The 56,277-nt window shown below is 69.4% G+C and carries 56 protein-coding genes (2 of these 56 cut by a window edge); 29 read left to right on the top strand and 27 right to left on the bottom strand.

What is annotated here, in order from left to right; translation table 11 throughout:
- Window positions 1-711, bottom strand: the 5' portion of a protein-coding gene (locus HQ306_RS02630) for an SGNH/GDSL hydrolase family protein (protein ID WP_051613045.1). It extends 264 nt beyond the left edge of the window; the window shows 711 of its 975 coding nt (coding positions 1-711); the start codon lies at window positions 709-711; the stop codon falls past the left edge of the window.
- A 118-nt stretch (window positions 712-829) separates the two neighbouring features.
- Between HQ306_RS02630 and HQ306_RS02625 the strand changes: the two genes are divergently transcribed.
- The 3 genes from HQ306_RS02625 (at window position 830) to ilvA (ending at window position 4,695) form a co-directional block, all read left to right on the top strand.
- Window positions 830-2,215 carry a cystathionine beta-synthase gene (locus tag HQ306_RS02625; protein ID WP_027503945.1) on the top strand — a complete coding sequence of 462 codons (1,386 nt, stop codon included), beginning with the start codon at window positions 830-832 and terminating at the stop codon, window positions 2,213-2,215.
- A 63-nt stretch (window positions 2,216-2,278) separates the two neighbouring features.
- Window positions 2,279-3,451: a cystathionine gamma-synthase gene (locus HQ306_RS02620; RefSeq protein ID WP_056447615.1), complete on the top strand. Its 1,173-nt coding sequence runs from the start codon at window positions 2,279-2,281 to the stop codon at window positions 3,449-3,451.
- A gap of 26 nt (window positions 3,452-3,477) precedes the next feature.
- Complete coding sequence (gene ilvA, locus HQ306_RS02615; RefSeq protein WP_222627463.1) at window positions 3,478-4,695, top strand: threonine ammonia-lyase; 1,218 nt, start codon at window positions 3,478-3,480, stop codon at window positions 4,693-4,695.
- Here the strand turns inward: ilvA and HQ306_RS02610 are convergent, their stop codons facing one another.
- The 3 genes from HQ306_RS02610 to HQ306_RS02600 all read right to left on the bottom strand — a co-directional run bounded on the left by HQ306_RS02610 (window position 4,696) and on the right by HQ306_RS02600 (window position 6,777).
- The gene (locus HQ306_RS02610; protein ID WP_222627461.1) at window positions 4,696-5,418 is read right to left on the bottom strand and encodes an FAD:protein FMN transferase; all 723 of its coding nucleotides are present in this window, start codon (window positions 5,416-5,418) and stop codon (window positions 4,696-4,698) included.
- Between the two features lie 144 nt (window positions 5,419-5,562).
- A complete protein-coding gene (gene greA, locus HQ306_RS02605) occupies window positions 5,563-6,057 on the bottom strand; it encodes a transcription elongation factor GreA (RefSeq protein WP_027503942.1) in 495 nt (164 codons plus the stop codon).
- A 288-nt stretch (window positions 6,058-6,345) separates the two neighbouring features.
- Complete coding sequence (locus HQ306_RS02600) at window positions 6,346-6,777, bottom strand: DUF4307 domain-containing protein (RefSeq protein WP_222627459.1); 432 nt, start codon at window positions 6,775-6,777, stop codon at window positions 6,346-6,348.
- Between the two features lie 136 nt (window positions 6,778-6,913).
- Here HQ306_RS02600 and mca point away from each other — a divergent pair, with 136 nt between their 5' ends.
- Genes mca through HQ306_RS02585 form a run of 3 tightly spaced genes read left to right on the top strand, consistent with a single transcriptional unit; the run spans window position 6,914 to window position 10,067 of the window.
- Entirely contained in the window at window positions 6,914-7,762 is an 849-nt protein-coding gene (gene mca / locus HQ306_RS02595; RefSeq protein ID WP_222628811.1) for a mycothiol conjugate amidase Mca, read from the top strand.
- Window positions 7,763-8,002: a hypothetical protein gene (locus tag HQ306_RS02590; RefSeq protein WP_204866685.1), complete on the top strand. Its 240-nt coding sequence runs from the start codon at window positions 7,763-7,765 to the stop codon at window positions 8,000-8,002.
- A gap of 55 nt (window positions 8,003-8,057) precedes the next feature.
- Window positions 8,058-10,067, top strand: a complete 2,010-nt coding sequence (locus HQ306_RS02585) for a thioredoxin domain-containing protein (protein WP_222627457.1) — start codon at window positions 8,058-8,060, stop codon at window positions 10,065-10,067.
- Window positions 10,068-10,074: 7 nt separating this feature from the next.
- On the opposite strand, the gene HQ306_RS02580 is transcribed toward HQ306_RS02585, so the two are convergent.
- From HQ306_RS02580 to HQ306_RS02570, 3 genes are read right to left on the bottom strand one after another with little or no spacing between them, the layout of a single operon-like run.
- Window positions 10,075-10,743 carry a hemolysin III family protein gene (locus tag HQ306_RS02580; RefSeq protein WP_222627455.1) on the bottom strand — a complete coding sequence of 223 codons (669 nt, stop codon included), beginning with the start codon at window positions 10,741-10,743 and terminating at the stop codon, window positions 10,075-10,077.
- A gap of 42 nt (window positions 10,744-10,785) precedes the next feature.
- On the bottom strand, window positions 10,786-12,387 hold the full coding sequence (locus HQ306_RS02575; RefSeq protein WP_222627452.1) for an NAD(P)/FAD-dependent oxidoreductase: 1,602 nt from the start codon (window positions 12,385-12,387) through the stop codon (window positions 10,786-10,788).
- Window positions 12,384-12,824, bottom strand: coding sequence for an SRPBCC family protein (locus tag HQ306_RS02570; protein WP_222627450.1), 441 nt, complete (start codon window positions 12,822-12,824; stop codon window positions 12,384-12,386). Before HQ306_RS02570 ends, HQ306_RS02575 begins: the two co-directional genes overlap by 4 nt.
- A gap of 156 nt (window positions 12,825-12,980) precedes the next feature.
- Here HQ306_RS02570 and HQ306_RS02565 point away from each other — a divergent pair, with 156 nt between their 5' ends.
- Window positions 12,981-13,748: an isoprenyl transferase gene (locus HQ306_RS02565; RefSeq protein ID WP_027503934.1), complete on the top strand. Its 768-nt coding sequence runs from the start codon at window positions 12,981-12,983 to the stop codon at window positions 13,746-13,748.
- Between the two features lie 30 nt (window positions 13,749-13,778).
- On the opposite strand, the gene coaA is transcribed toward HQ306_RS02565, so the two are convergent.
- A complete protein-coding gene (gene coaA / locus HQ306_RS02560; RefSeq protein WP_027503933.1) occupies window positions 13,779-14,711 on the bottom strand; it encodes a type I pantothenate kinase in 933 nt (310 codons plus the stop codon).
- Between the two features lie 78 nt (window positions 14,712-14,789).
- On the opposite strand from coaA, the gene HQ306_RS02555 reads away from it, so the two are divergent.
- The 3 genes from HQ306_RS02555 to HQ306_RS02545 are packed head-to-tail and all read left to right on the top strand — an operon-like array spanning window position 14,790 to window position 18,121.
- On the top strand, window positions 14,790-15,983 hold the full coding sequence (locus HQ306_RS02555; RefSeq protein ID WP_222627448.1) for a DUF885 domain-containing protein: 1,194 nt from the start codon (window positions 14,790-14,792) through the stop codon (window positions 15,981-15,983).
- Between the two features lie 23 nt (window positions 15,984-16,006).
- The gene (gene glyA / locus HQ306_RS02550) at window positions 16,007-17,311 is read left to right on the top strand and encodes a serine hydroxymethyltransferase (RefSeq protein ID WP_222627446.1); all 1,305 of its coding nucleotides are present in this window, start codon (window positions 16,007-16,009) and stop codon (window positions 17,309-17,311) included.
- Between the two features lie 6 nt (window positions 17,312-17,317).
- Complete coding sequence (locus HQ306_RS02545) at window positions 17,318-18,121, top strand: carbon-nitrogen hydrolase family protein (RefSeq protein WP_222627444.1); 804 nt, start codon at window positions 17,318-17,320, stop codon at window positions 18,119-18,121.
- Here HQ306_RS02545 and HQ306_RS02540 read toward each other — a convergent pair.
- A complete protein-coding gene (locus HQ306_RS02540; protein WP_261769679.1) occupies window positions 18,108-18,932 on the bottom strand; it encodes an alpha/beta hydrolase in 825 nt (274 codons plus the stop codon). The two genes, HQ306_RS02545 and HQ306_RS02540, sit on opposite strands and share 14 nt — an antisense overlap.
- Before the next feature lie 304 nt (window positions 18,933-19,236).
- Between HQ306_RS02540 and HQ306_RS02535 the strand changes: the two genes are divergently transcribed.
- Both HQ306_RS02535 and HQ306_RS02530 read left to right on the top strand, forming a co-directional pair.
- Complete coding sequence (locus HQ306_RS02535) at window positions 19,237-20,553, top strand: PhoH family protein (protein ID WP_027503928.1); 1,317 nt, start codon at window positions 19,237-19,239, stop codon at window positions 20,551-20,553.
- Between the two features lie 146 nt (window positions 20,554-20,699).
- The gene (locus tag HQ306_RS02530) at window positions 20,700-21,566 is read left to right on the top strand and encodes an acyl-ACP desaturase (protein ID WP_027503927.1); all 867 of its coding nucleotides are present in this window, start codon (window positions 20,700-20,702) and stop codon (window positions 21,564-21,566) included.
- Here HQ306_RS02530 and HQ306_RS02525 read toward each other — a convergent pair whose 3' ends face one another.
- The 3 genes from HQ306_RS02525 to glpX form a co-directional block, all read right to left on the bottom strand.
- A complete protein-coding gene (locus HQ306_RS02525; protein WP_222627442.1) occupies window positions 21,567-21,977 on the bottom strand; it encodes a hypothetical protein in 411 nt (136 codons plus the stop codon). It lies immediately after the preceding gene.
- Between the two features lie 71 nt (window positions 21,978-22,048).
- Window positions 22,049-23,449, bottom strand: coding sequence for a class II fumarate hydratase (locus HQ306_RS02520; RefSeq protein WP_027503925.1), 1,401 nt, complete (start codon window positions 23,447-23,449; stop codon window positions 22,049-22,051).
- A 44-nt stretch (window positions 23,450-23,493) separates the two neighbouring features.
- Complete coding sequence (glpX, locus tag HQ306_RS02515) at window positions 23,494-24,534, bottom strand: class II fructose-bisphosphatase (RefSeq protein WP_027503924.1); 1,041 nt, start codon at window positions 24,532-24,534, stop codon at window positions 23,494-23,496.
- A gap of 193 nt (window positions 24,535-24,727) precedes the next feature.
- On the opposite strand from glpX, the gene HQ306_RS02510 reads away from it, so the two are divergent.
- Window positions 24,728-25,300 (top strand): DUF4245 domain-containing protein, encoded by a 573-nt coding sequence (locus HQ306_RS02510; RefSeq protein WP_027503923.1) that lies wholly within the window; start codon window positions 24,728-24,730, stop codon window positions 25,298-25,300.
- 9 nt (window positions 25,301-25,309) lie between these two features.
- Here HQ306_RS02510 and HQ306_RS02505 read toward each other — a convergent pair whose 3' ends face one another.
- Genes HQ306_RS02505 through HQ306_RS02495 form a run of 3 tightly spaced genes read right to left on the bottom strand, consistent with a single transcriptional unit; the run spans window position 25,310 to window position 27,437 of the window.
- The gene (locus HQ306_RS02505; protein WP_027503922.1) at window positions 25,310-25,519 is read right to left on the bottom strand and encodes an exodeoxyribonuclease VII small subunit; all 210 of its coding nucleotides are present in this window, start codon (window positions 25,517-25,519) and stop codon (window positions 25,310-25,312) included.
- A gap of 39 nt (window positions 25,520-25,558) precedes the next feature.
- On the bottom strand, window positions 25,559-26,800 hold the full coding sequence (gene xseA, locus HQ306_RS02500; RefSeq protein ID WP_056447374.1) for an exodeoxyribonuclease VII large subunit: 1,242 nt from the start codon (window positions 26,798-26,800) through the stop codon (window positions 25,559-25,561).
- Window positions 26,801-26,813: 13 nt separating this feature from the next.
- Window positions 26,814-27,437, bottom strand: a complete 624-nt coding sequence (locus HQ306_RS02495) for a lipid droplet-associated protein (RefSeq protein ID WP_027503920.1) — start codon at window positions 27,435-27,437, stop codon at window positions 26,814-26,816.
- An 87-nt stretch (window positions 27,438-27,524) separates the two neighbouring features.
- On the opposite strand from HQ306_RS02495, the gene HQ306_RS02490 reads away from it, so the two are divergent.
- Window positions 27,525-28,571 (top strand): 4-hydroxy-3-methylbut-2-enyl diphosphate reductase, encoded by a 1,047-nt coding sequence (locus HQ306_RS02490; protein ID WP_051612934.1) that lies wholly within the window; start codon window positions 27,525-27,527, stop codon window positions 28,569-28,571.
- 19 nt (window positions 28,572-28,590) lie between these two features.
- Here the strand turns inward: HQ306_RS02490 and HQ306_RS02485 are convergent, their stop codons facing one another.
- Complete coding sequence (locus HQ306_RS02485; protein ID WP_261769676.1) at window positions 28,591-29,424, bottom strand: DUF6542 domain-containing protein; 834 nt, start codon at window positions 29,422-29,424, stop codon at window positions 28,591-28,593.
- Window positions 29,425-29,444: 20 nt separating this feature from the next.
- Window positions 29,445-30,623 (bottom strand): DNA recombination protein RmuC, encoded by a 1,179-nt coding sequence (locus HQ306_RS02480; protein WP_222627440.1) that lies wholly within the window; start codon window positions 30,621-30,623, stop codon window positions 29,445-29,447.
- Window positions 30,624-30,702: 79 nt separating this feature from the next.
- Between HQ306_RS02480 and HQ306_RS02475 the strand changes: the two genes are divergently transcribed.
- On the top strand, window positions 30,703-31,887 hold the full coding sequence (locus HQ306_RS02475; protein ID WP_051612932.1) for an exonuclease SbcCD subunit D: 1,185 nt from the start codon (window positions 30,703-30,705) through the stop codon (window positions 31,885-31,887).
- The gene (locus tag HQ306_RS02470; protein WP_222627438.1) at window positions 31,884-34,865 is read left to right on the top strand and encodes an AAA family ATPase; all 2,982 of its coding nucleotides are present in this window, start codon (window positions 31,884-31,886) and stop codon (window positions 34,863-34,865) included. Before HQ306_RS02475 ends, HQ306_RS02470 begins: the two co-directional genes overlap by 4 nt.
- Window positions 34,866-34,869: 4 nt before the next feature.
- Here the strand turns inward: HQ306_RS02470 and HQ306_RS02465 are convergent, their stop codons facing one another.
- From HQ306_RS02465 to HQ306_RS02450, 4 genes are all read right to left on the bottom strand, one after another.
- Entirely contained in the window at window positions 34,870-36,165 is a 1,296-nt protein-coding gene (locus tag HQ306_RS02465; protein ID WP_082544615.1) for an AI-2E family transporter, read from the bottom strand.
- A 98-nt stretch (window positions 36,166-36,263) separates the two neighbouring features.
- Complete coding sequence (locus tag HQ306_RS02460) at window positions 36,264-37,175, bottom strand: DNA-3-methyladenine glycosylase (RefSeq protein WP_056447382.1); 912 nt, start codon at window positions 37,173-37,175, stop codon at window positions 36,264-36,266.
- A gap of 12 nt (window positions 37,176-37,187) precedes the next feature.
- On the bottom strand, window positions 37,188-37,379 hold the full coding sequence (locus HQ306_RS02455) for a YbdD/YjiX family protein (protein ID WP_051612930.1): 192 nt from the start codon (window positions 37,377-37,379) through the stop codon (window positions 37,188-37,190).
- 1 nt (window position 37,380) lies between these two features.
- The gene (locus tag HQ306_RS02450; RefSeq protein ID WP_056447384.1) at window positions 37,381-39,654 is read right to left on the bottom strand and encodes a carbon starvation CstA family protein; all 2,274 of its coding nucleotides are present in this window, start codon (window positions 39,652-39,654) and stop codon (window positions 37,381-37,383) included.
- Between the two features lie 199 nt (window positions 39,655-39,853).
- Between HQ306_RS02450 and HQ306_RS02445 the strand changes: the two genes are divergently transcribed.
- Window positions 39,854-40,285 carry a CD225/dispanin family protein gene (locus tag HQ306_RS02445; protein WP_285188397.1) on the top strand — a complete coding sequence of 144 codons (432 nt, stop codon included), beginning with the start codon at window positions 39,854-39,856 and terminating at the stop codon, window positions 40,283-40,285.
- A gap of 37 nt (window positions 40,286-40,322) precedes the next feature.
- Entirely contained in the window at window positions 40,323-41,402 is a 1,080-nt protein-coding gene (gene ychF, locus HQ306_RS02440) for a redox-regulated ATPase YchF (protein ID WP_222627434.1), read from the top strand.
- Between the two features lie 9 nt (window positions 41,403-41,411).
- Here ychF and HQ306_RS02435 read toward each other — a convergent pair whose 3' ends face one another.
- Window positions 41,412-42,431: an LLM class flavin-dependent oxidoreductase gene (locus tag HQ306_RS02435; protein ID WP_222627432.1), complete on the bottom strand. Its 1,020-nt coding sequence runs from the start codon at window positions 42,429-42,431 to the stop codon at window positions 41,412-41,414.
- A gap of 71 nt (window positions 42,432-42,502) precedes the next feature.
- Here HQ306_RS02435 and HQ306_RS02430 point away from each other — a divergent pair, with 71 nt between their 5' ends.
- Entirely contained in the window at window positions 42,503-42,937 is a 435-nt protein-coding gene (locus HQ306_RS02430) for a VOC family protein (RefSeq protein ID WP_056447390.1), read from the top strand.
- A 7-nt stretch (window positions 42,938-42,944) separates the two neighbouring features.
- On the opposite strand, the gene HQ306_RS02425 is transcribed toward HQ306_RS02430, so the two are convergent.
- Complete coding sequence (locus HQ306_RS02425) at window positions 42,945-44,447, bottom strand: DUF222 domain-containing protein (protein ID WP_056447393.1); 1,503 nt, start codon at window positions 44,445-44,447, stop codon at window positions 42,945-42,947.
- 60 nt (window positions 44,448-44,507) lie between these two features.
- Between HQ306_RS02425 and HQ306_RS02420 the strand changes: the two genes are divergently transcribed.
- Complete coding sequence (locus HQ306_RS02420) at window positions 44,508-44,861, top strand: VOC family protein (protein WP_056447622.1); 354 nt, start codon at window positions 44,508-44,510, stop codon at window positions 44,859-44,861.
- Between the two features lie 182 nt (window positions 44,862-45,043).
- Here the strand turns inward: HQ306_RS02420 and HQ306_RS02415 are convergent, their stop codons facing one another.
- Both HQ306_RS02415 and HQ306_RS02410 read right to left on the bottom strand, forming a co-directional pair.
- Window positions 45,044-46,009 (bottom strand): SDR family NAD(P)-dependent oxidoreductase, encoded by a 966-nt coding sequence (locus HQ306_RS02415; RefSeq protein WP_308115381.1) that lies wholly within the window; start codon window positions 46,007-46,009, stop codon window positions 45,044-45,046.
- Between the two features lie 8 nt (window positions 46,010-46,017).
- Entirely contained in the window at window positions 46,018-46,212 is a 195-nt protein-coding gene (locus HQ306_RS02410) for an antitoxin (RefSeq protein WP_037183861.1), read from the bottom strand.
- 73 nt (window positions 46,213-46,285) lie between these two features.
- On the opposite strand from HQ306_RS02410, the gene HQ306_RS02405 reads away from it, so the two are divergent.
- Complete coding sequence (locus HQ306_RS02405) at window positions 46,286-48,196, top strand: alpha-amylase family protein (protein WP_222627429.1); 1,911 nt, start codon at window positions 46,286-46,288, stop codon at window positions 48,194-48,196.
- On the opposite strand, the gene HQ306_RS02400 is transcribed toward HQ306_RS02405, so the two are convergent.
- Window positions 48,193-49,359, bottom strand: coding sequence for a lipase family protein (locus HQ306_RS02400; RefSeq protein ID WP_222628767.1), 1,167 nt, complete (start codon window positions 49,357-49,359; stop codon window positions 48,193-48,195). The genes HQ306_RS02405 and HQ306_RS02400 overlap by 4 nt on opposite strands.
- 108 nt (window positions 49,360-49,467) lie before the next feature.
- On the opposite strand from HQ306_RS02400, the gene HQ306_RS02395 reads away from it, so the two are divergent.
- From HQ306_RS02395 to HQ306_RS02360, 8 genes are all read left to right on the top strand, one after another.
- Window positions 49,468-50,706, top strand: a complete 1,239-nt coding sequence (locus HQ306_RS02395) for an acyl-CoA dehydrogenase family protein (RefSeq protein ID WP_308115383.1) — start codon at window positions 49,468-49,470, stop codon at window positions 50,704-50,706.
- Between the two features lie 10 nt (window positions 50,707-50,716).
- Complete coding sequence (locus tag HQ306_RS02390) at window positions 50,717-51,007, top strand: hypothetical protein (RefSeq protein WP_027503896.1); 291 nt, start codon at window positions 50,717-50,719, stop codon at window positions 51,005-51,007.
- Complete coding sequence (locus tag HQ306_RS02385; protein ID WP_285188406.1) at window positions 51,004-51,618, top strand: bifunctional 2-polyprenyl-6-hydroxyphenol methylase/3-demethylubiquinol 3-O-methyltransferase UbiG; 615 nt, start codon at window positions 51,004-51,006, stop codon at window positions 51,616-51,618. Before HQ306_RS02390 ends, HQ306_RS02385 begins: the two co-directional genes overlap by 4 nt.
- Before the next feature lie 9 nt (window positions 51,619-51,627).
- Complete coding sequence (locus tag HQ306_RS02380; RefSeq protein ID WP_027503894.1) at window positions 51,628-51,993, top strand: VOC family protein; 366 nt, start codon at window positions 51,628-51,630, stop codon at window positions 51,991-51,993.
- Between the two features lie 23 nt (window positions 51,994-52,016).
- On the top strand, window positions 52,017-52,496 hold the full coding sequence (locus HQ306_RS02375) for an SRPBCC family protein (RefSeq protein WP_222627427.1): 480 nt from the start codon (window positions 52,017-52,019) through the stop codon (window positions 52,494-52,496).
- A 1-nt stretch (window position 52,497) separates the two neighbouring features.
- Window positions 52,498-53,832: a wax ester/triacylglycerol synthase domain-containing protein gene (locus HQ306_RS02370; RefSeq protein ID WP_222627425.1), complete on the top strand. Its 1,335-nt coding sequence runs from the start codon at window positions 52,498-52,500 to the stop codon at window positions 53,830-53,832.
- 18 nt (window positions 53,833-53,850) lie between these two features.
- Window positions 53,851-54,624 (top strand): site-2 protease family protein, encoded by a 774-nt coding sequence (locus HQ306_RS02365; RefSeq protein ID WP_222627423.1) that lies wholly within the window; start codon window positions 53,851-53,853, stop codon window positions 54,622-54,624.
- 140 nt (window positions 54,625-54,764) lie between these two features.
- Window positions 54,765-55,502 (top strand): DUF1906 domain-containing protein, encoded by a 738-nt coding sequence (locus HQ306_RS02360; RefSeq protein WP_222627421.1) that lies wholly within the window; start codon window positions 54,765-54,767, stop codon window positions 55,500-55,502.
- A 158-nt stretch (window positions 55,503-55,660) separates the two neighbouring features.
- On the opposite strand, the gene HQ306_RS02355 is transcribed toward HQ306_RS02360, so the two are convergent.
- Window positions 55,661-56,277, bottom strand: the 3' portion of a protein-coding gene (locus HQ306_RS02355; protein ID WP_222627419.1) for a hypothetical protein. 151 nt of this gene lie beyond the right edge of the window; 617 of the gene's 768 nt are visible here — the last part of the coding sequence; its start codon lies off the right edge, out of view; the stop codon is at window positions 55,661-55,663.

Below are 56,277 nucleotides of genomic sequence, written 5' to 3'. Positions count from 1 at the left end.
CGCCAGCGCGACGGGGTGGCCGCCGGCGGCGAGCGTCGCCGACGTCTGAGCCCGCGCGAGTCGGTGGCCCCACGTCCGCACGACAGCGCGGAGCGGCTGCGGGATGGCGGTGACGACACCGAGATCCGGGCACGTTCCGACGACCACGACGGTGCCCTCCGCCCGCAGGCGACGCACCGCGGTACGCAGACGCTCGGCCGAGGCCGCCACCGCATGCTTCTTGGTGACGTCGTTGGCGCCGATGAAGACGACGGCAGCGTCGGGCCGGTCGTGGTGGGCGACCAGCATCGCATCGACCTGACCCTCGAGTCCCTTGGATGTCGCGCCGGGAATGGCCTTGGTGCTCAACCGGATCCGCTTCCCGCTCTCGTCGGCGAGACCCCGCGCGATCAGCACGCCCGGCACCTCGTCCGCGACGACGCAGCCCATGCCGGCCGCCGTCGAGTCGCCGAAGATCATCAGGTGCAGGTCGGACTGCACGCCGGGGCGCCACCGCTGCGGGACGCGCGCACCCGGGGCGTACACACCGTCGGCCTCGGGCGGCCGGTCCGTGCTGCGGCCGATCACGGTCCGGGCAGCGGCCGCCTGCGCCAGCAGGTGCCGGTACGCGGCCCAGGACAGCGTTCCCGCGCCGGATCCCGCGACGACGGTGGCGGCTCCCGCCACCGCTGCCTGTCGCCACCCACCGCGACCCGAGCCGCCCTGCTGCATCGCACCTCCGTTCACCTGTCCGATTCTAGGTGCGCCGACGGTGGTGCCGTGCAGTGCGATCGCCGCAGCGCGACCAGGCTCGGTGGGTGTCCGGCCGGACATCTGGGAGGATGGACGCATGCGCATTGCAAACAGCGTCGTCGACCTCATCGGCAACACCCCGCTGGTGAAGCTGAACACCGTCGTCGCCCCCGGGTCCGCACTCCTCGCCGCCAAGGTGGAGTACCTCAATCCCGGTGGCAGTTCGAAGGACCGCATCGCCGTCAAGATGATCGAGGCGGCCGAGGCGTCCGGTGAACTGAAGCCCGGCGGCACCATCGTCGAGCCCACCTCCGGCAACACCGGAGTCGGCCTGGCCCTCGTCGCACAGCAGCGCGGCTACAAGTGCGTCTTCGTGTGCCCCGACAAGGTCGGCGAGGACAAGCGCAACGTCCTACGTGCCTACGGCGCGCAGGTCGTCGTGTGCCCCACCGCGGTCGCCCCCGAGGATCCGGACAGCTACTACAGCGTCTCGGACCGCCTCGTGCGCGAGATCGACGGTGCCTGGAAGCCCAACCAGTACGCCAATCCGGGTGGTCCGCAGAGCCACTACGAGACCACCGGACCCGAGATCTGGAACGACACGGACGGCAAGATCACGCACTTCGTCGCCGGCGTCGGTACCGGCGGCACCATCACCGGAACCGGTCGCTACCTCAAGGAGATGTCGGGCGGTGCGGTGAAGATCATCGGTGCCGATCCCGAGGGTTCCGTCTACTCGGGCGGGACCGGCCGTCCGTACCTCGTCGAGGGCGTGGGCGAGGACTTCTGGCCCAGCGCGTACGACCCGTCGATCCCGGACGAGATCATCGCCGTGTCCGACGCCGACTCGTTCGAGATGACGCGTCGCCTGGCCCGCGAGGAGGGCCTGCTGGTCGGCGGATCCTGCGGTATGGCCATGGTCGCCGCGCTGCAGGTGGCCGAGCGCGAGGGCCCGGACGCCCTCGTCGTCGTCCTGCTGCCCGACGGTGGTCGCGGCTACCTCGGCAAGATCTTCAACGACAAGTGGATGAGCTCCTACGGCTTCCTGCGCACCCGGCTCGACGGTGGCACCGCCGAGCCCACCGTCGGTGACGTGCTGCGCGGCAAGTCCGGCGCACTGCCCGACCTCGTGCACACGCACCCGTCCGAGACGCTGCGCGACGCCATCGAGATCCTGCGCGAGTACGGCGTCTCCCAGATGCCGGTCGTCGGCGCCGAGCCGCCGGTCATGGCGGGCGAGGTCGCGGGCAGTGTCAGCGAGCGCGATCTGCTGAGTGCTGTGTTCGAGGGCCGGGCGAACCTGTCCGACGCCGTGAAGACGCACATGAGTGCGCCGTTCCCGCTCATCGGCGCCGGTGAGCCGGTCTCGGCCGCGACGAAGACGCTCGGCGACACCGACGCCGTCATGGTCGTCGACGACGGCAAGCCGGTCGGCGTCATCACCCGCCACGATCTCCTCGGATTCGTCACCACCGCGTCCTGACACACGGAACTACTGACCCATCCCGACCGGCCTCCGGCCTGCCCGCTCGTTAGGCTGGTGCGCATGAGTGAGCAGCGCAGCAAGTCCGACACGACGTCCTGGCAGGGGTTCTCCACTCGCGCGGTGCACGCCGGGTACGAGCCCGACCCGCTGACCGGTGCGGTCAACGTCCCGATCTACGCGAGCTCCACCTTCGCCCAGGACGGCGTGGGTGGTATGCGCAGCGGGTTCGAGTACGCCCGCACCGGCAACCCGACCCGGCGTCCGCTCGAGGCCAACCTGGCAGCCCTCGAGAACGGCCACTACGGTCGCGCGTTCTCCTCGGGCATGGCCGCGACGGACGCCCTCCTGCGGGCGTCGCTGCGCCCGGGCGACCACCTCGTGATCCCGAACGACGCGTACGGCGGCACCTTCCGGCTCATCGACAAGGTGTTCACCCAGTGGGGCATCGAGTACTCGGTGGCCGCGGTGTCGGACGTCGACGCCGTGCGCGAGGCCATTCGCCCCAACACGAAGCTGGTCTGGGTCGAGACGCCCACCAATCCGCTGCTCAACGTCGGCGACATCGAGGCTCTGTCGGGCGTCGCACACGAGGCGGGCGCGAAGATCGTCGTCGACAACACGTTCGCGTCGCCGTACCTGCAACAGCCCCTCACGCTCGGCGCCGACGTGGTGCTGCACTCGACGACCAAGTACATCGGTGGACACTCCGACGTCGTCGGCGGCGCCCTCGTGTGCAACGACGAGGAACTGGACGCGTCGTTCGCCTTCTTGCAGAACGGCGCCGGCGGTGTTCCCGGACCGTTCGACGCGTTCCTGACACTGCGCGGCATCAAGACGCTCGCCCTGCGCATGGAGCGGCACAGCGACAACGCCGAGAAGATCGTCGAGCTGCTGACGGGTCACCCCGCCGTCTCCTCGGTCATCTACCCGGGATCCGAGAGCCACCCGTCCCACGCCGTCGCCGCCAAGCAGATGCGTCGGTTCGGCGGCATGGTGTCGGTCCGTCTGAAGGGTGGCCGCCAGGCGGCGCTCGACCTCTGCGCGCGCACCGAGATCTTCACTCTCGCCGAGTCGTTGGGCGGCGTCGAGTCGTTGATCGAGCATCCCGGCGCCATGACCCACGCCTCCACCGCCGGCTCGCTGCTCGAGGTGCCGGACGACCTGGTGCGCCTGTCCGTCGGCATCGAGGACGCCGCCGACCTGGTGGGCGACATCGAACAGGCGCTCGCCTAGGGGCATTCGGGTTTAGGGTTCCAGCCATGGATCTCCTCACCGCCGACCGGCTGGACCGCGCCACCGCGCTGCTCGCCCCGGTCATGCGCCGCACACCCCTCGTGGCGTCCCGTGTCCTGTCCGATCGCACCGACCGCCAGGTGTGGCTCAAGTGCGAGAACCTGCAGCGCACCGGATCGTTCAAGCCGCGGGGTGCGTACAACCGGATCGCGGGTCTGACTGACGAGGAGCGCGCTCGTGGGGTGGTCGCGGCCAGTGCCGGCAATCACGCGCAGGGCGTCGCGTGGGCGGCGTCGGAACTCGGGGCCGCGTCGACGGTGTTCATGCCGAACGGTGCGCCGCTGCCGAAGTTGGTGGCCACCAAGGCGTACGGGGCCACCATTCACCAGGTGGGCACCACCATCGACGAGGCTCTCCTGGCGGCCATGGCCTTCGCCGACGAGACCGGCGCCGTGCTGATCCACCCGTTCGATCACATCGACGTGGTCGCTGGCCAGGCCACGGTCGGCGTCGAGATTCTCGACCAGATGCCCGATGTGGGCACCATCGTGGTGCCGACCGGCGGCGGCGGTCTCGTCGCCGGCATCGCCGCTGCCGTCGCGTTGAGCGGCAAGGACATTCGCATCGTCGGGGTGCAGGCGGAACAGGCAGCCGCGTGGCCCGGATCGCTCGAGGCCGGTATGCCGATCTCTGCCGAACGGATGTCGACGATGGCCGACGGTATCGCCGTGGGGCGTCCCGGGGCGGTCCCCTTCGCGCACGTCACCGAAATGGTGGACCGCGTGATCACCGTCAGCGAGGACGCGCTGTCGCGGGCACTGCTGCTGTGTATGGAGCGCGCCAAACTCATCGTCGAAGCCGCCGGAGCGGCAGCCGTTGCTGCGCTCATGGACCATCCCGAACAGTTCCACGGTGACGGGCCGATCGTCGCCGTCCTGTCCGGCGGCAACATCGATCCGCTCCTGCTGACACACGTCGTCGCGCACGGGTTGCGAGCGGCGGGTCGCTATCTGACGGTGCGCATCGTCATCCCCGACCGCCCGGGTGGCCTGGTGGGGGTGCTCGGCGTGGCACGCGACACGGCCGCGAGTGTGGTCGACGTGGTGCACGCGCGCACGGCAGGGCGGCTGGCGATGGACGAGGTCGAGATCATGATGACCCTGGAGACCCGGGGCCCGGACCACCGCGCCGCCGTGCTGTCTGGTCTCGCGGCCGCCGGATACGTGGCCGAAGTTCAGGAGTGATCAGGCGGCGATGAAGACCGCGGCGGAGGCGTGGTCGGCGGCGCGATCGACCAGCGCGTCGGCGCCCGCTGCCGCGGCGCGCGACAGCGCGGCTGCCACCACGGGGGAGGACGCGGCCACCGTGGCCGTGGTGGTGCCCGTGGTGGTCACCATCGTGGTTCCCGAGGCGATCGGAACGAGGCGTTCCGCCGAGCCGTCGATCACCGAGATCTGCCATCCACGAACGGGTTCCGGCCCGGCGACGGCAATGTCGGTGTCGGTCGAGTTCGCACCCGACACCGACACCAGTGCCCCGCAGGCGAAGCGGCGTGCGATCGTCGCGGCGATGCGCTCCACGACAACGGCGAACGCTGTCGCGTCCAGATCGACTGTGGCCCAGCCGGGAAGGCGCACGCCGAGACCGTCGACCTCGATGGCCTCGTGAGTGTCCGTGCCCGAGCTGCGGAGCGGATCGACGGCGCCGGCCGTCAGGTCCGCGGCGGCGAGGGCGTGTCGCACCTGGTCCGCCAGAGCAGGGGAGACGCGCACGGTCCGGCCGAAGGAGCGGTTCAGTCGCTGCAGTTCGGAGTCCGCACGGGTGAGCGAGACGATGTCGAGCCACGTGTCCAGGGCGGTGCGCGCCGCGGCTGCCGCATCGGTGATCACGGCCGCGTCGGTGACGACCACCCGCACGTGGCGGTCGTCGATGTCGAACCCTGCGAATGCCTTCGTGGCGAGACTCATCTGGTGGCACCTCCATGGCGTTCATCGCTCGGCGAGCGCGTGCCTGTTACACCAGGGCTTCGAGCCCGGCGGCCACACGGATGGGAAACGCAGTTCGGCCCCGTACGCGAACGTGCGGGGCCGAACGACATGCGTCGTGCGAGATCAGTTGTGGTACGGCTCCGCGCTCGCGAGCGTGACCTTCATGGTCTTGCCGTTGGGCAGCGAGTACTCGCGCGTGTCGCCGACCTTGGCGTCGATCAATGCGCCGCCGAGGGGCGAGTTGGGGGAGTAGACCTCGAGCTTGCCGTCCCGTGCGCCCTCCTCACGCGTGGCGATGAGGAACGTCTCGGAATCGGACTCGTCACCGTCGTAGTAGACCTTGACGACCGACCCGGGGAGCGCGACGCCCGACTGGGTGGGAGCCTCGCCGACCTTGGCGTTGTTCAGCAGCTCCTGCAGCTGGCGGATACGCGCCTCCTGCTGGCCCTGCTCCTCGCGGGCGGCGTGGTATCCACCGTTCTCCTTGAGGTCGCCCTCTTCCCGTCGCTCGTTGATCTCCGCGGCGATGACGGGTCGGTTGGCGATGAGCTGGTCGAGTTCGCCCTTGAGCCTGTCGTGCGACTCCTGGGTCAGCCAGGTCACCTGGGTCTCGCTCATCTCGATCACTCCCTCGTGTTCTTCAGAGCCGTTCGGCTCCGGTATTCGTAGGCGGCGTGCGGTGGTGTCACCGAGCCCACACGTGAAAGAGAGCCCGCGCTGGTGCGCGAGCTCCGTCACGAGCAGGGCGTTCCGCCGGGGCGGAACGCGGTCGATGCGAACGGCCCTTGGCTCGAGTGCTCGCGGTACGCCCGTCAATGCAGCAATACACGGCCCCACTGGGTGAGCCGTGTACGAAGCGATTTTACCACGAAAGAACTTCGTAGTTTCTTGGTCGGCACCCGACGGTCACCGAGGTGTGAGATGTTCCGGCACGTCGAGGCTGCATCCGTAGAGGTCGGCGAGGCCCGGCGCGGCCGAGGTGATCACGAAGCTGCGGACGTCCTCGGTGCCGTTATCGGACGCCGGGATCAGTACTTCGCGTCGCCCGGTCTCGGTTCCGTCGCGCGATCGCGATCGGATGATGCAGACCGCGGGCTGGGACGGGTCGTCCCTGGTCACGTTCAGGCGTACGTCGACGCGGTCCTCGCCGACGATGTCGAACGACACCATGGTCCCGTCGACGTCGGGGGTGGTGAACTTGGTGTATCCGAGGTAGGCGACGGCCACGCCCAGCGCGATGACCAGCAGCGTCAGAGCCACGGCGAGGACACGGGACGGGGCGATTCCCCGACTGGTGGGGTAGCGACCCTCGGGGAGACTCTGCGGCGTGGTGGACATCGCCGTCGAACTTACCCGCGGACCCGGTACCGCCTCGGCGGGGTACCGGACGAAGTGGAACTATTGGAGGTGCCCGGACCGGAACCGGAGCACCACCGATAGTTGAAGTGAGGCACACGTGAGCGGACTGCGACTGATGGCAGTGCACGCCCATCCCGACGACGAGTCCTCCAAGGGCGCTGCCACCATGGCGCGTTACGCGGCCGAGGGCAACGAGGTGCTGGTGGTCACGCTCACCGGCGGTGAGCGCGGCGACATCCTCAACCCGGCCATGGACATCCCCGGTGTGCGCGAGCGCATGTCCGAGGTGCGCAAGGAGGAGATGGCCGCTGCCGCAGCCATTCTCGGGGTGCAGCAGACGTGGCTGGGGTTCGTGGACTCCGGTCTGCCGGAAGGCGATCCGCTGCCGCCGCTTCCCGAGGGATGCTTCGCGCTGGTGCCGCTCGAGGAGTCGACCGAGGCTCTTGTGCGCGTGGTGCGCGACTTCAAGCCGCACGTCATGACGACCTACGACGAGAAGGGTGGCTACCCCCACCCCGACCACATCCGCTGCCACGAGGTGTCGGTCGCCGCGTACGAGGCGGCCGGCGATCCCGAGCAGTTCCCCGGAACGGGCGAGGCGTGGGAGGTCTCGAAGCTCTACTACTCCCACGGCTTCATCCGCAAGCGCATGCAGTTGTTCGACGACGAGATGATCGCCTCCGGTCAGGAAGGGCCGTTCACGGAATGGCTCGCGCAGTGGCCGAAGGATCGCGGCGAGATCATGGAGCGCGTCACCACCCAGGTGGAGTGCGCGGACTACTTCCAGCAGCGCGACGACGCTCTGCGTGCGCACCGCACCCAGATCGATCCGAACGGCCGCTTCTTCGCGGTCCCGGTCGACGTGCAGAAGAAGCTGTGGCCGACCGAGGAGTACGAGCTGGCGCGGACCCGCGTGCGCACGTCGCTGCCCGAGACCGACCTGTTCGCCGGGATCGAGTCCTAGATGACCGTGCTCAGCGCGTCGATCATGCTGGCGCAGAACAACACCGGGCCCGAGTTCGGTAAGGCGTCACCCGTCGGTCTCGTCATCATCGTGCTGTTGCTCATCGGTACCGCCCTGTTGGTGCGGTCGATGAACGCGCACTTCAAGAAGCTCCCGGCGTCCTTCGAGCCGGAGGATCCGACGCCGGACCAGGCGGCGGACGAGGGCACGGACCGCGGAGGCTTCCGACCCGAGCGGTGAGGGGTTTGCGACCCGAGCGGTGATTGCGCCGGGTGTCACGGGGGACACTGCAGGGGTGGCCACCCGTGAGCGCAACACCCTGTCCGACTCGACGAGCCCCTACCTGCGTCAGCACGCCGACAATCCCGTGCACTGGCAGCAGTGGGGTGACGACGCCCTGGCGTGGGCTCGCGAACGAGACGTCCCGGTCCTGCTGTCGGTGGGCTACTCGGCGTGTCACTGGTGTCACGTGATGGCACACGAGTCGTTCGAGAACGACGCCATCGCGGAGATCATGAACGCGAACTTCGTGTGCATCAAGGTCGATCGCGAGGAACGTCCCGACATCGACGCCGTCTACATGAACGCGACGGTCGCGATGACGGGTCAGGGCGGTTGGCCGATGACGGCGTTCCTCACCCCCGACGCGGAACCGTTCTACTGCGGCACCTACTTCCCGCCCACACCTCGGCGGGGGATGCCGTCGTTCACGCAGCTGCTCGAGGCCATCTCCGAGACGTGGCGCACCCGTCGTGACGAGGTGCAGCAGGCGTCGGCCTCGGTGGTCGCGGAACTGCGCAGGACCGCCGCGGGCATCCCGGAGGGCGACCGAGTCGTCGACGCCGCCCTGCTCGACGAGGCGGTGGCGCGCGTTCTGGCGGACGAGGACGTGCCGCGCGGCGGCTTCGGCGGAGCACCGAAGTTCCCACCGTCGTCTCTCGTGGAGGGGCTGCTCCGCCACGTCGAGCGCACCGGGTCGGAGCCTGCCCGCGCTGCGGTGGGCCGTACCGCCGACGCCATGGCCCGCGGCGGGATGTACGACCAGCTCGGGGGCGGTTTCGCCCGGTACTCCGTCGATGCGGACTGGGTGGTGCCGCACTTCGAGAAGATGCTCTACGACAACGCGTTGCTGCTGCGCTTCTACGCTCACCTGGCGCGCCGCGGCGATGCGTTCGCTCATCGTGTGGCCGTCGACACCGCCGACTTCCTCCTGCGCGATCTCGGCACGGACGACGGGTGCTTCGCCTCCGCCCTGGACGCCGACACCGACGGGGTGGAGGGTCTGACTTACGCGTGGACACCCGCGCAGCTGGTCGAGGTGCTGGGCGACGAGGACGGGGCTCGGGCCGCACAGGTGTTCGGGGTGACCGACACGGGCACGTTCGAGGAGGGGGCGTCCGTGTTGCAGTTGCGGGCCGAACCGACGGACCCCGAGCGTTTCGCACGCATGCGCGCAGCACTGGCCGCGTCGCGTGCCACGCGTCCTCAGCCGGGGCGCGACGACAAGGTGGTGACCGCCTGGAACGGCTTCGCGATCACGGCGCTGGCCGAGGGCGGCGCCGCGCTGGGGTACCGCAACTGGGTCGATGCGGCAGCACGCTGCGCGGACCGCATCCTGGACCTGCACCGCGTCGACGGCCGACTACGGCGTGCGTCCCTGGGCGGCGTCGTGGGCGATGCGGCGGCCATCGCGGAGGATCACGGCGCACTCGCCGTCGCTCTGGCCGCGCTGCACCAGGCGACCGGGGAGGCACGCTGGCTGACGGCGGCGGAGGAGGTACTCGACGTCGCGCTCGACCACTTCGCCGATCCTGAGCAGCCGGGCAGCTGGTTCGACACCGCCGACGACGCGGAGACGCTCGTGACCCGGCCTCGCGATCCACTCGACAACGCGACCCCGTCCGGAGCCGCACTGATCACCGAGGCTCTGCTGACGGTGGCCGCGTCCAGCGAGAACTCCTCGCGCTTCGGTGCGGCGGCGGACAGGTCGCTGGCGCGAGCGTCGATCCTGCTCGAGCGGGCACCCCGGTCGGCCGGCCACTGGCTGACCGTCGCGGAAGCCGCGGTGGCGGGACCGGTGCAGGTGGCGATCGCCACGGAGTCGGTCGACGACGACCTCGTGCGTACCGCCCGCCGCGTCGCCGCCGGCGGCACGGTGGTGGTCGCGGGTCCGCCCGACTCGGTCCCGCTGCTCGCGGATCGCCCGCTGGTGAGCGGCGAGTCGGCCGCGTACGTGTGTCACGGCTTCGTGTGCGACCGACCGGTCACCGACCCCGAGGACCTGACCGCACTCCTGGTCCGGTGACGCCGGATCAGGTGAAGAGCACCAGCCACACAGCGACGTAGTGGCACACCGCGGCGACGACCGTCGCGGCGTGGAAGAACTCGTGATGGCCGAACGTGGTGGGCCACGGGTTGGGCCACTTCGTTGCGTAGAGAATCGCGCCGATGCTGTAGAACACGCCGCCCGCCACCAGCAGTGCCATCGGTCCGACGCCCACACGATGGGTGAGTTCGCCCGCGACCGGCACGATGGCCCAGCCCAGCACGAGATACAGGGGCACGCCCAGCCAGCGAGGGGCCGTGGGCCACAGCATCTTCAGCGTCACTCCGGCCAGCGCACCGGCCCACACCACGATCAGCACGATGGTGCCGGTGCGGCTCGGCAGCCCGAGCACCGCGAACGGCGTGTAACTGCCGGCGATGAACAGGAAGATCATCGAGTGATCGGCGCGCTTCATCCACGTCCGGCTGCGCACGGTCTGCCAGTGGACGCGGTGGTATGTCGCGCTCACTCCGAAGAGACCGCACGTCGCGACGGCGTAGACAGTGATCGCGAGACCGGCCCGGACGGACACCGCCGAGTAGGCGAGCACCACGAGCACGATCCCGCAGACCACCGACACCCCGAAGGCGTACAGGTGGATCCATCCGCGCATGCGCGGCTTCACCGGCAGTTCGTCGAGCCCGAAGACAGTCACGAACCTACGGTACCGTAGGTTCGCGCTCCGACCGTGGCCGAACTAGCGGTCACCGAGTGTCAGATCCATCAGGGCACTGATCGTCTTGCGGTGAACCCATCCGCGCACACCGTCGCTCGCCAACGCGGCCCTCGCCGCAGCCAGTCCCGGTGCCCCGTGCACGCCGCCGCCCGGATGGGCGGACGCGCTCCCGAGGAACAACCGACCGACGGGAGTCTCCGTACGTCCGAGTCCGGGAACGGGCCGGAACACCAACTGCTGCTGCAGTTGCGACGTTCCGCCGTTCACCGCGCCACCGAACAGGTTGGCGTCGTCCGCTGTCAGGTCGCCCGGCCGCTGGACGTGCTTGTCGACGATCGACGCCGCGAACCCGGGCGCGTACTCCTCGAGGACGGTGTCGACCCGCTCGGCGAGCAGGTCGCCCGAGGCGTCGTCCGTCACACCGCGGGGGAGGTGTGTGTACGCCCATGCGCTCTCCGTCCCGGCCGGGGAGCGGGTGGCGTCCGCGGTCGTCATCTGACCGAACAGCATGAACGGCCGCTCCGGGATGCGGCCTGTCACCAGGTCGGCGTTCCATCGCACCAGACCGTCGTCGTCTGCGCCGACGTGCACCGTGCCCGCCTCGTTCAGACTCTTCGAGCGCCACGGGATCGGGGAGTCGAGCGCGTAGTTGATCTTCACCACCGGGGTGTCCCACTCGAACTTCTCGAGATCGCTGTGCACCCGGGCGGGAACCGCGTCCCGCGGCAACAGCGAGCTGTACAGCGCGGGAGCGGACACGTCTGCGACGACGGCTCGCCGTGCGACGTACGTGTCGCCGCCTGCCGTCCGCACGCCGCGGGCGACACCGCCGGAGACGTCGATCGAGGTCACCTCGGTTCCGCAGACGACCCGCGCCCCGGCGCTCTCGGCACGGCGCACGAGCGCGCTGGTCAGCTCCTGCGCACCGCCGACCGGGACGGGGTAGCCGACATCCTGCGCGAGCATCGTCAGCAGGTAGCCCATGATGCCGCTCGCGGGTGCGTCGGTGGGGACGTCGGCATGCATGGCGTTGCCGAGCAGCAGGCATCGCGCCGCCTCGCTGTGGAACAACTCGTGCGCCATCGCCCGGGCCGGGAGTACTGCGAAGCGCAGGAACCGCAGTGTCTCCGCGGTCCCGAGGCGCCGGAAGAGCGTCGCGGCACCCTTGACAGGCGGGAAGGAGCTGCCGAACAGCGAGTGCAGCAGAGGATCGCGGATCCGGTTCCACTGATCCACCACGTACATCCACGCCTCGCCGTCGCGCGGATCGTGCTCCGCCAGCATGGCGGCGGTGTCCTCGGGATCGTGGTGGACCACCGGGGCGTCCTCGTCGTCGGGCGAGCGCGGGTGACCGAAGACGACGGGTGAGTGGGTCCAGCGGAGCCCGTGGCGGTCGAGCTCGAGCGCCGTGAACGCCGGGGACGACGCACCGAGGGGATAGAAGGCACTGAACAGGTCGCTCACGTATCCCGGGGTGAGCTCGGCGCTGCGGACCGCGCCGCCGGGCACCGGGGCGGACTCCAGGACGACGACGTCCCATCCTGCGTCGGCGAGCACGGACGCCGCGACGAGTCCGTTGTGGCCCGCTCCGATCACGACGGCGTCCACCGTCGTGGTCGTCATCGGGGAACCGCGGAACGCTCGGCCAGCAGCGCGAGTCGCCGTGTCGCCTCGGTGTTGCGGGGATACACGAGTGCGTGCTGGACCGACTCGGGAACGAGCGAGAACGGGAGGGTCCGAGCGTGCTCGATCATCTCGATCCGGCACCCCGAGCCTCGCGGCGTCAGGCGCAGGACGATCGTCGCCTTGCCTGCCGGCATCCCGCGCGCTTCGAGTGTCACCTCGTGTCCCTCCGTCATGCTCAGTACCCGCGTCTCGTCGTTCAGCACGGCGGGCCACAGCCCGACCGAATGGTGGATCCGCGAGCCGGGCGCGGGGAACTCGGGGTCGACGGCGCGGATGCGCGAGGCGCCCACCACCCACGTCGCGTAGCTCCACCCGTCGGAGAGCACGTTCCACACGGCTTCGACGCTCGCCGTGGTGTCCCGGACAACAGTCATGACTGCTCCTGTTCTCTCGTGTGCGGTCGGAGCCGGATACCCCGTACGCCACGGAACCATCATGCGGCGCGGTGACGAGTCGGTCACGCCGATCGCGTCGTACTGCGGGCGTAGGGTGATCACCTGCTGAACAATTCTGTCGAAGTGGGGAGCTGGGTGAAGGCTCGCGGTCTGCTGTACACGCTCTACGAGAGGCGCCTGCTGCGTCAGCTCGAGGGCGCTCAGCACCCTCGGCACGTCGCCGTGATGTGCGACGGCAATCGTCGCTGGGCCCGGGAGAACGGCTTCACCGACGTCAGCCACGGGCACCGGATGGGCGCGCTCAAGATCGCGGAGCTGCTCACGTGGTGTGACATGGCCGGCGTCGAGATGGCCACCATCTACCTGTTGTCCACCGAGAACCTGCGCCGGTCACCGGACGAGCTCGACTCGCTGCTCGAGATCATCACGGACGTCGTCGAGGAGATCAGCGGACCGGGAAAGAACTGGTCCGTGAAGATCGTCGGCACGATGGATCTGCTTCCCGCCGAATCCGCCCGCCGCCTCAAGGAGGCCGCCGCCGGCACGGCCGGCCGCTCGGGAACGCACGTCAACGTCGCGGTCGGGTACGGCGGCCGTCAGGAGATCGCCGACGCCGTGCAGTCGCTCATCGCGGAACGGCTGTCCGACGGTGCCGACGGGGACGAGTTGCTCCGCTCGGTCACCGTCGAGGGCATCGACTCGCACCTCTACACGTCGGGCCAGCCGGATCCGGATCTGGTGATCCGCACGTCGGGGGAGCAGCGGTTGTCCGGGTTCCTGCTGTGGCAGAGCGCGTACTCGGAGATCTGGTTCACCGAGGCCTACTGGCCCGAGTTCCGCCGCGTCGACTTCCTGCGCGCGCTGCGCGACTTCGCCGCGCGGCACCGGAGATTCGGTACCTGAGCCGGAGCCGGGCAGGCCGGAGGCCGGTCGTCACAATTTGCGCAGGCGCAGCCGGTTGATGGTGTGGTCGGCGTCCTTGCGCAGCACCAGGGTGGCGCGGGGGCGCGTCGGCAGGATGTTCTCCACCAGGTTGGGCCGGTTGATCGACTGCCAGATGTCCGCGGCCGCGATCCTGGCGTGCTCGTCGGACAGTCCCGAGTAGTGGTGGAAGTGCGAGGCCGGGTCGGCGAACGACGTGGAGCGCAGGGCGAGAAAGCGGTCGACGTACCACTTCTCGATGTCCTCGATGCGGGCGTCGACGTAGATGGAGAAGTCGAAGAGATCCGAGACCATGAGGCGCGGACCGGTCTGCAGGACGTTGAGTCCCTCGATGACGAGGATGTCCGGCTGTCGCACCTCGGTGTACTTGCCCGGCACGATGTCGTACGAGACGTGCGAGTACACGGGTGCGCGTGCGGATTCGGCGCCGGATTTCACCTCGGTGACGAAGCGCAGAAGCTTGCGCCGGTCGTAGCTCTCGGGAAAACCCTTGCGGTGCATGATTCCTCGACGCACCAGCTCGGCCGACGAGTAGAGGAACCCGTCCGTCGTCACCAGGTCCACGCGCGGGTGGTGCTCCCATCGCGCCAGCAGTGCCTGCAGCACGCGCGCGGTCGTGGACTTGCCGACGGCGACGCTGCCGGCGATGCCGATGACGAACGGGACCTGGCGGTCCGGCGTCTTCTCCCCGAGGAACGTGGCCGTCGCCGCGAACAGGCGTTGGCGGGCGGCCACCTGGAGATGGATGAGTCGAGCGAGGGGGAGGTAGACCTCCGCGACCTCGTCGAGGTCGATCTGTTCGCCCAGACCGCGCAGGCCGGTGAGCTCGTCCTCGGTCAGGACCAGGGGTGTCGCGTTCCGGAGAGTGCGCCACTGTCGACGGTCGAATTCGACGTACGGACTCGACTCGCTCACTCGGGACACGCTGCCTCCATGACTGAATTGTGCTGGGTGGCTCCGGCGAACCGACAGCCGGGTGGTGCGTGACTAGAGTCGAGCGTCATGCACGCCGACACCCTCGTCCACGACTACCTCGTGCTGGGGTTGTCCTTCGATCGCCTCGAGGAGGGGTTCGTCGACGCCTACACCGGCGACCCCGCTCTGCGACGCCAGGTCGAGAACGCGCCCCCGCCCGAACCCCGCGCGCTGGCGCGGCGGGCGGCGGAACTGCGGACCGAACTGCCCTCGTCGGGGCTCTCCGAGGACCGCGCCGCGTTCCTCGACGTCCACCTGCGCGCGCTCGAGACGTCGGCACGGAAATTGGCCGGTGACGAGATCGGATTCGTCGACGAGGTGCACGACTACTTCGACGTCGCGATCGCACCGGGCGACACCGACGACTACCGCGAGGCACATCGCCTGATGGACGAGGTGCTGGCCGGGGCGGGGCCACTGGGGGAGCGGGTGCGCGCTCACCGCGTGGCCGACGAGATCTCGCCCGAGCGGCTCGCCGAGTGCGTCGAGGCGTTCTCCAGTGCGTTGCGCGACAAGGTGCGCGGCCGGTACCCGCTGCCCGACACCGAGAAGGTCACCTACGAGGTGGTGGGCGACAAGCCGTGGTCCGGGTTCAACTACTACCTGGGCGACTACCGGTCCACCGTCGCGATCAACTCGGACCTCAAGCAGCACATGGCGCATCTGCCCCATCTCATCGCACACGAGTCGTACCCGGGCCACCACACCGAGCACTGCCGCAAGGAGGCCGGGCTCGTGCGCGGTGCCGGGCAGGCGGAGCAGACGCTCTTCGTCGTCAACACTCCGCAGTGCCTGATGGCCGAGGGCCTCGCGGACCTGGCGCTCGAGTCGATCGTCGGGCCGGGCTGGGGAGTGTGGGCGCAGGAGATCTACGCCGACCTCGGCCTGCGATTCGACGGGGAACGCGCCGAGGCGCTGCAGACCGCGTCGGCGAAGCTGCTGGGGGTGCGTCAGGACGCCGCGCTGCTGCTGCACGACGAGCACCGCAGCCAGGACGACGTGGCCGCGTTCCTGGGGCAGTGGTCGCTCGCGACACCGGAACGCGCCCGTCAGATGTTGCGATTCCTGTCCTCACCGCTCTGGCGTGCCTACACCAGCACCTATGTCGAGGGGTATCGCCTGCTGCACTCGTGGCTTCACCGGGCCGACTCGGCGGACGGCCGAGCCGACCGCTTCGAGCGGCTGCTCGACGAACCCCTCATCCCGTCTCAACTGCGCTGATCACGGGCATTAGACTCGGCGGCATGACTGCTGCGCCCGTCTCTGCCACCAACATCGACACCGCCTCCCTCGCCGAGGTGGATCCCGAGGTCGCCGCGGCGATGGCCGGCGAGCTGGGACGCCAGCGCGACACCCTGGAGATGATCGCGTCGGAGAACTTCGTTCCCCGCGCGGTGCTCCAGGCGCAGGGCAGCGTCCTCACCAACAAGTACGCCGAGGGTTACCCCGGTCGTCGGTACTACGGCGGGTGTGAGCACGTCGACATCGTCGAAGATCTGGCTCGGACCAGGGCGAAGGAGCTGTTCGGTGCCGAGTTCGCCAACGTGCAGCCGCACGCGGGCGCCCAGGCCAACGCCGCCGTTCTCATGGCTCTGATCAACCCGGGCGACAAGATCATGGGTCTGGACCTGGCGCACGGCGGCCACCTGACGCACGGCATGAAGCTGAACTTCTCGGGCAAGCTCTACGAGGTCGAGTCCTACGGTGTGAGCAAGGAAGACCACCGCATCGACATGGACGAGGTGCGCAAGCAGGCGCTGCACGCACGCCCACAGGTGCTCATCGCCGGATGGTCGGCCTACCCGCGGCACCAGGACTTCGCCGCGTTCCGCTCCATCGCCGACGAGGTCGGTGCGCTTCTGTGGGTCGACATGGCGCACTTCGCCGGGCTCGTCGCCGCCGGTGTGCACCCGTCGCCGGTGCCCTACGCGGACGTCGTGTCCTCCACCGTCCACAAGACCCTCGGTGGGCCCCGCTCGGGCATCATCCTCGCCAAGAAGGAGTGGGCGAAGAAGCTCAACTCCGCGGTGTTCCCCGGCCAGCAGGGCGGTCCGCTCATGCACGCGATCGCGGCCAAGGCCGTCGCCTTCAAGATCGCCGGCACTCCCGAGTTCCGGGAGCGTCAGGAACGCACCCTGCTCGGTGCGTCGCTGCTCGCGGAGCGGCTGACAGGCGCCGACGTCTCCGACAAGGGTGTCTCGGTGCTGACGGGCGGAACCGACGTCCACCTCGCGCTGGTGGACCTGCGCAACTCGCAGCTCGACGGCCAGCAGGCCGAGGATCTGCTGCACGAGGTCGGCATCACCGTGAACCGCAACGCGGTGCCGTTCGATCCGCGCCCGCCGATGGTCACCTCCGGTCTGCGTATCGGTACCGCGGCGCTCGCGACCCGTGGGTTCGGCGAGGCCGAGTTCACCGAGGTCGCCGACATCATCGCGACGGCGCTCGCCACCGGCGAGGCCAACGACGACCTGCGTGGTCGCGTCAGCACGCTCGCCCACGACTTCCCGCTGTACGAGGGACTCGAGGGCTGGGGACTGCTGAGCTGATCCGACATGCGGCTCACCGTGGCGGGTCTGCAGACGGCGGGGTCACCCGGTGACGTCGACGCCAACCTCGCGGAACTCGACGGAGCCGCGGGGGCGGCTCTGGCGCGCGGAGCCGACCTCCTGGTCACGCCGGAGATGTTCGTGACCGGGTACGACATCGGCGATCGCCTCGGTGACCTGACGTCACGGGACCTTCTCTCCGAGGTGTGCGCACTGGCGCGCCGCCGCGGCATCGCGCTGCTCGTGGGTCTGCCGGAGACCGAGGCGGGAGCGGTGTACAACACGGTCGCACTCGTCGATGCGGACGGCAGTGTGATTGCGCAGCACCGCAAGTCGCACCTCTACGGTGAGCTCGACCGGGAGTGGTACTCGCCCGGGCTCGACTCGGTGACGGTCGTCGACTTCCGCGGGGTGCGGCTCGGTCTGATGATCTGTTACGACGTCGAGTTCCCCGAGAACGTCCGAGCCGCGGCCCTCGCGGGCGCGCACGCCCTGCTCGTTCCCACCGCGCAGATGGTGCCGTTCACATTCGTGGCCGACGTCGTCATCCGCACGCGCGCATGGGAGAACCAGCTCTACGTCGCGTACGTCAACCACGTCGGAACCGAGCGCGCCACCACCTACGTCGGCCGTAGCAGCATCGTCGGCCCCGACGCCGAGGTGATCGACCGACTCGACGACGAGACCGGCCTGATTCTCGGCACGGTGGACACCGAGGTCGTGGCGGCGGCCCATCGAGACAACCCCTACCTGGTGGACCGCCGCCCCGGCCTCTACTCGTCGATCGTCCGCGACCTCAGTCGCGAGTGAGCGGCAGGCCGGCGCGGCCCAGGAAGTCGAGGATGTCCGACTCGACCTCGCTGCGGTTGGTCTCGTTCAGGATCTCGTGCCGCGCACCGGGGTAGACCTTCTCCTCGAACGACGGGCCGCGCAGTGAGCGCATCGCCTCGGTCGTCGGCTCCAGCGGCACCAGCTGATCGTCGCCGCCGTGCAGCCACAACGTCGGCTGGTCGCCGAGAGTGCCGGAGGACGACACCGTCTCCACCGCGGCCGTGAAGGTCTCGAGGGTGACGCGCGCGAAGGGGCCGTGGTAGACCAGCGGGTCCGCCTGGTACGCGGCGCCGACCTCGGGGTCGCGGGACAGCACGGACGGGTCTATCGGGATCTCGGGGATCTCGTCCATCGACAGCAGCATCGAGAAGGCCGGGTTCTGCCCGACCAGCGGACCGGACAGCACGAGTGCCGCCAGCTCGCCGGGGTGGGTCTGCGCGTAGCGCGTGGCGATGAGACCGCCCATCGAGTGGCCCAGCAGCATCACCGGTAGATCGGGGTGCTCGCCGCGGGCGATGTCCGCGATCGAGTGCAGATCGGCGACGATGCCGTCCACGTCCGTGATCTCGGCGGGCGTCCCGTCCGACCGCCCGTGCCCGTGATGGTCGGGGGCGTACACCGCCGCTCCGGCCGACGTCAGGGTCGACGCCAGGTGGCCGTAGCGACCCGAGTGTTCGCCGTACCCGTGCGCGAGCAGCGCGACGAATCCCGGCGTGGTGGACGGCCAGGAACGGTAGGCGACGGTGCCGTGGGTTCCCCTGAGCTGCTGCATTTCCTGCGCGTTCTGCATCGGCCGAAGTTAACACCGTGGCCTTCGGCCCCGTGCGCCTTTTGCATACTCCTGGATGCGCGAAAGGCGCACGGGCGTGTAACGCAGAGTTCACCCACACGTCCCCACGTGTCGCCGAGCCTGCGCCCCCGATCCGGTCTAGCGTCAGCAGTGCGGGTGGCGGGGAAGCCGTCCGTACGGGAGGTCCTCACACATGACTGAGTCATTCGGTCGGGAGGGGCCGGCCCCGGTCCCTGCGGTGTCGGGATCGACCGGTCCAGCGATCGACGGATGCGCGGTGACCGCGCGTCCTTAGGAGCCCCACGTGACTGCAGCTCGCTCCGGTTCTTCCGTCCGCACCTACGTGCTGGACACCTCGGTTCTGCTCTCGGACCCCTGGGCCGTGACTCGGTTCGCCGAGCACGCGATCGTCCTTCCACTCGTCGTCATCAGCGAGCTCGAGGGCAAGCGGCATCATCACGAACTGGGGTGGTTCGCGCGCGAGTCGTTGCGGATGCTCGACGACCTGCGGATCCGCCACGGGCGCCTCGATCAGCCCGTGCCCATCGGCACCGAGAACGGCACCCTGCAGGTCGAGCTCAATCACACCGACCCCGCTGTTCTTCCCGTCGGCTTCCGGACCGACTCCAACGACTCGCGGATCCTCGCGTGCGCACTGAACCTCGCCGCCGAGGGCAAGGACGTGGTGCTGGTCAGCAAGGACATCCCGCTGCGCGTCAAGGCCGGTGCGGTGGGTCTGCCGGCCGACGAGTACCACGCTCACGACGTCGTCCCGTCGGGATGGACGGGCATGGCCGAGATCGAGGCGTCGCGCGCGACCATCGACGGCCTGTTCGCCGAGGGATTCGCCGACATCGACGAAGCGCGAGAGTTGCCGTGCCACACCGGTGTTCGACTGCTCGGCGGCACGTCCAGCGCGTTGGGTCGGGTGACGGCGAACAAGCAGGTGCAGCTGGTGCGCGGCGAGCGTGAGGCGTTCGGCCTGCACGGCCGGTCCGCCGAGCAGCGCGTCGCCCTGGATCTGCTGCTCGACGAGAGCATCGGCATCGTCTCGCTCGGCGGGAAGGCCGGCACCGGCAAGTCCGCGCTCGCGCTCACCGCGGGCCTCGACGCGGTGCTCGAACGACGGACCCATCGCAAGGTCGTCGTGTTCCGGCCGCTGTACGCGGTCGGCGGCCAGGAGCTCGGCTACCTGCCCGGCAGCGAGAGCGACAAGATGGGCCCGTGGGCGCAAGCGGTGTTCGACACGCTCGACGGTCTCGCGAGTCCGGAGGTCATCGAGGAGGTCACCGCACGCGGCATGCTCGAGGTGCTGCCGCTCACGCACATCCGCGGACGGTCGCTGCACGACTCGTTCGTCATCGTCGACGAGGCGCAGTCGCTGGAACGCAACGTCCTGCTGACGGTGCTCTCGCGGCTCGGCACGGGCTCACGCGTGGTGCTCACGCACGACGTGGCGCAGCGCGACAACCTGCGGGTCGGACGCCACGACGGTGTCGCCGCCGTGATCGAGAAGTTGAAGGGGCACCCTCTCTTCGCCCACATCACGCTGACCCGCTCGGAGCGCTCGCCCATCGCCGCACTGGTCACCGAGATGCTCGAGGAGTTCGGGCCGGCCTGAGTCACCGTTCGCGCCGGGCGGCACGGACCGCCCGGCGCGGTGTGACGCCGAACTATCACCGACCTCTTTGTCAGGGAGATCACCGGAATCCGCGTCGCGCGGTCCGAAGGTTCGGAGTGGACACCTACGGCCGTTATGCTGCTGTGATGCCGAAGAGTGACCAGGACCTGTTGAGCGAGCTCGAAGCCGATGCCGCGCACCTGCTGCAGAAGCACATCGACGCTGCTCGGGACTGGCAGCCCCACGACTACGTTCCGTGGGACTCGGGTCGCAACTTCGCGTTCCTCGGCGGCGAGGACTGGTCTCCGGAGCAGGTGACGCTCGGTGACGCCGAGGTCGTCGGTGCCACCGTCAGCGTGCTGGTCGCCGACAACCTGCCCGAGTACCACCGCGACCTGGCGTTCGCTCTCCGGAGCAGCGACGTCTGGTGGAAGCTGATCGGCCGGTGGACCGCGGAGGAGAACCGGCACGCCATCGTGCTGCGCAACTACCTCATGACGACTCGCGCGGTCGACCCAGTGGATCTCGAGCGTGTGCGCATCGAGCACATGACCACCGGCTACTCCGCACCGTCTCTGCACGTGCTGCACATCCTCGCCAAGTTCGCCCTCGACGAGCGCGCAGCGGCCGTGCGCCACCGTCGCGCCTCCGCGTCGTCGCAGGACGCTCTCCTGTCGAGTATCCTCGACCGCATCGCCGAGGACGACGAGCTGCAGACCACGCTCTTCACCGACCTGGTCTCCGCCGCGATCCGCGTCGATGCCGACGGCGCCGTCCGCGCCATCGCCGACACCGTCGCGTCCTTCTCGGTCCCCACCGTCGATCTCCCCGGCCGCGGTGGCAGCGCCGAACTGCTCGCCGGCATCGGGCTCTACGACCGCACCATCGAGACCGAAGAGGTGATCAAGCCCCTGCTCGAGGCGTGGAACGTGTTCACCCTCGACGGCCTCGGCGAGGACGGCCTCGCGGCCCGCGCGGAGCTCGAGAGCGCACTCGCCACTGCCGCGTCCTGATCAGCGCGTGATCGCGAACCCGCCCACCACCACCGGCTGACCGGCACCGACGAAGTACACGGTGCCGTTCCAACGGTTCGGGTTCACGGCGTCGCGCGTCATCTCGTCGTGGAAGACGGCTCCGAAGGCGGGGGACAGGCGCGAGTAGTCGACGTGGACCACGTCGGCCCCGGTCGCGATGCTCGGGGCGCGGTAGACGTCGCCCGGGATCGCGTTCACGCCGAGAAGTCGGTTGACCGTCGTGTCGCCGGTGATGGTCTTGCCGTCCCACAGCGGGACGGGAGCGCCCTCGGGCGTGGTGCCGACGTAGACGCCGTCGGGAACGGGTCCGGCGGACGCCAGCGTGGGGGCGGCCAGCGCCGCGCCGATCGCGGCGGCGCCGCCGAGGAGTGCCAGTGCAGTTCGTGTCATGACACGTCACACTCCTCCTGATCGCCCCGCACCACAGCGTTTCGCCGTGATGCGGGGCGGGGAGTGCTGGGTCAGTCCTGGACCTTGGCCATCGCCAGGACGTCGAGGCGCTTGTCGAGTTCTTCTTCCGACAACTTCTCGGGGACGAGTCCACGCTCGAGGACGACCTCGCGAATGGTCTTCTTGTCCTTCAAGGCCTGCTTGGCGACGGCCGCAGCTTCCTCGTAGCCGATCGCACTGTTGAGAGGTGTCACGATGGACGGCGACGACTCGGCGAGCTGCTTGAGGTGCTCCTCGTTGGCGACGAGGCCGTCGACACACTTGTCGGCGAACAGGCGGGAGACGTTGGCGAGCAACGTGAACGACTCGAGCAGGTTGCGCGCCATCATGGGGATGTAGACGTTGAGTTCGAAGGCTCCGGCTGCGCCGCCCCATGCGATCGCCGCGTCGTTGCCGACGATCTGCGCCGCCACCTGGGTGGCCGCCTCGGGGAGAACCGGGTTGACCTTGCCGGGCATGATCGAGCTGCCGGGCTGCAGGTCGGGGAGCCGGATCTCGCCGAGACCGGTGAGCGGGCCCGATCCCATCCAGCGGATGTCGTTGGCGATCTTGGTCAACGAGACGGCGATGGTGCGCAGCGCGCCCGACGCCTCGACCAGACCGTCACGAGCCGCCTGGGCCTCGAACGAGTTCTTCGCCGCGGTGAGGGCGTCGACACCGGTCGACTTCACCAGCTCGGTCACGACCTTCGGGCCGAAGCCGTCGGGGGCGTTGAGACCCGTGCCGACGGCGGTGCCGCCGATGGGGAGTTCGCCGAGGCGGGGGAGCGTGGACTGCACGCGCTCGATGCCGGCCTCGATCTGACGTGCGTAGCCGCCGAACTCCTGGCCGAGCGTGACGGGCACCGCGTCCATGAGGTGGGTGCGGCCCGACTTCACGACGGTCTTCCACTCGGTCGCCTTGGCCGCCAGAGCGGTGTGCAGGTACTCGAGGGCCGGGATCAGGCTGGTGACCGCGGCCTCGGTCGCGGCGACGTGCGTCGCGGTGGGGAACGTGTCGTTGGACGACTGCGACATGTTGACGTGGTCGTTGGGGTGCACCTCGACGCCCGCGTTCTTCGCGATGCTCGCGATGACCTCGTTCGCGTTCATGTTGGAGCTGGTGCCCGAGCCGGTCTGGAACACGTCGATGGGGAACTGATCGTCGTGCTTGCCGTCCGCGATCTCGCCGGCCGCCGCGATGATGGCGTCGGCCTTGTCCGCATCGAGCAGACCCAGGTCCTTGTTGACCTGTGCACATGCGGCCTTGAGCAGCCCCATCGCGCGGATCTGGGTGCGCTCGAGGGGGCGGCCCGAGATGGGGAAGTTCTCGACGGCGCGCTGTGTCTGCGCACGCCACAGCGCGTCGACGGGTACGCGAACCTCTCCCATCGTGTCGTGCTCGATGCGGAACTGCTGATCGTTGTCTGTCATGTACCTCGTGCCTCGGTAGATGGGTCGGGAAGTCGGAGTGCGCGTCAGAAGGACGGGACGGCGCCGGAGGTGTCCCCGTCGAAGTCCACGGACGAATACTCCCGCAGTTTGTTCAGCTGGTGGTACGCGTCGATCATCCGCACGGTGCCCGACTTGGAGCGCATGACGATGGACTGCGTGTGGGCACCGCCGCCGGAGTAGCGCACTCCGCGCAGCAGATCGCCGTCGGTGACGCCGGTCGCGGTGAAGAAGACGTTCTCCCCGGCGACCAGATCATTGGTGTTCAGGATGCGATCGAGATCGTGGCCTGCGTCGACGGCCTTCTGGCGCTCGTCGTCGTCCGTCGGGGCGAGCCGGCCCTGCAGTGCTCCCCCCATGCAGCGCATGGCCGCCGCGGCGATGATGCCCTCGGGCGTGCCGCCGGTGCCGATCAGGATGTCGGTGCCCGAATCGGGGCGGGCGGCCGCGATGGCGCCGGCGACGTCACCGTCCGAGATCAACCGGATGCGGGCACCGGTGTCGCGGATCTGCTGCATCAGCTCGGTGTGGCGGGGACGGTCGAGCACACACACGGTGACGTCCGAGGACGACCCCTTCTTGATCTTCGCGATCCGGGCGATGTTCTCGGCGACCGGAGCGGTGATGTCGATGGCATCGGCGTAGTCGGGGCCGACGGCGATCTTCTCCATGTAGAACACGGCCGACGGATCGAACATCGCACCGCGCTCGGCCACCGCGAGCACGGAGATCGCATTGGGCATGCCCTTGGCCATCAGCGTCGTGCCGTCGACGGGATCGACGGCGAAGTCGACCTCGGGACCGTTGCCGTTGCCGACCTGCTCGCCGTTGTAGAGCATGGGCGCCTCGTCCTTCTCGCCCTCTCCGATGACCACGACGCCGCGCATCGACACCGAGCTCACCAGCTGGCGCATGGCGTCCACGGCAGCGCCGTCGCCACCCTCCTTGTCGCCGCGGCCGACCCAACGTCCGGACGCGAGCGCCCCGGCCTCGGTGACGCGGACGAGTTCGAGCGCGAGGTTTCGATCCGGCGCCATCTGCGTGGGAACGTCGGTGTTGGCCGTCATGGGGCTGTGCCTCCTTGCACATGGCGCGGTTCGCAGCCCGACTGACGGGCGTCGTCCGCACGGAATGAACATCGACTCGGGCGAAAAAGACTCGGCGTGATTGTCGCACTAGTCGCACGGCCCCGGCCTGCCGGGGGAAGCGCGGAGCTGCGCGGATGGCGAGCCCCCGCGCGCTCGGTGCGATACTGGAGAGGTGGCCGACAAGAAACCCAGGTACCTGCAGAACAACAAGGACATGGCCTGGTCCCTGATCCCGCTTCTTCTCGCATGCCTGGTGATCGCGGCCATCGCCGGTCAGTGTTCGTTGCGTGTGGGCGGCCCCGAGGCGGGTGAGGTTCCTCGCATCGATCTGGGGGCGTCCCTGCAGGCGGACGCGAATGCGCTGACCTTCCCGGTGCGCAGTCCCGACGTGCCCGATCAGTGGATCCCGAACTCGGCGAACCGTGGCCCTGTCTCGGGCTCGGAGTTCCAGTCCAGCACCGTCGGCTTCGTCACCGAGAACGGCAATTTCCTCTCGCTCACCCAGAGCGACGCCTCCGAGGACGAGCTGGTCCGCTCGAAGACCGAGGGATCACGGGTGTCCGCCGGCGGCGCGGAGGCCATCGCCGGGCTGAACTGGGTGGTCTACGGCAACGACGACACGGAACCGTACTGGGTGGCCGATCTCGGCGACACCCGCGCGATGCTCACCGGTTCCGGGTCGCAGGAGGAGTTCGTCGCGCTGGCATCCGCCACGGCGACGGCTCCGGTACTCGACAAGCGCTGACGCGCTCGCTCACTCCTCGTCGCGGGCCAGCGCCTTCTCGATGCGCGTGCGCGCGCCGGCCAGGTGCTGCTCGCAGTGCGTCGCCAGTGCTTCGCCGCGCTCCCACAGCGCCAGTGAGGCATCGAGATCCAGGCCGCCCTGCTCGAGCAGCTTGACCACGTCGACCAACTCGTCGCGCGCGTCCTCGTAGCCCAGCTCGGCGATCGGTGTCTCGTTCATGAGTCCCCATGCTGCCTCGAGAGTCCGACAGCGGACGAGTCAGGTGGCGGAACTGCGACCCATCGTGACGGCCGTGACCACGCCGTCCGCGACGCGGACCCGGAGCTGCGTACCCGGCGCGGCGTCGTCGACCGACCGGAGCACCTCGGGGTCGGATCCGGGGACCATGCGCTGCACCACCGAGTAGCCCCTCGCCAGAGTCGCCGCCGGTCCGAGCGTGGTCAGACGCGCGCGCATGTGCTCCACCGTCGTCGCCTCTCGCGACACCGCGCGCTCCACGTCGCGGCGGACGACGCGGCGCATCTCGGCGATCTCCTCCTCGCGGCGGGCGACCGCGGAGAGGGGATCGGCCAGCACGGGCCGGTGCCGCAGGGCGTCCAGTGCGCGCGCCTCGCGCTGCACCCAACTGCGGAGCGCTGCGGCGCTGCGGCTCCGCAGCTCGGCGACCAGTTCCCGTTCGGCCACGGCGTCGGGCACGACGAGCTTGGCGGCATCGGTGGGGGTGGCGGCACGAAGATCCGCCACGTGATCGCTGAGCGGACTGTCGGGTTCGTGTCCGATGGCGCTCACGATCGGCGTCGTCGCACGGGAGATCGCGCGGCAGAGCGCCTCGTCGGAGAACGGCAGCAGATCCTCGACACTGCCGCCGCCACGGGCGAGTATCACCACGTCGACCGTGGGGTCCTCGTCCAGCTCGGCCAGCGCCCGCAGGATGCCGGGCACCGCCGACGGGCCCTGCACGGGAGTGTTGCGAACCTCGAAGCGCACCGCGGGCCACCGCCGTTCCGCGACGCTGAGCACGTCGCGTTCGGCAGCACTGGCGCGTGCGGTGACGAGCCCGACGACACGAGGCAGGAAGGGGAGCGGCCGCTTGAGCCGCGGATCGAACAGTCCCTCGGCCGCGAGAAGACCGCGCAGGCGCTCGATGCGGGCGAGTAGCTCGCCGACTCCCACCGCTCGAATCTCCGTGGCGCGCAACGACAGTGTGCCGCGACCGGTGAAGAAACTGAGCTTGCCGTAGAGGATGACGCGAGCGCCCTCGGTCAACGGCACGGGAGAGTTCTGGATGAGCATCGGTGAGCACGTCACCGACAGCGACATGTCGGCGGACGGGTCGCGGAGCGTCAGGAACGCCGTGCGCGTTCCCGCACGCACCGAGATCTGCGTGATCTGGCCCTCGACCCACACGCTGCCGAGGCGATCGATCCACCCGGCGACCTTCGTCGCGACCGTGCGGACGGGGAGCGGGTTCTCGGCGGTGCTGGTGGCGGCCGTGGTCATCGTGGTCCGAGAATCACTTCGCTCGGGCGGTGGTGATGCGGTTCTCGAGCATGGTCCGGTACGGCGCGCGGTCCGAGGCCGACGTCTCGTACTCGAGAAGTGACGTGAGGTCCTCGACCGACAGCGACCGCAGACGGGCACGCAACTGAGCCAGCGTCAGGGCGTCGTAGTCGAGGTACTCCACGATCTCGGGAGTCGCGGTCGGCGCGGTCGCGAGAGCCGGGGCCGGAACGGGTTCGGTCGTCTCGATCTCCGACGGCGGGGTCGAGTACAGGGCGAACCGCCCTGCGGGCGCACCGGGCTCCGGCACGTCGATCTCTCCGGCCGGGTCACCGACCGGCTCGGGCTCGGTGGACAGCGGCACCTGCGTGTACCGCGCGGGTGCGACGTCCGCGTCGTCGTCGAAGGTCGCCCACTCCGCGGTCTCGACCGGGCGGGAGCCGATCAGGGAGAACACCTGGTCGCCCTTGATGGCCAGCTCGGTGACGGTCTGTTGCAGACGCATCGCGGTCTGGAGGACCTCGCTCACGGCGGTCATCGGCAGGGAGATGGCGGTGGTGGGGAGACGCCGAGCCTCCTCGACGACGGTCACGGCGATTCCGAGCGCGACGCGGGCGGCGAAGGGTGGACGGATCATGTCTCACAGAGTGCCCCACGTCGCGCATTTTTCCCAGTCGACGTGCGCGGGAAGCGACGCCCACCCGACTACCCGTATCCTCGTGGTATGTCTTCGGCTCTTCCGGTGTCCTCGTCCTCCACCACCTCCTCCGCCATCCCGCTCGAGCTGGGTATCGCCCGGCCGGCGGTCACCGGTGAGGTCTACGACGGCCCGCTGCGCGTTCTGCTCGCCGAGCCGCGCGGGTACTGCGCCGGTGTGGACCGAGCGGTGGAGACGGTCGAGAAGGCGCTCGAGAAGCACGGCGCCCCGATCTACGTGCGCAAGGAGATCGTGCACAACCGCCACGTGGTGGAGACGCTGTCCGATCAGGGCGTCATCTTCGTGGACGAGACCGACGAGGTGCCGGACGGCGCACTGCTCGTGTTCTCCGCGCACGGTGTATCACCGGCGGTCCACGAGTCCGCGGCCGCCAAGAACCTGCGCACCATCGACGCGACGTGCCCACTGGTGACGAAGGTGCACCAGGAGGCCAAGCGGTTCGCTCGCGACGACTTCGACATCCTGCTCATCGGCCACGAGGGTCACGAGGAGGTCGAGGGCACCGCGGGCGAGGCCCCGGACCACGTGCAGGTCGTGGACGGGCCGGATTCCGTCGACGCCGTCACCGTCCGGGACGAGAACCGCGTCATCTGGTTGTCGCAGACCACGCTGAGTGTCGACGAGACCATGACGACTGTCGCGCGACTGCGGGAGAAGTTCCCCAACCTGCAGGATCCGCCCAGCGACGACATCTGCTACGCCACCCAGAACCGGCAGGTGGCGGTCAAGGCTATGGCGCCCGAATGCGACCTGGTGATCGTGGTGGGGTCGACGAACTCGTCGAACTCCGTCCGTCTGGTCGAGGTCGCCCTCGCTGCGGGCGCGCGCGCGAGCTACCTGGTCGACTACGCCAAGGACATCGACCTCGCCTGGCTCGAGGGCGTCCGGACGGTGGGCATCACGTCCGGCGCATCCGTGCCGGAGGTGCTGGTGCGTGGAGTGCTGGACCTGCTCGAGACACATGGCTTCGGCGACGTGAAGTCGGTGACGACGGCCAACGAGACGCTGGTCTTCGCGCTTCCTCGCGAGCTGCGGACCACCAGCCGGGTGTGAGCCGACCGCGGCCGGGAGATCAGTCCCGGTCGCGGTAGCGCACCCGTGGTGCGGGGTACGGCGACAGATTCTCCGCACCGGTGCGCCGGGGTTCGTACGGCGTGGGTTCGTACCGGGGGCGAGCTACCCGTGGGCGACCGTTGTCGGAAGCCGCGACCTGGCCCTCGTAGGCGCGCGGGGCGGGCCGAGCAGCGCGTGACTCCTCGCGCGGTTGCGGTGCGGCGGGCCGTGCACGGCGGGTGCGGTCGTGTCGAGCGTCGGGTGCGTCCGTCCGCGGTTCCTGGCGGGTCCTGCGGCGTTCCTCCGCCCGTCCCGCCGTCTCGCGAGTGGCGGGACGTTCGGAGCGCGACCGTCGGGGTGCGGCGTCACGCGCTGCCGCGGCCGGTCGCGCTGCGCGCGCCGGCTTCCGGACCGGAGTGGGGCGACGATCGAGCGCGAGCCGGGCGCCACCGACGCCGAGGACCAACAGCGTGGTCAGCGCCATGAGCGGGAAGCGATCGACGAGCGGCACGGCGACGGTCAGGACGATGTCCTTGATCGAGGTGCCCGCTCCGTCGGTGAGGATCTGGTATGCGATGGGGACGCCGAGGAACATGATGAGCGGCGGCTGCACCATGGCGGTGAAGAGTCCACGATGGCGGACCGCGACCACGGCGATGAGTGCACCGAGCACGTACAGGACGGCGAACGTCGATCCCAGCTCGTCGCCACGCATGGCATCGACGAGAAAGCCCAGGACGGCTGCGCCCACTGCCACCGCGACGGCGCCCCATGCGGGGATTCCGGGTACCGACGGCACAGCGGAGCGCTGGTCGAGAGGCACTCCCGAGCGTGCGCGTTGGGGGGAAGACACACAGCGAGGTTAGCGTTGATTCAACAACTTGCGTCGTCGGCATGCCCGCGACACGTCGACGAGGTGCCCTCCATCGCAGTCGCGGTCATGGTTCGTGGCCGCTGGTCCACACTCGTGACCTGCGGCGGTTCGCCGTCGAAGAGGGACATCTCGTGCAGCTTGCGTGCTGTGACGAAGACCCGTGCGTCCAACGATCCCGCCGCTGCGTTGAACGAGTCCACGGCCTTGCCCAGCTGTGATCCCAAGCGATCCACGTGGGCTCCGACCGTGCCGAGGCGCTCGTACAGCTCACGGCCCAGCACACGCACGCGAGCGGCGTCCTCGGCCAGTGCGTCCTGTTTCCACGTGTAGGCGACGGTCCGCAGCAGGGCGATGAGAGTGGTCGGGGTGGCGAGCACCACGTTGCGGGAGAAGGCGTGTTCGAGCAGGCCGCGGTCGCGCGTCAGCGCGGCATCGAGGAACGGATCGCCCGGAACGAAGAGGACGACGAATTCCGGCGACGGGTCGAACGCGTGCCAGTACTTCTTGTCGGCGAGCTGGTCGACGTGTGTGCGCAGGTGCTTGGCGTGGCGTTCGAGATGCCGATCGATGGTCTCGGGATCCTGCTCGGCGCTCGCGTCGAGGAAGGCGACCAGCGGAACCTTGGCGTCGACGACGATGCGCTTGCCACCGGCGAGCTTGACCACCAGATCGGGGCGCACGCCGGGTGCGGCGACCTGGGTGTCGAAGTCGCAGTGGCGCGTCATGCCGGCCAGCTCCACGACCCGCTCGAGCTGGATCTCGCCCCACCGGCCACGAATCTGTGGCGCCCGCAGCGCGGTGACGAGCTGGTCCGTCTGCGACGCCAACTGCCGCGAGGCGCGGTGCATCCCGGCGACCTGCTCGGTCAGTCCCGCGTATGCGTGAACACGGTCGCGCTCGACGAGCCGTACGTGTTCCTCGAGTGCGTCGACTGCCTCCCGCAGCGGGTCGACCAGGTGGGAGACCTGGTGACCGATGGCGCCGGAGTGCCGCCGCGCGGAGTCCTCGTTGAGCAGCGACAACGACCGCCGCAGCGTCTCCTCGTTGTCCGCGGAGACCGCGAGCCGCTCACCCGCACGGGCGAGTTCGACGTCGCCGCGTGCGGCCCGCAACCACCAGCCCAACCCCAGGCCGACGAGAAGGGTGACGAGAGTGGTCACGGCAGTGAGGGCGGTCATGAGGCTCACTATGAACCGGGGTACCGACACACCTTCGGCCCGAGCGTCTTTGTCGTAGGTCTCCGTTAGCGTCGGCGACATGAGAATCCTGCACACCTCGGACTGGCACATCGGGCGCACCTTCCACGGTGTCGACCTGCTGGCCGATCAGCGTCGTGCTCTGGAGGCTCTCGCCACCGTCGTCCGAGAACAGAGTGTGGACGTCGTCGTGGTTCCCGGGGACATCTACGACCGTGCGGTGCCCAATGCGGACGCGGTCCGGCTGTGCAACAAGGCATTCGAGGCCATCCGCGACGCGGGGGCCGTCATCGTCGCCACGTCGGGCAATCACGACTCGCCCGCCCGGCTCGGTGCCGGGTCGGCGTTCTCCGCTGCCGGCGGTCTGCATCTGTTCACCACCGTCGACGCCGTCGACCGACCGGTCGTGCTGGCGGACGAGCACGGTGACGTGGCGTTCTACGGCATTCCGTACCTCGAGCCGGACGCCACCCGCGCCGAGCTCGGGGTACCCGGCGCTCGTTCGCACGCCGCGGTGCTGCAGGCGGCGATGGGCCGCATCGCGGCCGATCTGGCGACGCGGCACTCGTCGGTCCGCTCGGTGGTGCTGGCCCATGCCTTCGTGATCGGCGGCGAGGGTACGGGTTCCGAGCGTTCGATCTCCGTCGGTGGCGTCGAGACCGTGCCGGCTTCGATCTTCGGCGGTATCGACTACGTCGCGCTGGGCCACCTGCACTCTCCGCAGACCATCGACGACCACATCCGGTACTCGGGATCGCCGCTGCCGTACTCGTTCGGCGAGCGTTCGCATCGCAAGGCTGCGTGGCTCGTCGACATCGACGGCTCGGGTGGCCGCGTCGTCACGCGCGTCGATCTGCCGGTGGTGCGGGGCCTGTCCGTCCTGGAGGGAACGCTCGAGGAGCTCTGCACGGAGAACCGGTTCGATTCCGCGACAGAGCATTACGTCTCCGCTGTGCTCACCGATGCGGTGCGGCCCGTCGACGCGATGCGCCGTCTGCAGGAGCGTTTCCCGCACGCGGTGCACCTCGAGTGGAAGCGCCCGGCCGGTGTCGATTCCGGGAGCTACCGCGAGAAGGTGCAGGGTAGGTCGGACCGTGAGGTGCTCAGCAGCTTCCTCGCGGACGTGCGCAGCGCGCCCTCGTCGTCCGAGGTCGAGCTGCTCGATCGTGCGGTCGAGAACGTCACGGGTCAGCGGGATTCGACGTCCGCATCGCCCGTCGAGCACGAGTGGGTGCGCTCGGCGTGAGACTGCATGCGTTGTCGGTCACCGCGTTCGGGCCGTTCGGCGGCACGGTCGACGTCGACTTCGACGATCTCGGGGCCGACGGCCTCTTCCTCCTGCACGGCCCCACCGGAGCGGGAAAGACGTCCGTTCTCGATGCCATCGCCTTCGCTCTCTACGGCGTTCTCCCCGGCTCGCGCCGAGAGAGTCGACGCCTGTTGTCGGATCACGCTGCGCCGGGTGTGGTTCCGCGCGTCGAACTCGACGCGACGTTGGGTGGCCGCCGCCTCACCATCGTCCGGCAGCCGGAGTTCCTGCGCCCCAAGCGGCGCGGGGTGGGAACCACGAAACAGAACGCCAAGGCGACGCTGACGTGGCACGACGGCCGGGGCGAGAACCTGACGCGCATCGACGAGATCGCGCTCGAGGTCGAGCGCCTGCTCGGCATGCGGGTGGACCAGTTCTTCCAGGTCGTCCTGCTGCCGCAGGGGGACTTCGCGCGGTTCCTGCGGGCGCGCAACGAGGAACGGGGTGCGCTGCTCGAGCAGTTGTTCGACACCGATCGGTTCCGCGACATCGAGACGTGGTTCCAGGATCAGCGTCGCGCCAGCGCGGAGCGTCTCGCCGGGCGATCGGAGTCCGTCGACAGACTGGCTGCCCAGGTGGCCACCGCCGCCGGCGTGGACCTCTTCACGGGCACCGACGTGGTGGAGTGGGGGACCGATCTTCTGGGCGGTGCCCGAGAGCTGGCCCGTGGGCGCACGGAGCATCTGCGGACAGCGCGCGCCGAACACGCAGCGTCTCGTGAGACCGCTCGGATCGCGCACCGCCGCCGGGAGGCACGCGAACGGGGGGCCGCGGCAGCAGCGCGACTCACGGTGCTGGCGGACGGCGACGCCGAGCGCGCGCAGCAGATCGCTGAGCTGGACCGTGCGCGTCGGGCGCTGCCGGTGCGCGATCGCGCCGTCACCCTCGACCAGCACCGTCAGCGCGCGACCGCCGCCGCCGCGACGATGCGGCGCCGGGAGCGGGCGGCTGCCGAGACCGAGGCCGCCGTGCTGGTCGGGACGTTGTCGTGGCCGCCCCGTCCTGCCGATGCGGAGGTGCTCGATGCCGCGGTGCACCGGTGGAGCGGCGAGTGCGCGGTGCTGGACAGTGTCGCCGGCGACGAGTCCGATCGAAGGACGGCGGTGGCCGATCGGGAACGCGCCGTCGCCCGGGTGCGCGGTCTGGAGACGGACCTGCGGGCGGTACGGGTACGTCTCGACGCGGTGCCCGAGGAGCGCGCGGCACTGGACGCCGAGCATCGAGTAGCCGTCGCGGCTCGTGCGGGTCTCGCCGGCCTGGAGGCGCGGCATCACGGTGCCGAGGACGCGGCACGCGCACACGTCGAGTGGGCTCGCGAGTCCGAGCGCCTCGCGGCGGCCGTGACGACGGCCGAGCGTGCCCGGACCCGCTACGACGATCTGCGCACGGAATGGTTGGACCTGCGGGAACGCCGTCTCGAGGGGATGTCCGCGGAGCTCGCGGCGGGACTCGAGGACGGCGCCCCGTGCGGAGTCTGCGGCGCGACGGAACATCCGGCGCCCGCATCTCCGACCGCGGGGCGGGTGTCCCGGGACGACGAGAACCGCGCGGGACAGCGGGTCGGTGCAGCCGAGGCGGAACGCACCACGGCGGACGCCGCGGTGCAGCGCTGCCGACAGCGTGTGGACGAGCTCGCGACCCGGTGCGCGGATCGCACCGCAGCGGAACTCGCGGCCGAACTGGACGCGGCCACGACGGCACTGGCGGAGGCGCGGCGTGCCGCGGATCGTCTCGCGGCGATCGACACCTCGCTGGCGGCGCTGGACGAGGAGACCGCCGGTCTGCGGGTGCGGGCCGACGCGATCACGGCCGAACTGGGCGCCACTCGCGGGCGGACGGAGGCGCTGGAGACTCGGATCGCGGAGGCGACCGCGCGCATCACGGCCGCCGTGGGGACGACGTCCACCGTGGCGGAACGGCGTGCCGCACTCGACGCGGCCATCGCAGCCGCGGTGGCGTGGCGCGATGCGCGCCGCGACGCCGACTCGGCCGATCAGGCGGTGATGCGGCTCGAGACCGACCTGTTGGAGTGCGCGCGCGAGCACGGATTCACCGAGGTCACGGAAGCCCTGGCGGCGGTCCGTGACAGGGCCCGGTGCACGGTGCTGGAGAACGCCGTTCTCGACGCCGAGAAGCAGCGCTCCGCGGCTGCGGCCGTGCTCACGGAGCCGGACGTGGCGGAGGCGATGGTGGGGGAGACCGTCGACACCGCTGCCGTCGATGCGGAGGAGATCCGACTGCGGGGGTTGCTGGACGAGGCCATCGCCTCGGCCGGAGACGCCGACAGTCGGCTACGCATGCTCGAGGACCTCGTCGCCCAACTGTGGGCCGCTGCGGACCGTCTGGGACCTGCCCGCCTCGAGCACGCGGAACTCGAGCAGCTGGCGGAGGTGGTGGCCGGCAAGGGCGCCAACGCGCGCCGGATGTCGCTGCGGTCCTACGTGCTGGCCGCGAGGCTCGAGGACGTCGCCACCGCGGCATCCGTGCGCTTCCGGTTGATGTCGCAGGGCCGGTTCGAGTTCGTGCACTCCGACGACGTGGGCCCCCGAGGCACCCGCGGCGGGCTGGGTCTCGACGTACGCGACGACTACACCGGAGTGGTCCGGTCGGCGGGCACCCTGTCGGGCGGCGAGGCATTCTGCGCGTCGCTCGCGCTCGCGTTGGGTCTCGCCGACGTCGTCGCGGCCGAGGCGGGCGGCATCACCCTGGACACGATGTTCATCGACGAGGGGTTCGGAAGCCTCGACTCGGGATCACTGGACGCCGTCATGGGAGTCCTCGACGAACTCCGGTCCGGTGGGCGCACGGTGGGCATCGTCAGTCACGTCGACGAGATCCGTGACCGGGTCCCCTCACGCCTCGAGGTGATCCGCGAACGTCACGGATCCACGGTACGAGTGCACGCGGGAGTGTGACCGCTCAGTCGTCCTTCTTCTCGTCGTCCTCGTGCGTGTCGACGTCGATCGGAGTCGGTGCCACGTCGTCGGACTGGTCCGAGGGCGCCGGCGCGTATCGGGTCTTCTCGTCGTGGACGACGACGGGCGCGTCGTCACCGGGTGTGCCGAGATCGTCGTGGATGCGTTCGGCGATGTCGTTCGCGCCGGGATCCTCGTCGGACCGAAGTTCGATCTGCTCGTTGATGTAGCGCAGCAGCACCGCGGTGGCCGCAGCGACCGGGACCGCGAGGAACGCCCCGATGATGCCGAAGATGGAACCGCCGGCGGTGACGGCCAGCAGCACGATCGCGGCATGCAGGTTCATCGACTTGCTCTGCAGGATCGGCTGCAGGACATTGCCTTCGATCTGCTGCACGGCCAGGATGATCGCCAGGACGATGACCGCGGTGGTGAACCCGTTGGCCACCAGCGCGACCAGGACGGCGAGGGCACCGGCGACGAAGGCACCCACGATGGGGATGAAGCCACCGAGGAAGGTGAGCGTCATCAGCACCGGGGTCAGCGGCACGCCGAGGATCACCAGGCCGATGCCGATGAAGATCGCGTCGATCGCGCTGACGATGGCCTGGGTACGGATGAAGCCACCCAGGGTGTCCCACACCCGTCGGAGTACCTCGGCGAGATGACCACCGGCCTTGCGTCCGGCCAGTCCGTGCAGCCAGGGGAGGAAGCGCGGGCCGTCCTTGATGAAGAAGAAGCTCAGGACGAGCACCAGACCGAGCGTGACCAGGATCGACCCGGCGGTGGCGACGCCGGCGAAGACGCCCGAGGCGATCGCCGTGCCGCTGTCCTGCAGCTGCGTGACGATGGCTTCGACGGCGCTGTCGATCTGCTCGTCGTCCAGATTGATGGGCGGGCCCTCGAGCCACTCCTGGACCTGCGAGACGCCGAGGGTGGCACTGTCCGCGAGATCGGGAGCCTGGCTGATGACGGAGGGGACGATGAACGCGACCACACCGGCGAGAACCGCGAGGAAGCCGAGGAGTGTGGTCAACGCGGCGAGCGCGGGCGGAAAGCCGATGCGGCGCAGCAGCCTGGTGGGCGGCCAGAGCACCGTCGCGACCACCAGTGCCAGCAGAACCGGGAGCATGATCACCCACAGCTGGCCGACCAGCCAGCCGGCGATCCACAGCGCTGCCGAGACGACGAGGAGCACGGCGGACCACTTGGCCAGCCAGAGTCCGCCGGCGCCGAACAGGTCGCTGCGATCACGGCCCGACGCGGAGCCTGCGGAAGTGGTGGGCGCGTTCTCGCTCACGTGTGTCCTCTCGTCTGACGATGATGCGGCGAACGCAGAGTCGAACGCGCTGTGACTGTACCCGGGAAGCCGATTCCGCACGCATGGCGACGGAGGGACTACCCGATGGTGAGCCCGCGGGCGAGAAGGGCAGTACGCCACAGGTGCATGGAGGCGTAGGACCGCCACGGTGACCAGTGGGCGGTGTCCGACAGATCGATGTCGAGGAGGGCCGCGCCCTGCCGGACCACCAGGTCGGTGTCGAGCAGCACGTCGGGGTCGCCCAGCAACCGCATCGACACGTAGCGGGCGGTCCACGGGCCGACACCGCGCAGTGCCAGCAGTGCACGCTCCTGGGTGGCCGCGTCGCCGTCGTGGCGCACGTCCACGGCGCCCGATGCCAGAGCGTCGGCCGTCGACGCGATCGCGGCGACCCGCCGCGCCGGACCGGTGAGGATCTCGGTGCCGCGTGTGGCCACGGCCTCGGGAGTGGGGAACAGGCGAGTGATGCCGTGGTCGGCTTCGCCCTCGTCGTCGCCCACCGGATCCCCGAGGGCCGCGACGAGCCGGGCGGTGTGCGTGGCCGCGGCACCGAGCGAGATCTGCTGACCGATCATCGTGCGAAGAAGCACCTCCGCGGCATCGAACGCCCCGGGAACGCGGATCCCCGGGGCCGCGGCCACCGACGCGGCGAGCGCAGGATCTGCCGCGAGCGCAGCGTCGACGGGAGCCGCGTCGACGTCCAGGGCCAGTACCCGCCGCACTCGGGACAGCGCGGTGGGGACGTCCGACTCGTCCCGGGCTCGCGTCTCCACCCGGACGACTCCCGCGCCACCGTCACCCGGGACGAACCGGCACGTGACGACGGCGGGGCCGTGATCGAGGCGCAGAGCCCGGCGGTAGACGCCGTCCGTGAAGGTCTCCATGCCCGGAACCGCGTGACCCGCCAGGAACCACCGCATCCACCCCGTGTCGTACGGAGCGGAGTACGGCAGCTCGGAGGTGTCGAGGGTCCAGCGCGGCGACGTCACCCCGTCATGATCTCAGCAGCAGCGTGCGCCCGGATTCGCGTCCGCCTCCGCATGACGTGCCTTCCAGTACTCGCGCTCGGACGGCACCGGATGCCCGGGATGGACCCGGTTCCGGTGCTCGACGAAACGCTCGTAGTCGTGATCACCCATGACGGAGGTGATCCACCACGTCGCGGCGCGAACGGACTTCAGGACGGCGTTCATGTCAGTGGCCCGTTCCCGGCCGACGGACCGTGCCGTCGGCGATGAGGACGTCCCATTCCGCCTGCACCGACTTCTCCGCCTCGGTGGGGAGGAAACCGCTGGGCGCGAACAGCTTCGACGGTACGTCCGCCTCCTCGCTGCTGGGCAGTCCACCGGCGCGGATCGCCTTGAAGCAGACGGCGAATCCGGCGAGCGCGACGATGAGGACGAGCACCGCGAAGACGATGGACAGCGTGCCCTGGATGAAGGTGTTGCGGATGACGGCGTCGATGGCCTCCGGTGTGGCGGCGGACCGGAACTCGGTGAGGCCCTGCGACTTCGCTTCCTTGAAGTCGCTGTGCTGCGCCCAGTAGCCGATGGCCGGAACGTCGGAGAAGATCTTCTGGTACGACGCCGTCATGGTGACCACGAGGTCGAAGGCCAGCGGCAGCGCGGGGATCCAGGCCCACTTCAGCAGACCCTTCTTCACCACGACGGTCAGGACGACCGTGAGCGCGATGGCGGCCAGCAACTGGTTCGCGATGCCGAACAGCGGGAAGAGCGTGTTGATGCCGCCCAGCGGATCGGTGACGCCCATGAGCAGGATGGCGCCCCAGGCCGCGACGACGATGACCGAGCAGATCCAGGCACCGACGCGCCACGACGGATCGCGGAACTTCTTCGCGCCGCCACCGAGATTGCCGAGCGAGTCCGACAGCATGAAGCGCGCGACACGCGTGCCTGCGTCGACGGTGGTGAGAATGAACAGCGCCTCGAACATGATCGCGAAGTGATACCAGAACGACTTCAGGCTCTCGCCGCCGAAGACCTGGTGCAGCACCTCGGACATGCCGAACGCGAGCGTGGGGGCGCCGCCGGTGCGCGAGATGATCGACTCCTCACCGACGTCCGTCGCGGCCTGCGACAGCTCGGCCGCGCTGACGTCCCCGCCTGACAGTCCGAGCCCGTTGACGTACGCCGCGGCGGTCTCGGGTGTTCCGCCGGTGAGTGCGGTCGGTGCGTTGAGCGCGAAGTAGATGTGCTGATCGAGGATGCAGGCGGTGACCAGAGCCATGATGGCGACGAAGGACTCGGTGAGCATGCCGCCGTAGCCGATCATCCGCATCTGCTTCTCCTTCTCGAGAAGCTTCGGCGTGGTGCCCGAGGAGATGAGCGCGTGGAAACCGGAGAGCGCGCCGCAGGCGATGGTGATGAAGAGGAACGGGAAGAGCGATCCGGAGAACGCGGGGCCGTTGCCCTCGCTGGCGAACGACGTCATGTCCGGCATCTGCAGGACGGGTCGAGCGATGAGGATGCCGACGGCGAGCAGCACGATGGTGCCGATCTTCATGAACGTCGACAGGTAGTCACGCGGGGCGAGCAGCAGCCACACGGGGAGGATCGACGCGGCGAGACCGTAGGCGATGAGCAACCACGCGACGGTGACCTTGGACAGCGTGAACCAGTCGGCGCCCCACTCGGTCTCGGCGACCCAGCCGCCGGAGATGATGGCGAGCAGCAGCAGGACGACGCCGATAAGAGAGACCTCGGAGACCTTGCCCGGGCGCAGGTACCGCAGGTAGACACCCATGAAGAGGGCAATGGGGATGGTCAGTGCGATGGAGAAGACGCCCCACGGGCTCTCCGCGAGTGCGTTCACGACGACGAGTGCGAGCACCGCGATGATGATGATCATGATGACGAAGACGCCGATGAGGGCGGCGATACCGCCGACCACGCCGAGCTCCTCGCGGGCCATCTGACCGAGACTGCGGCCGCGTCGGCGGGTCGAGATCCAGAGCACCAGGAAGTCCTGGACCGCGCCGGCGAAGACGACGCCGATGATGATCCACATCGTGCCGGGCAGATATCCCATCTGCGCGGCGAGGACGGGACCGACGAGGGGACCGGCGCCCGCGATCGCGGCGAAGTGGTGGCCGAACAGCACCCGACGGTCCGTCGGCATGTAGTCCTTGCCGTTCTCCAGGATCTCGGCGGGTGTGGCCCGATCGTCCCGCGGATGGACGATGCGGTTCTCGATGAGGCGTGCGTAGAACCGGAACGCGAAGATGTAGGTGCAGACCGCCGCGACGACGAACCACACCGCGTTGACCTGCTCGCCGCGGATCACGGCGATGACGGTCCAGGCGACGGCGCCCAGCAGACCGATGATGACGAAGACGATGCGTTTGGGCACCGTCATCGGTGAGCGGTCGACGACGCCCACGGGGGGAAGGTCGTCGTCGGTCTTGAGGAACTCGACGTGCGAGTTCCCCCTGTCGGACACGGCAGTCATCTGCGGGCTCCTGGCATGCGGTGGAGGGGCGGCGATCATCGTGTGATCGCAGTCACTGTAAGCAGACCGACCGACATTTCGTGCGGTTGTGAGCCTGGCGTGTGCGGATCGTTGCGCCGAGCGGTCCGGGACCGTCGCCGAACGTCACGACATGACAACGAGACCCCACTCGCGCGCCACGACTGCCTACGATGCTCGTGTGTCAGACCACCCCGAGTACCCGCAGCAGCCGTACACCGGTTCGTCGTACGAGCCCGACCTGACGAAGGGGCCGACGGACACCGGAGCGTTCCCGACCAGCGGAGCCTTCCCGCAGCAGCAGCCCCCCAGTTATCCCCAGCAGCAGTACGGCCCGCCGCCGCTGCCGCCGACCAACGCCGGCTGGGCCGCCGCCGCGCTGATCTTCTTCTGGCCGCTGGCGTTCTCGGCGTTCAACCACTCGAGCTCGGTGTTCCCGCGGTGGTCGCTGGGCGACTATCAGGGTGCGCACTACGCGTCGGAACGCACGAAGCAGCTGGGCAAGTACTCGCTCTACATCTTCGTGGGGCTCTTCGCGCTGTTCATCCTCTTCTACGTGCTGCTCATCGCCTTCGCGATCTCGGCGGGATCGGGCACCGACTACACGTACTGACAGGGCGGTCGGGGGCGGCACGTAGACTCTCCTCCCTGTGAGCCTCACCCTCGGAATCGTCGGACTGCCCAACGTCGGCAAGTCCACCCTCTTCAACGCACTGACCAACAACGACGTGCTGGCGGCGAACTATCCGTTCGCCACCATCGAGCCGAACGAGGGCGTCGTACCGTTGCCGGATCCGCGGCTGAACGAGCTGGCCAAGATCTTCGGTTCCGAGAAGATCCTTCCGGCGCCCGTCACGTTCGTCGACATCGCCGGCATCGTGAAGGGCGCGTCCGAGGGCGCCGGCCTGGGCAACAAGTTCCTCGCGAACATTCGTGAGGCCGACGCCATCTGCCAGGTCGTGCGCGTGTTCGCCGACGACGACGTGGTGCACGTCGACGGCAAGGTCGATCCGGCCGCCGACATCGAGGTCATCGAGACCGAGCTGATCATCGCGGACATGCAGACCCTCGAGAAGGCGATCCCGCGTCTCGAGAAGGAAGTTCGCACGCAGAAGGATCGCGCGCCGATGGTCGCCGCGGCCAAGGAAGCGCAGACGATTCTCGACAGCGGCACGACGCTGTACTCGGTCAAGAACACCTTCGACGCCTCGTCGCTGCGCGAGCTGAACCTGCTCACGACGAAGCCGTTCCTCTACGTCTTCAACGCCGACGAGTCGATCCTCACCGACGACGCGAAAGTTGCCGAGTTGAAGGCCGCTGTCGCTCCCGCCGACGCCGTCTTCCTCGACGCCAAGATCGAGTCGGAGCTCGTCGAACTCGACGACGAGTCGGCGATGGAACTGCTCGAGAGCATCGGCCAGTCGGAGCCCGGCCTGCACGCTCTGGCGCGCGCCGGCTTCCACACCCTCGGGCTGCAGACGTACCTCACCGCAGGCCCGAAAGAGTCCCGCGCGTGGACCATTCACCAGGGCGACACCGCACCGCAGGCAGCGGGCGTCATCCACACCGACTTCGAGAAGGGCTTCATCAAGGCCGAGGTCGTGTCCTACGACGACCTCGTCGCCGCCGGATCCATGGCCGCCGCCAAGTCGGCCGGCAAGGTCCGCATCGAGGGCAAGGAATACGTCATGGCCGACGGGGATGTGGTGGAGTTCCGCTTCAACGTCTGAGCGGGACTGCTACCGCCAGCCCAACTCCGGCGCCACGTGCGTCAGCACCGACTCGATGAGGTGTGCGCAATACTCGACGCCGAGCTGGTTGGGCACGGTCAGGAGCAGTGTGTCGGCCGCGGCGACGGCTTCGTCCTTCGCCAGCTCCGCGATGAGCTTGTCTGGTGAGCCGGCGTAGGTCTTGCCGAAACGAGCGATGCCGCCGTCGATGTAGCCGACCTGATCGCCGCTGCCGCCCTCGCGGCCGAAGTACGCACGATCCACGTCGTCGACGATCGGGAAGATGCTGCGGCTCACGGACACTCGCGGTTCGAATGAGTGGCCGACGTCGGACCACGTCTTGCGGAAGCGCTCGATCTGTTCGGCCTGCAGTTCGTGGAACGGCACGCCGGTGTCTTCGCTGAGCAGAGTCGAGCTCATGAGGTTCATGCCCTGCTGCGCCGTCCACTCGGCGGTCGCACGAGTACCTGCACCCCACCAGATGCGCTCACGCAACCCGTCGGAGTGCGGCTCGAGGCGCAACAGGCCGGGCGGGTTGGGGAACATGGGGGAGGGGTTCGGCTCCGCGAAGCCCTTGCCCTCCACCAGGTCCAGGAAGATGCGTGTGTGCTCACGGGCCATGTCTCCGCTGTCGGTGCCCTCGGCCGGGGCGTAGCCGAAGTAGCGGAAGCCGTCGATGACCTGCTCGGGCGATCCCCGGCTCACACCGAGCTGCAGCCGCCCGCCGGAGATCAGGTCGGCGGACCCGGCGTCCTCGGCCATGTAGAACGGGTTCTCGTAGCGCATGTCGATGACGCCGGTGCCGATCTCGATGCGACTGGTCTTGGCACCGACGGCCGCGAGCAGAGGGAACGGCGACGCGAGCTGGTTCGCGAAGTGGTGAACGCGGAAGTACGCGCCGTCTGCACCGAGTTCCTCTGCGGCGACCGCGAGGTCGATCGACTGCAGCAACACGTCCGATGCGGAGCGCGTCTGCGAGTGCGGCGACGGTGACCAGTGCCCGAACGACAGGAACCCGATGTTCTTCATGCACCGGAGAACGCTGACGGCGCCCGAATATTTCCCTTCCGACGGCCGCCACTGTCGCCTAGCGTGGATCCATGGCTCAGGTGAGACAGGTGCAGGTCACCTTCGATTGCGCGGACCCCGAGCGAGTCGCCCGATTCTGGTGCGAGGTTCTCGGATACGTGGTGCCGCCGGCGCCCGCGGGCTTCGCCGACTGGGCGGAGTTCGACCGTTCGCTCCCCGCCGAGAAACAGGGGTCGGCCTTCGCATGCGTGGACCCGAACGGGGTGGGCCCACGGCTGTACTTCCAACGGGTACCCGAGGCGAAGACCGTCAAGAACCGCGTCCACCTCGACGTCCGTGTGGGCGTCGGCATGGTCGGTGACGAGCGCCTCGGGGCTCTGGAAGCGGAATGCGCACGCCTCGTCGACCTCGGAGCCACGCGAGTGCGGCTCCTGCCCGCGGGCGACGGAGAAGAGTCCTGCATGGTGATGCAGGACGTCGAGGGCAACGAATTCTGCCTGGACTGACGTCCCGTCAGAACGGTGGTGGGTCGTCGTTGTCGGCGAACTCTCGTCTACGTCGGTTTCGGGAGCGTTCGGACCGCCGCCGCGCATGCTTGTCCGCCAGGCGGGTTCTTCGCCTGGTCGGTGATGTGCGCGGGGCATCCGGTGGGGCCTGCGCCGGCTGTTCGAAGGTGATGTCGGCGAGTCCGGGGTACAGGTCGTACCCGTTGTGCGCCGGGCCCGGAATCACGCGTCCCTCGGGTGTGGCGATGGTGGAGACGACTCGTCCGGTGTCTCCGTCGAGGTACTGGTCGTCGACGAAGTCGCCGAACGTCTTCAGGTTGTGGTGAAAGCGGCACTTGGCGCCGAGGTTGACGTCGGTCGTCTGTCCACCGGCCGCGGGATCGTCGTGGTCGTACTCGGTGATGTGGTCGAGGTCGCCGGTCCAGACGGCGTTGCTGCAGCCGGGCCAGGTGCAGTACTGATCGCGGATGCGCACGAACGTGTCGAGGGCACTGGACGGGCGGTAGGGATCCGCGGGTTGCGAGGCGGGGTTGGTGGCGGCGACAGGCCTCAGAACCGCGTCGGGGCGCGCAGCGAGGTCGGCGACGTGGTCGGCGGAGATGACGCCGTGGCCCGCGAGGAAACCCGGGTTGCCCTGCTGCGCGGAGGCGGTGTCCCCGTTCACGGTGGCGGCGTCGGCGACGACGTGCACGATGACGGTGGTCAGGAGGCCGTCCTCGCCGGTCCAGCCGGGAGCGTCGCAGTCGTCACGGTCACACTGGCATTCGAAGGGGGTGCGCGTGGCGAGGGCGAAGAGGGCGTCGCTGCGTCGGGCGCCGGCGCTGCGCGGGTCTTTCGGGCAGACGCGTCCGGCGAGGTCGTCGACAGCAGCGGCGACGAGGACGGCGTTCTCGGCGGGCATGGTGGCGCACTGATACGCCATGCCGTCGGGTGCGGGGTCGATCCAGAACCCGCGGTCGTCCTTCGCGCGAGTGCGACGCTCGCGGACGGCGTCGGGGTCGTGGCGGTAGACGATGCGGTCGACCATGTCGCGCATCCGGGCCACTGACCAGGAGCCGCGTCGCCGTAGTGCCGCCGCGATCTCGGCATCGACCAGGTGGGCATGGTCGGTGCCGTCGACGAGGTCGGTGCGGGCGATGATGGTGTGGATGTACTTCGGGGTCACGAGGCCGTCGCGGAGGCAGGCGGCAACGTCGGGCAGACGATCTCGCAGGGCCACGGCACGGGTGAGTATGCCCTCGCCTGCGCCCTGGGTGATCGACAGGACTGCGGCGATGCGAGCGGCGCAGTGGGTGGTCGCGTCGAAGCGGCGGCGGTCGGCGGTGTCCAGTGGTGCGACCAGTCGGGTGTGCAGTTCCGCCGCGGCCCGGTAGCGGGTCCATTCGAGGTACGCGGCGCCGGCGGTGGCGTGGGTCAGTGCGCCGAGGACGCCGTCGACCGTGACATCGGCAAGGTGTCCGGGTAGGCCCATGGCCTCCGGATCGCGCGTCGCCCACCCCTGTTCGAACATGTGTGCGAAGGTAGCAGCGGGCACCGACACGAACAGGCCGAGAGGGGCAGAATGCGCACCATGCGAGTCGAGCGCATCACCACCAACCTGCCGGTCGAGGACATCGCCGACGCGAAGTCGTTCTACACCGATTTCCTGGGACTCGCGGTCGAGGAGTTCGATCTCGGTTGGGTCGCCCGCTTCACGTCACCGGAGACCGGTGCGCACGTACAACTGGTGACGCGAGATGCGACGAGTCCGGTGGAGTCGGCGATGTCGGTTCACGTCGACGACGTCGATGCGGCGTACGAGGAGGCCGTCCGTCGCGGTCACGAGATCGTGCACCCGCTCACCACGGAGGAGTGGGGAGTCCGACGATTCCTCGTGCGCGCTCCTGACGGAAACGTCGTGAATGTCGTGATGCACCGAGCGTGACAGTGACTCGTCACCGACATCCGCCGTCCGAGGTGCACGCCTGCAACGACGCGTCTTGACTGTCGGGGACAGATGTTCCCTGCAGTGAGGACTACCGCCATGCTTTCGCTCTGGATCTGGAATCAACCGTGGGTCTGGTCCTCGATCGTGTCGAACCTGACCGACCTCCTCTGACGGAGACGTCAGCCGAGGTCGATACCCGTGGCCTCCACGACCGCGCCCCACAGTGCGTCCCGTGCCTCCGGCGAGTCCCGCCGCCAGGACGGGTAGTGCGTGGGGCGCGGTCGTCTGTCGTGCCAGAACATCCCCGTGGACGCGAGTGGCTGATCGGCGGCCGCGAGCCACACGATGGTGTCGGCTCCGTCGTCGGCGGTGCGGAGGATGGGTTTCATCACCGAGCCGAACATCGGAATGGAGTCCGTGACACCGGGTGTGGCCGCCCACCCCGGGTGCATGCTGTGCACGACGGGATCGTCGGGCCCGGTGAGGCGCTCCGCCAGTTGCTCGGTGATCACCACCTGCATGCGCTTGGTGCGGGCGTAGGCGGTGAGGCCCGAGTAGTCGCCGTGAGCGAACTCGACGTCGGTGGTCTGCAGCGGCACCGGATACATGCCGCCGCTGGAGACGAACACCACGCGGGACCCCGCGTCGAACAGCTCGCGTAGCCCGACCGTGAGCGCGACGGGCCCGAGCACGTGGGTCGCGAAGGCCATCTCGTGCTTCTGTGCGGTCTCGGTGCGCTCGGGCGGCATGACGCCGGCGCAGTGCACCACCGCGTGGATCGACGTCAGCTGAGCGGTCAGGGTGGTGACCAGCGCAGCCACGGCATCGAGGTCGCTCATGTCGCACTCGTGCGCGACGAGCTCGGCGCCGGGCACGGTGTGGCGGATCTCGGTCGCGGAGGCGTCGAGCCGCCGCGCCGAACGCCCGACCAGGTGCACCCGCGCACCGAGGACGGCCAGTTGTCGGGCGGCAGCTGCGCCGAGACCCGAGCTGCCGCCGGTGACGATCACGTCGATGGGGGCGAGGAACGGGACCGGATCGGCCGCCCAGAATCGACGACGGACGGCCGACCCGATACGGGAGTAGCCGGGCACGACCGTCCGGTCGAGCGCCTCGTCCAGCACTCCTGTCAGAAAGTTCCCCACCGCGACCACTAGGCGGGAGGACCGTCGGTGCGGTCGCTGTTCTTCTCGCCGATGGCGTCCTTGGCCTTGTCCAGCGCGCCGTCGATCTGGGAGTCGTGCCCGGCGAACTTCTTCTTGGCCGCGTCGCCCGCTTTGTCCAGTGCCTGTTCGACCTTCTCCTCGTTCTGGTCGAGCTTGCGCTTGATCTCGCCGAAGTTCACCATCGGTCGTCCTCTCGTTGATCGTGTGAGCTGCAGTTCGAGGCTACCCACTGCCGGGCGTGGAAGAATCCCGACCATGCCGCGCACCGCCGTACCCGACGCGATACACGACATCATCGGTGCGGCACTCGCCCCGCTCCCGCCGCACCGGCGGGACACCTTCACTCTCCGTGTCGAGCGCTGGTGGCCCGATCTCCACGAGGCCGTCACCGCCCTGTACGCGGAGCCCGATGCGGTGGCGCGCACCCTCGTCGAGCGCGCGGCACACGCGTTCGCGGACCGGCCCGACGAGCTGCACCGGCTCGACGAGCGGCGTCTGCTGGAGCCCGACTGGTTCCAGCAGCCCACCATGTTCGGGTACGCCTGTTACGTCGATCGATTCGGTGACACTTTGTCCGGTCTGGCGGATCGGCTGGACCACCTGACGGATCTCGGTGTCACCTACCTGCACCTGATGCCGCTGCTCACGCCGCGTCCGGGCGACAACGACGGCGGGTACGCGGTCATGGATTACCGCACGGTGCGGGAGGACCTCGGGACGGTCGACGATCTGCGGGCGCTCGCCACCACCCTGCGCGAGCGCGGGATCAGTCCCGTGATCGACCTGGTCCTCAATCACGTTGCCCGCGAACACGAGTGGGCGGAACTGGCGCGTCAGGGCGACGCAGTCCACCGCGACTACTTCCACATCCATCCCGACAGGTCGACGCCCGACGCCTACGAGCGCACGCTGCCCGAGGTGTTCCCCGACTTCGCACCGGGGAACTTCACGTGGGACGTCGGCGTCGACGGCTGGGTCTGGACGACCTTCAACGAGTGGCAGTGGGATCTGAACTGGGCCAATCCCGCGGTGCTGGTCGAGTTCGTCGACATCGTCGCCGCTCTCGCGAACCTGGGCATCGAGGTGGTCCGTCTCGACGCCATCGCCTTCCTGTGGAAGCGGCTGGGAACCAACTGTCAGAATCAGCCCGAGGTGCACGCGATCACGCAGATCCTGCGGGCGACGGCGCGCATGGCCTCGCCTGCGCTGTTGTTCAAGGCCGAGGCGATCGTCGGACCACGAGATCTGTTGCCCTACTTGGGAACCGGATCGCACACCGGTCGGGTGTCCGACATCGCTTACCACAACAGCCTCATGGTCCAGGTGTGGTCGATGCTGGCCTCGGGCAGCACCGAGCTGGCGCGCCACGCCCTGTCGACACTGCCGCCAACTCCGCCGGGCGGGACGTGGGTGACGTACGTGCGGTGCCACGACGACATCGGATGGGCGATCGACGACGGCGACGCGGCCGCGATGGGTCTGTCCGGCGCCGGCCACCGACACTTCCTCGCCGACTGGTATTCCGGAGAGTTCCCGCAGTCGTGGGCGGAAGGTCTGGTGTTCCAACACAATCCGGACACCGGCGACCGTCGGATCAGCGGGACGGCGGCGGCGCTCTCGGGCCTCGGTGCGGAGCGACGGGATCCGGACGGCGCGTTCGCCCGGCTGTTCCTCGCCCACGCCCTCGTCGCGGTCTGGGGCGGGATCCCCGTGGTGTGGAGCGGGGACGAGATCGGCTCGCCGGGTGATCCCGACTGGGCGGCGGAACCCGGCCACGAGGACGACAACCGGTGGGTGCACCGACCGCGCGTGACCGACGCCGACAGGGCGCGACGCCACGAGCAGGGCTCCGACGCGCAGCGAGTGTTCGACGGCATCGCGCACATCGCCCGCGTGCGGTCGGATCTGCCCATGCTGCATGCCGAGGCGCCGGTCGACGTTCTGGGCGATCTGGACGACGGAGTGCTGGGTGTCCGCCGTCGGCACCCGAGCGGCACACTCGTCGCCCTGTTCAACGTGAGCGACACACACCGCCCGGTGGCGGTGTCCGTCCTCGGCCGCTCGGGAATCGTCGCTCCGCGGGAGGTGCTGACGGGCGTCGGGTCGGTCGACGACGACACGGTCTGGCTCCCGCCGTACGCCGCCTGGTGGTTGGTGGACGGCTAGCCGTCCCGGAACCTCGCGTCGATCCACCGCATCGCGAACGGCAGACCGGACAGCGCGCCCACGAAGTGGTCGCCGAACACGGGCCGGTACTCCACGTCCGCGCCGCGTCCGCGCCACGCGTCGACCAGGTTCAGGACGCCCTGCTCGGGGATCCACCGATCGGCGAACCGGGGCACCGCAGCACCGTGATAGAACGCCACGGGTACGACGGGCGCGTCCGCCCCCGGAGTGTTCGCCTCGATGACGGCGCGCGCGGTGGCGGACTCGAACACGCCCGGGTCCACGGACAGCCGTTCCAGTCGCAACCGCGCCAGCCCGGACAAGGCCAGCGGGACGACGGACAGGTCCTTGATCATCGACGCGAGAACGATGCCGGTGGGGCTGAACTGCTCAACCAGGGCTGGGTGTTCGCGAGCCATGCCGATGATCGCCGTCCCGAAGAGGCCGGCTCCGAGAGTGCCGTTCATGGTCCCGCGCAGCAAGCCGACGTCGACCGGTGATCCTCCGGCCACGGCGCCGCGCAGGACGAGCTCGGGGGCGTAGGAGGGGTGCAGTTGCGCGGCCCAGGCCGTCGCGATGGCACCGCCGCTGTAGCCGTAGAGGGCGGTCGGGCTCGTCGCGTAGGACGGGTCGAGCGCGACGAGTCCGCGGATGCTGTCGAGCACGGCGTGCCCTGCCATGGTCCCCTCGGCGTAGGCCATACGCGGTCCCTGATGGTCCGGGATCAGCACCGCGTACCCGCGCTGAAGCCAGAGCGGAACCACCGTGGGGAAGTCCTGGCCGACGCCGTGGACGATGCGATACGACGGTGTCGACCGGGTGCCGAGCGAGTCGATCGCGACGTTGTGCACGACCACGGGCCGGGGACCCGACCCGCGCCACGGCCTCCTCGGTTCCATCAGCGTGGCGGTGACGGGCACCGAACGACCGAGAGCGTCGGTGGAGCCGACCATGAACTGGCGCAGGCGGGTTCGTGGTCGCGGGAACCATCCCGTCGCATCGCGGTGGCGCACGAGGACACCCGGTGACAGGTCGTGATCAGGCGTGTCGAAGAAGGAGTCGTCGGCGATGGGGGTCGGCAGGATGGCGGCGTGCGGATCCGCCGCCATCTCTGGTGTGATCCGCCCCGCGATCAGTCGATTCATGCTGCGCGACAGCGCCATGGTTCCCCCCGTTCGGGTCACCGTACTGCCTCGAGCAGCGGGCGTGGCAAGAATCTCCTCGAGTCCAACGGTGTCGGCCGACGGCGCCGACGAGCAGTCTCGTCTCCCGTGACGACGACACACGACCGAGTGACCGACGGCCCGGCGACCGACGAGGCCCTCCGCGCCCGCTTCCGGCCCGTCTTCGACCGCATCGCCGAGGGCGCGGTGGCCCGCGAGAAGGACAGACGGCTCGCCCATGACGAGATCGCGCTGCTGCGCGAGGCCGGCTTCGGCGCACTGCGCGTGCCGGTCGAGCACGGTGGCTCCGGCGCCTCGGTGACGCAGTTGTTCTCGCTGCTGGTCGATCTCGCGGCCGCCGAGTCGAATCTGCCGCAGGCGCTGCGCGTGCACTGGAGCTTCGTCGAGGACCAGGTGGCGGCAGAACCGGGACCCGATCGCGACGCGTGGCTGCGGGCGATCGCCGACGGCACACTCGTCGGCAACGCGATCACCGAGCCGGGTGTCGGGGCGGTGGACCACTACCGCACGACGGTCACGCGCGGCCCGGACGGTCTGCGTCTGAACGGCGAGAAGTTCTACAGCACGGGCAGTCTCTACTCCGACCACATCCTGGTCGCTGCCGACCTCGACGGCGAGCGGGTGTCCGTGCTCGTCGACTCGGACGCTCCCGGCGTCGTGCAGCGTGACGACTGGGACGGCTTCGGGCAGCGGCTCACCGTCAGCGGCACCACCACGTTCACCGACGTCGCCGTCGACGAGTCGCGCCTGCTCGGACCGGGGTACGGCGCACCCGGACGCACGTACGCGACGTCGTACCTGCAGCTGGTCCAGCTCGCGGTCCTGGCCGGCATCGCGCGCCGCGCCGCCGACGACGTCACCGCGTGGGTCCGCGCCCGCACCCGCAGCTACACCCACGCCGCCGCCGACCTGCCGCGACACGATCCGGTGGTGCAGCAGCTCATCGGGCGGCTCGAAGCTGCCGCCTGGTCCTCCCGCGCCCTGGTCCTGTCGGCGGCCGCAGACGTCGAGCGCGCCGTCGAGGTGGGCGACGACGCATCGCTCGACCGGGCCGAATTGAGCACGTCGCACGCCCAGGCCGTGGTCGTCGACCTCGTGCTGGACGCGACGACGCAGTTGTTCGAGGTCGGCGGCGCATCGATCGTGTCGGAGACCCTCGCCCTCGATCGGCACTGGCGCAACGCGCGCACCATCTCCGTGCACAACCCGGTGCTCTACAAGTTGCGCTCGGTGGGTGCTCACATGCTCAACGGCGAGGACCTGCCCTACGCGTGGTCGGCGGGGAACAAGACGAGCATCGCGGCGCCCGCTACGGGCAGGGGATAGCGTCACGGGCATGACACACGCCGGTGGCACCGACCCGAAGCCCTACTCCACGGGGGAGCGGGTGTTCGGTCCGCCCAACGGCACGTTCGACGCGGACTGGGCGGCGACGGCCCTGCGATCGAACCGGCCGGAACTCGATCACGCGACGTCGGTACGGCTGGTGGAGAAGGCCTGGGACCTGCTGCGCTCGCAGGGGCTGCGCGGCAGCGAACTCGCCGATGCCCTGGATCTCGAGCCCGGGCTGGCGTCCGCGGTGTCCGACGTGGCGACCGAGACCGCGCGCTTCTACCTCGACCGGTGACCGCTACCCGGTGGTCGGCCGAGCGCAGTGCCGAGGACTCGCACGCCTACGTCGCCCGCTTCCGGGAACTGGAGGCGTCGGGCGCGGACATGCACGGGGAGGCCCGCTTCGTCGACGCCGTGCTGCCCCGAGCCGCGCGTGTCCTCGACGCAGGATGCGGAACCGGACGACTGGGCGCGGAACTCGCGCGGCGCGGACACACGGTGACCGCCGTGGATCTCGACTCGGTCCTGGTCGAGGAGGCGCGTCGACAGCACGGCATCACGGTGGTGGAGGGCGACCTGGCGACCATGGATCTGGAGCCGCAGTCGTTCGACGCGATCGTGGCCGCCGGCAACGTCATGGTCTTCCTCGCCCCGGGCACCGAGTCGACGGTGCTCCGGCGCTGGCACGACGCGGTGGTCCCGGGCGGGGTGGTGATCCTGGGGTTCGCGACGGACCGCGAGTACACCGCCGACCGGGCCGAACGAGACGTCCGGGAGGCCGGCTTCACGGCCGTGCAGCGCTTCTCCACCTGGTCGGTGGCACCGTGGCGCGAGGGTGCGGAATGGGTTGTCCTGACCGGGTACCGACAAGCGGGAAGTCTCTCGGGCATCGGCACGCCTGGCTAGAATTCGGACATGACACGACCCACGATCGACATGGACTACACGGTTCTCGACTGTCCCGATCCGGTGGCGCTCGGGCGTTTCTACACCGCTCTGCTGGGGTGGAAGGTGGTGCAGGACGATCCCGACTGGACCGTGATCGAGGGCACCGGCGGCTCGCGTCTGGCCTTCCAGAAGGCGCCCGACTTCGTCCCGCTGTACTGGCCCCGGGAGGGCATCCGCATCCACCTCGATCTCGTGGTCGACGACATGGAGGCGGCGCAGGCCTTCGCTGTGGAGCAGGGTGCCCGCGTGCTGGACGACGACGGCGAACACCCGGGTTTCCGCGTGTTGCAGGATCCCGTCGGTCACCTCTTCTGCCTGTGCAGGCGCGACTGACTGCTGCGCCCTACCATCACCCCATGACCACCGACAGGGTCCACGAGTTCGTGATCGAACGTTCCGTCCTCGTCGACGCTCCGGCGTCGACCGTGCACGGTTTCCTCGACGATCTGCACCGGTGGACGTCCTGGTCGCCGTGGGAGGGCAGCGACCCCGATCTGTCCCGCACCTACAGCGGCTCGGAGTCCGGGGTCGGGGCGTCCTACGCCTGGTCGGGTAATCGCAAGGCCGGTGCCGGGTCGATGACCGTCGTGGATTCGACGGACAATCGTGTCGTGCTCGATCTGCTGTTCACGAAACCGTTCAAGGCCACGAACGTGACCATCTTCCTGCTGTCGCCGGCAGGAAGCGGCACCGAGGTGACGTGGCGGATGACGGGACAGCAGAACCTCGTCGCGCGTCTCGTCGGCAGGATCGTGCCGATGGACAGATTCATCGGCAGGGACTTCGAGAAGGGACTCGCCGCGCTGAAGTTGCAGGCGGAGCAGCAGGACCGTTGACGTGACCGGTCGGCTCACGGCCACCGACGCCCGCATGTACTGGCTGTCGCGGCGCCTGCCGAGCGACCAGTTCCTGCTCTACGCGTTCGACGGTGTGCTCGACGACCCGGACGCCGTCGCCACGGCACTCGTGCGTCGGGCGCGTGTGGTGGACGGGCTGTCGGTCCGTCTTCGCGAGACGCGGTGGACGGCCGACTACCCCTACTGGGTGCCCACGGGGGTGACCCGCGACCGGGTCCGCGTCCACGCCGGCGGGACGTGGCAGGACTGCCTCGACCGGGTGGCGGAGACCTTCGGGGATCAGGTCGAGCCGCGCCGCGAGCCGTGGCGCGTGCATCTGTACCCGTGCGTCGACGGGGTGCCCGGCACGACGGGGTCGGCGACGGTGCTCGTCCTGCAGATCGCGCACGCACTCGGGGACGGCGGGCGGGTGTCGGCGCTGGCTCGCGCGTTGCTGTCGGACGAGCCGTCAGCGGCGGTGCGCACGGTGGTGGTGCCGGCGCCCCTCGCGGTCGCGCGTGGTGCCGTCGAGCTTCCCGCACGGGTGATCGGCATGGTGCGTCGGGCACGTGAGGCGGTGGTGGCCGATCGTCGGCGCACGGCCGACACGGCGGCCGGCGTCATCCCCGGCCCGCCGCTTCCCCGAGCGCCGACGCTGCTGTCCCGCCCGGCAGGCGGAACCACCCGCATCCGGTGCGTGGTGTGCCCGGCGTCGGACCTCCGCACCGACACCGTCAGTGTCACCGTGGCCGCGCTCGTCGTGGTGTCGGACGCGATGAGTCGGCATCTCGCGTCCCTGGGCGAGCCGGTTCCGGACGACCTCGGGGCCGAGGTCATGATCGCCATACCGGGGGATAGTCGAACCACCGCTGCTGCCAACGCTTTTCACAACGCGGGGGTGGATCTGCACCCGTCCGTGCAGGATCTCCGCGCTCGGGCACGGGCGATCGACGACTCCCTGCGAGATCGGCGAAGACGGCTGGAACACCCCGCGTTCGGGGTCGGCGATCGTGCGACGGAGACCGTTCCCGCGGTGATCGTCCGGCGCGACGTCGACCGCGCCGACCTGTCGGTGGCGCCGACGACGGTGGCGGGTCACACGGTGGTCTCCAGTGTGAATCGAGGCGTCGCCGACCTCACGCTGAGCGGTCGGCCCGTCGTGCTGAGCGCCGGGTTCCCGGCCCTCTCGCCGACGGTCGGCGTCACGCACGGAGTGCACGGCATCGGCGACGTGGTGACTCTCTCGATCGTGACGAGCGACGACGTCATGGACGCCGACGCGTACACCGACTGCCTGCGGGAGGCCGTCGATCGAGTGCGGGAAGCGCTCAGGTGACCCGCCTACGCTGCTGACATGGCACTGTCCACGTCGGTACGACCCAGCCCCGTCTTCCTCGCGGTCGTCGCCGTCGCCGTGATCGGCGGTGTTCTGGCCTGGAACTCGACCAGGCCGGGCGACGTCCTGTCGTACGCCGGTGTCTTCGTCCTCGTCATCGGTGGATGGGTGGTGTCCCTGTGTCTCCACGAGTTCGCCCACGCGGTGACGGCCTGGCGCTTCGGTGATCACGACACCGCCGCGCGCGGCTATCTCACGCTGAACCCCCTGAAGTACACGGTGCCCGGACTGTCGATCGTGCTGCCGCTGATCTTCGTCGCGCTGGGCGGGATCGGTCTGCCGGGCGGCGCCGTGTGGCTGAACACCAGCGGTATGACCAGGCGGCAGAGGACGACGGTGTCCCTGGCCGGCCCGTTCGCCAATCTCGTTCTCGCGGTGATCCTTCTGACGGTCGTCGCGGTGTGGGCACCGGGCAGCGAGCACGCGGCATTCTGGTTCGGCACGAGTTTCCTGGCGTTCCTTCAGGTGGTCGCGGTGGTCCTCAACCTGATCCCGATGCCCGGCCTGGACGGGTTCGGCGCGATCGAGCCGTATCTGTCGCCCGGGGCGCGGCGGTCGTTCGCGCAGATCGGGCCCTACGGGGTTCTCATCGTGGTGGCCCTGCTGTTCGTGCCGCAGGTCAACCGCGTCTTCTTCGACGCGGTGTACTCCCTGTACGAGCTGTCCGGCGTCCCCGCGGGGTGGGCCCAGAGCGGCGGCGTGCTCACGCGGTTCTGGACGCAGTGGTACTGATCGCTGGGGACGAGGGGACTCACGGGACTAGCGGGGTCCCTGAGGTCTGTGGTGCAATAGCGCCGGAAATCGTGAGAAGTTACCAGCCCGGGCCGTCATGTCGAGGAAGGCGCGCCGGGCGAATCGAGAGGTAGACCCCAGTGCACGTGTCGCGTCGTCAATTGTTCCGCTATGCCGCCGCCGGTTCCGTCGCGGTCGGGGTCACCGGTGTCGCCGCTCGTGGCGTCGCCTCTGCCGCGCCCGCAGCACCCGCAGCGTTGGGCACGATCGTCGACTACGCCGGGGGAGTGCCGTCTGCCTCCGCCATCGCCGCCGCCGGCCATCTGGGCGCCATCCGCTACGTCTCGGACCGTCGACCCGGTGCCGCCTGGATGACGGGCAAGCCGATGACCGCCGCCGAGGCGGACGAGCTCACCGCGGCCGGTCTCCAGGTGGTGTCGTGCTACCAGTTCGGCAAGGGGGCGACGGCCGACTGGCGTGGCGGATTCGCCGCCGGCGTGAAGCACGCGACGCGCGGCCTCGAATTGCACACGGAGGCAGGCGGACCGGCGGACCGGCCCATCTACGCGTCGATCGACGACAACCCGACCGCGGTCGAGTTCGCCGCGATGATCGCGCCGTACCTGCTCGGCTGGCAGTCGGTGGTCGGGGCCGAGAACACGGGCGTGTACGCCAACTCGCCGACCATCGACCTCGCGGCGGCAGCGGGACTCGGTGCCTGGTACTGGCAGCACAACTGGGGGACGCCGAAGGGCTACGTGAACCCGGCTGCCCACCTGCATCAGATCGAGATCGACAAGCGAGCGATCGACGGAGTGGGTGTGGACGTCAACACCGTGCTGCGCGAGGACTACGGGCAGTGGAGCCTGTCCGCGTAACGCGGCGGCGACCTCTCACGACACACCTGTCACAGCAGTCACACCTACGGAGAGGCACCACCATGGAGTTCATCGATTACCTGTACGCGATCGCCGGAGCGATCTACACCCAGATCTCGACCGCGTTCGGTTCCTGAACGCCGGTCTCGTCCCGATCGTCAGACGACGAAGGCACCGATGGTCGGCAGGAAGCTGCACGTGATGCCGGCCTCGGTGCTGATCGACCCGGAGACGGCGGCCAGGACGCGACCGGTCCCGGTGTCCGCGAGTGCCGAGAGCGTGGCCGGGCCGTCGGGGTTGATCCCCGCGGCACCCGTGAGCACGGTCGCTCCGGTGCGACCCGTGTCGACGTTGACCCAGTTCGCCGTCAGCGGCGCTGCCTGCACGTCGGCGAGCGGTGCGGTGCCGAGTGCCGTGAAGACGAAGCCGGCCTGACCGGCTGCGGGTCCGGGAGGCGGCAACTGTGCCGGGCCGGGTACCGCGAGCGCGCTCGCGACGGAGTCGGCCGTGGCCGAGATGCAGCCCTTGCCGACGGTGGGGTAGAAGAACTGCGAGATGACCGGGCCGTTCTCGGGGATCTCGGGGCCGCCGCCACCGCTGCCGTCGAGGAACGTGATGATGCTGGTGAGGATGCGCTTCGCCTGGTCCGACAGCGGGGCCGTGGCCAGCAGCGCCTTCGCGCGCACCAGCAGATCGCTCTGCGGCGACGCTGCGTCGCGCTCCGCGGCGTCGAGCAGGGTGGGCGCCAAGGCGGCCAGTGCCTCGTAGCCCGGCA

The sequence above is a fragment of the Rhodococcus sp. BP-160 genome (assembly GCF_019836205.1).
Classification (GTDB): Bacteria; Actinomycetota; Actinomycetes; order Mycobacteriales; family Mycobacteriaceae; genus Rhodococcoides.
Note: the sequence above shows the minus strand (reverse complement) of the source record. Positions and strands in the feature narration are given on the sequence as shown.

Bases quoted from the DNA above. Each gene is read 5' to 3' on its own strand.
- HQ306_RS02405 (WP_222627429.1), top strand. From the start codon at position 46,286: ATGCCGCGCACCGCCGTACCCGACGCGATACACGACATCATCGGTGCG.
- HQ306_RS02600 (WP_222627459.1), bottom strand. From the start codon at position 6,777: ATGTCCACCACGCCGCAGAGTCTCCCCGAGGGTCGCTACCCCACCAGT.
- glyA (WP_222627446.1), top strand. From the start codon at position 16,007: ATGACTGCTGCGCCCGTCTCTGCCACCAACATCGACACCGCCTCCCTC.
- HQ306_RS02425 (WP_056447393.1), bottom strand. From the start codon at position 44,447: ATGTTCGAACAGGGGTGGGCGACGCGCGATCCGGAGGCCATGGGCCTA.
- HQ306_RS02375 (WP_222627427.1), top strand. From the start codon at position 52,017: ATGACCACCGACAGGGTCCACGAGTTCGTGATCGAACGTTCCGTCCTC.
- HQ306_RS02530 (WP_027503927.1), top strand. From the start codon at position 20,700: ATGCCGAAGAGTGACCAGGACCTGTTGAGCGAGCTCGAAGCCGATGCC.
- HQ306_RS02430 (WP_056447390.1), top strand. From the start codon at position 42,503: ATGGCTCAGGTGAGACAGGTGCAGGTCACCTTCGATTGCGCGGACCCC.
- HQ306_RS02475 (WP_051612932.1), top strand. From the start codon at position 30,703: ATGAGAATCCTGCACACCTCGGACTGGCACATCGGGCGCACCTTCCAC.
- HQ306_RS02380 (WP_027503894.1), top strand. From the start codon at position 51,628: ATGACACGACCCACGATCGACATGGACTACACGGTTCTCGACTGTCCC.
- mca (WP_222628811.1), top strand. From the start codon at position 6,914: ATGGCAGTGCACGCCCATCCCGACGACGAGTCCTCCAAGGGCGCTGCC.
- HQ306_RS02520 (WP_027503925.1), bottom strand. From the start codon at position 23,449: ATGACAGACAACGATCAGCAGTTCCGCATCGAGCACGACACGATGGGA.
- HQ306_RS02490 (WP_051612934.1), top strand. From the start codon at position 27,525: ATGTCTTCGGCTCTTCCGGTGTCCTCGTCCTCCACCACCTCCTCCGCC.
- HQ306_RS02495 (WP_027503920.1), bottom strand. From the start codon at position 27,437: ATGATCCGTCCACCCTTCGCCGCCCGCGTCGCGCTCGGAATCGCCGTG.
- HQ306_RS02625 (WP_027503945.1), top strand. From the start codon at position 830: ATGCGCATTGCAAACAGCGTCGTCGACCTCATCGGCAACACCCCGCTG.
- HQ306_RS02545 (WP_222627444.1), top strand. From the start codon at position 17,318: ATGCGGCTCACCGTGGCGGGTCTGCAGACGGCGGGGTCACCCGGTGAC.
- HQ306_RS02390 (WP_027503896.1), top strand. From the start codon at position 50,717: ATGACACACGCCGGTGGCACCGACCCGAAGCCCTACTCCACGGGGGAG.
- HQ306_RS02575 (WP_222627452.1), bottom strand. From the start codon at position 12,387: ATGACGACCACGACGGTGGACGCCGTCGTGATCGGAGCGGGCCACAAC.
- greA (WP_027503942.1), bottom strand. From the start codon at position 6,057: ATGAGCGAGACCCAGGTGACCTGGCTGACCCAGGAGTCGCACGACAGG.
- xseA (WP_056447374.1), bottom strand. From the start codon at position 26,800: ATGACCACGGCCGCCACCAGCACCGCCGAGAACCCGCTCCCCGTCCGC.
- HQ306_RS02435 (WP_222627432.1), bottom strand. From the start codon at position 42,431: ATGAAGAACATCGGGTTCCTGTCGTTCGGGCACTGGTCACCGTCGCCG.
- ilvA (WP_222627463.1), top strand. From the start codon at position 3,478: ATGGATCTCCTCACCGCCGACCGGCTGGACCGCGCCACCGCGCTGCTC.
- HQ306_RS02455 (WP_051612930.1), bottom strand. From the start codon at position 37,379: ATGAACGCCGTCCTGAAGTCCGTTCGCGCCGCGACGTGGTGGATCACC.
- HQ306_RS02610 (WP_222627461.1), bottom strand. From the start codon at position 5,418: ATGAGTCTCGCCACGAAGGCATTCGCAGGGTTCGACATCGACGACCGC.
- HQ306_RS02400 (WP_222628767.1), bottom strand. From the start codon at position 49,359: ATGGCGCTGTCGCGCAGCATGAATCGACTGATCGCGGGGCGGATCACA.
- glpX (WP_027503924.1), bottom strand. From the start codon at position 24,534: ATGACGGCCAACACCGACGTTCCCACGCAGATGGCGCCGGATCGAAAC.
- HQ306_RS02505 (WP_027503922.1), bottom strand. From the start codon at position 25,519: ATGAACGAGACACCGATCGCCGAGCTGGGCTACGAGGACGCGCGCGAC.
- HQ306_RS02480 (WP_222627440.1), bottom strand. From the start codon at position 30,623: ATGACCGCCCTCACTGCCGTGACCACTCTCGTCACCCTTCTCGTCGGC.
- HQ306_RS02570 (WP_222627450.1), bottom strand. From the start codon at position 12,824: ATGACTGTTGTCCGGGACACCACGGCGAGCGTCGAAGCCGTGTGGAAC.
- HQ306_RS02365 (WP_222627423.1), top strand. From the start codon at position 53,851: ATGGCACTGTCCACGTCGGTACGACCCAGCCCCGTCTTCCTCGCGGTC.
- HQ306_RS02450 (WP_056447384.1), bottom strand. From the start codon at position 39,654: ATGACTGCCGTGTCCGACAGGGGGAACTCGCACGTCGAGTTCCTCAAG.
- HQ306_RS02525 (WP_222627442.1), bottom strand. From the start codon at position 21,977: ATGACACGAACTGCACTGGCACTCCTCGGCGGCGCCGCCGCGATCGGC.
- HQ306_RS02590 (WP_204866685.1), top strand. From the start codon at position 7,763: ATGACCGTGCTCAGCGCGTCGATCATGCTGGCGCAGAACAACACCGGG.
- HQ306_RS02620 (WP_056447615.1), top strand. From the start codon at position 2,279: ATGAGTGAGCAGCGCAGCAAGTCCGACACGACGTCCTGGCAGGGGTTC.
- HQ306_RS02420 (WP_056447622.1), top strand. From the start codon at position 44,508: ATGCGAGTCGAGCGCATCACCACCAACCTGCCGGTCGAGGACATCGCC.
- HQ306_RS02540 (WP_261769679.1), bottom strand. From the start codon at position 18,932: ATGCAGAACGCGCAGGAAATGCAGCAGCTCAGGGGAACCCACGGCACC.
- HQ306_RS02555 (WP_222627448.1), top strand. From the start codon at position 14,790: ATGCACGCCGACACCCTCGTCCACGACTACCTCGTGCTGGGGTTGTCC.
- HQ306_RS02410 (WP_037183861.1), bottom strand. From the start codon at position 46,212: ATGGTGAACTTCGGCGAGATCAAGCGCAAGCTCGACCAGAACGAGGAG.